At 37.8% G+C, this 57,671-nt stretch carries 43 protein-coding genes (1 of these 43 running past the window's edge); 21 read left to right on the top strand and 22 right to left on the bottom strand.

Annotated elements, in window-relative coordinates; translation table 11 throughout:
- On the top strand, positions 1-86 hold the final stretch of the coding sequence (locus tag MP477_RS22125) for an AraC family transcriptional regulator (protein ID WP_257192203.1). It extends 760 nt beyond the left edge of the window; only the last 86 of its 846 coding nucleotides appear in the window; its start codon lies off the left edge, out of view; its stop codon occupies positions 84-86.
- A gap of 350 nt (positions 87-436) precedes the next feature.
- On the opposite strand, the gene MP477_RS22120 is transcribed toward MP477_RS22125, so the two are convergent.
- The 3 genes from MP477_RS22120 to MP477_RS22110 all read right to left on the bottom strand — a co-directional run bounded on the left by MP477_RS22120 (position 437) and on the right by MP477_RS22110 (position 3,370).
- Positions 437-1,435 carry a T9SS type A sorting domain-containing protein gene (locus tag MP477_RS22120; protein WP_257192202.1) on the bottom strand — a complete coding sequence of 333 codons (999 nt, stop codon included), beginning with the start codon at positions 1,433-1,435 and terminating at the stop codon, positions 437-439.
- 148 nt (positions 1,436-1,583) lie between these two features.
- Positions 1,584-2,498, bottom strand: a complete 915-nt coding sequence (locus tag MP477_RS22115) for an AraC family transcriptional regulator (protein WP_257192201.1) — start codon at positions 2,496-2,498, stop codon at positions 1,584-1,586.
- Positions 2,499-2,572: 74 nt separating this feature from the next.
- Positions 2,573-3,370 (bottom strand): SDR family oxidoreductase, encoded by a 798-nt coding sequence (locus MP477_RS22110; RefSeq protein ID WP_257192200.1) that lies wholly within the window; start codon positions 3,368-3,370, stop codon positions 2,573-2,575.
- A gap of 144 nt (positions 3,371-3,514) precedes the next feature.
- Between MP477_RS22110 and MP477_RS22105 the strand changes: the two genes are divergently transcribed.
- Positions 3,515-6,853: a DEAD/DEAH box helicase gene (locus tag MP477_RS22105; protein ID WP_257192199.1), complete on the top strand. Its 3,339-nt coding sequence runs from the start codon at positions 3,515-3,517 to the stop codon at positions 6,851-6,853.
- Between the two features lie 96 nt (positions 6,854-6,949).
- Here the strand turns inward: MP477_RS22105 and MP477_RS22100 are convergent, their stop codons facing one another.
- From MP477_RS22100 to MP477_RS22075, 6 genes are all read right to left on the bottom strand, one after another.
- Complete coding sequence (locus MP477_RS22100) at positions 6,950-8,248, bottom strand: T9SS type A sorting domain-containing protein (protein WP_257192198.1); 1,299 nt, start codon at positions 8,246-8,248, stop codon at positions 6,950-6,952.
- A 524-nt stretch (positions 8,249-8,772) separates the two neighbouring features.
- Positions 8,773-9,948: an acetyl-CoA C-acyltransferase gene (locus MP477_RS22095; RefSeq protein ID WP_257192197.1), complete on the bottom strand. Its 1,176-nt coding sequence runs from the start codon at positions 9,946-9,948 to the stop codon at positions 8,773-8,775.
- Positions 9,949-10,111: 163 nt separating this feature from the next.
- The gene (locus tag MP477_RS22090; RefSeq protein WP_257192196.1) at positions 10,112-10,612 is read right to left on the bottom strand and encodes an endonuclease V; all 501 of its coding nucleotides are present in this window, start codon (positions 10,610-10,612) and stop codon (positions 10,112-10,114) included.
- Positions 10,609-10,986, bottom strand: coding sequence for a glyoxalase (locus tag MP477_RS22085; protein ID WP_257192195.1), 378 nt, complete (start codon positions 10,984-10,986; stop codon positions 10,609-10,611). Before MP477_RS22085 ends, MP477_RS22090 begins: the two co-directional genes overlap by 4 nt.
- Positions 10,986-11,432, bottom strand: coding sequence for a GNAT family N-acetyltransferase (locus MP477_RS22080; RefSeq protein WP_257192194.1), 447 nt, complete (start codon positions 11,430-11,432; stop codon positions 10,986-10,988). The genes MP477_RS22085 and MP477_RS22080 overlap by 1 nt, the downstream gene beginning before the upstream one ends.
- 77 nt (positions 11,433-11,509) lie before the next feature.
- Entirely contained in the window at positions 11,510-12,544 is a 1,035-nt protein-coding gene (locus tag MP477_RS22075) for a M28 family metallopeptidase (RefSeq protein WP_257192193.1), read from the bottom strand.
- An 87-nt stretch (positions 12,545-12,631) separates the two neighbouring features.
- Here MP477_RS22075 and MP477_RS22070 point away from each other — a divergent pair, with 87 nt between their 5' ends.
- Positions 12,632-13,771 (top strand): aminotransferase class I/II-fold pyridoxal phosphate-dependent enzyme, encoded by a 1,140-nt coding sequence (locus MP477_RS22070; RefSeq protein ID WP_257192191.1) that lies wholly within the window; start codon positions 12,632-12,634, stop codon positions 13,769-13,771.
- A gap of 145 nt (positions 13,772-13,916) precedes the next feature.
- On the opposite strand, the gene MP477_RS22065 is transcribed toward MP477_RS22070, so the two are convergent.
- The gene (locus MP477_RS22065) at positions 13,917-16,649 is read right to left on the bottom strand and encodes a sodium-translocating pyrophosphatase (protein WP_257192190.1); all 2,733 of its coding nucleotides are present in this window, start codon (positions 16,647-16,649) and stop codon (positions 13,917-13,919) included.
- Positions 16,650-17,466: 817 nt separating this feature from the next.
- Between MP477_RS22065 and MP477_RS22060 the strand changes: the two genes are divergently transcribed.
- From MP477_RS22060 to MP477_RS22035, 6 genes are all read left to right on the top strand, one after another.
- Positions 17,467-20,475: an ATP-binding protein gene (locus MP477_RS22060; protein ID WP_257192189.1), complete on the top strand. Its 3,009-nt coding sequence runs from the start codon at positions 17,467-17,469 to the stop codon at positions 20,473-20,475.
- A 4-nt stretch (positions 20,476-20,479) separates the two neighbouring features.
- Positions 20,480-21,091 carry a response regulator transcription factor gene (locus tag MP477_RS22055; RefSeq protein ID WP_230036807.1) on the top strand — a complete coding sequence of 204 codons (612 nt, stop codon included), beginning with the start codon at positions 20,480-20,482 and terminating at the stop codon, positions 21,089-21,091.
- Between the two features lie 115 nt (positions 21,092-21,206).
- Entirely contained in the window at positions 21,207-22,406 is a 1,200-nt protein-coding gene (locus MP477_RS22050) for an MFS transporter (protein WP_257192188.1), read from the top strand.
- A gap of 185 nt (positions 22,407-22,591) precedes the next feature.
- Positions 22,592-23,002: a hypothetical protein gene (locus tag MP477_RS22045; RefSeq protein ID WP_230036811.1), complete on the top strand. Its 411-nt coding sequence runs from the start codon at positions 22,592-22,594 to the stop codon at positions 23,000-23,002.
- Positions 23,003-23,183: 181 nt separating this feature from the next.
- Entirely contained in the window at positions 23,184-23,531 is a 348-nt protein-coding gene (locus MP477_RS22040) for a DoxX family protein (RefSeq protein ID WP_230036813.1), read from the top strand.
- Positions 23,532-23,536: 5 nt separating this feature from the next.
- Positions 23,537-23,962: a hypothetical protein gene (locus MP477_RS22035; protein ID WP_257192187.1), complete on the top strand. Its 426-nt coding sequence runs from the start codon at positions 23,537-23,539 to the stop codon at positions 23,960-23,962.
- Positions 23,963-24,416: 454 nt separating this feature from the next.
- On the opposite strand, the gene MP477_RS22030 is transcribed toward MP477_RS22035, so the two are convergent.
- A complete protein-coding gene (locus MP477_RS22030; RefSeq protein WP_257192186.1) occupies positions 24,417-25,373 on the bottom strand; it encodes an AraC family transcriptional regulator in 957 nt (318 codons plus the stop codon).
- Positions 25,374-25,467: 94 nt separating this feature from the next.
- Here MP477_RS22030 and MP477_RS22025 point away from each other — a divergent pair, with 94 nt between their 5' ends.
- The 8 genes from MP477_RS22025 (at position 25,468) to MP477_RS21990 (ending at position 34,123) form a co-directional block, all read left to right on the top strand.
- The gene (locus MP477_RS22025) at positions 25,468-26,586 is read left to right on the top strand and encodes an FAD-dependent oxidoreductase (protein WP_373567444.1); all 1,119 of its coding nucleotides are present in this window, start codon (positions 25,468-25,470) and stop codon (positions 26,584-26,586) included.
- Positions 26,587-26,670: 84 nt separating this feature from the next.
- Entirely contained in the window at positions 26,671-27,582 is a 912-nt protein-coding gene (locus MP477_RS22020; protein ID WP_257192184.1) for a PhzF family isomerase, read from the top strand.
- A 263-nt stretch (positions 27,583-27,845) separates the two neighbouring features.
- A complete protein-coding gene (locus MP477_RS22015; RefSeq protein ID WP_257192183.1) occupies positions 27,846-29,261 on the top strand; it encodes an aldehyde dehydrogenase family protein in 1,416 nt (471 codons plus the stop codon).
- Between the two features lie 116 nt (positions 29,262-29,377).
- Entirely contained in the window at positions 29,378-30,196 is an 819-nt protein-coding gene (locus MP477_RS22010; protein ID WP_257192182.1) for an AraC family transcriptional regulator, read from the top strand.
- A gap of 138 nt (positions 30,197-30,334) precedes the next feature.
- Entirely contained in the window at positions 30,335-31,159 is an 825-nt protein-coding gene (locus tag MP477_RS22005; protein WP_257192181.1) for a GyrI-like domain-containing protein, read from the top strand.
- A 70-nt stretch (positions 31,160-31,229) separates the two neighbouring features.
- Positions 31,230-32,351, top strand: a complete 1,122-nt coding sequence (locus MP477_RS22000; protein WP_257192180.1) for an agmatine/peptidylarginine deiminase — start codon at positions 31,230-31,232, stop codon at positions 32,349-32,351.
- Between the two features lie 67 nt (positions 32,352-32,418).
- Complete coding sequence (locus MP477_RS21995) at positions 32,419-33,006, top strand: ferritin-like domain-containing protein (protein ID WP_257192179.1); 588 nt, start codon at positions 32,419-32,421, stop codon at positions 33,004-33,006.
- A gap of 172 nt (positions 33,007-33,178) precedes the next feature.
- Positions 33,179-34,123 carry an MBL fold metallo-hydrolase gene (locus tag MP477_RS21990; RefSeq protein WP_257192178.1) on the top strand — a complete coding sequence of 315 codons (945 nt, stop codon included), beginning with the start codon at positions 33,179-33,181 and terminating at the stop codon, positions 34,121-34,123.
- A gap of 127 nt (positions 34,124-34,250) precedes the next feature.
- Here MP477_RS21990 and MP477_RS21985 read toward each other — a convergent pair whose 3' ends face one another.
- Genes MP477_RS21985 through MP477_RS21970 form a run of 4 tightly spaced genes read right to left on the bottom strand, consistent with a single transcriptional unit; the run spans position 34,251 to position 38,483 of the window.
- Positions 34,251-35,840, bottom strand: a complete 1,590-nt coding sequence (locus MP477_RS21985; RefSeq protein WP_257192177.1) for an MFS transporter — start codon at positions 35,838-35,840, stop codon at positions 34,251-34,253.
- Between the two features lie 4 nt (positions 35,841-35,844).
- The gene (locus MP477_RS21980; protein ID WP_257192176.1) at positions 35,845-36,891 is read right to left on the bottom strand and encodes an HlyD family secretion protein; all 1,047 of its coding nucleotides are present in this window, start codon (positions 36,889-36,891) and stop codon (positions 35,845-35,847) included.
- Positions 36,892-36,896: 5 nt separating this feature from the next.
- Positions 36,897-38,240, bottom strand: a complete 1,344-nt coding sequence (locus MP477_RS21975) for a TolC family protein (RefSeq protein ID WP_257192175.1) — start codon at positions 38,238-38,240, stop codon at positions 36,897-36,899.
- A 12-nt stretch (positions 38,241-38,252) separates the two neighbouring features.
- Positions 38,253-38,483, bottom strand: a complete 231-nt coding sequence (locus MP477_RS21970; RefSeq protein WP_257192174.1) for a hypothetical protein — start codon at positions 38,481-38,483, stop codon at positions 38,253-38,255.
- Between the two features lie 93 nt (positions 38,484-38,576).
- On the opposite strand from MP477_RS21970, the gene MP477_RS21965 reads away from it, so the two are divergent.
- A complete protein-coding gene (locus MP477_RS21965) occupies positions 38,577-39,365 on the top strand; it encodes a helix-turn-helix domain-containing protein (RefSeq protein WP_257192173.1) in 789 nt (262 codons plus the stop codon).
- Positions 39,366-39,543: 178 nt separating this feature from the next.
- Here MP477_RS21965 and MP477_RS21960 read toward each other — a convergent pair whose 3' ends face one another.
- Entirely contained in the window at positions 39,544-51,051 is an 11,508-nt protein-coding gene (locus MP477_RS21960; RefSeq protein WP_257192172.1) for a non-ribosomal peptide synthetase, read from the bottom strand.
- A gap of 270 nt (positions 51,052-51,321) precedes the next feature.
- On the bottom strand, positions 51,322-51,519 hold the full coding sequence (locus tag MP477_RS21955) for a hypothetical protein (RefSeq protein WP_257192171.1): 198 nt from the start codon (positions 51,517-51,519) through the stop codon (positions 51,322-51,324).
- Positions 51,520-51,872: 353 nt separating this feature from the next.
- On the opposite strand from MP477_RS21955, the gene MP477_RS21950 reads away from it, so the two are divergent.
- Both MP477_RS21950 and MP477_RS21945 read left to right on the top strand, forming a co-directional pair.
- A complete protein-coding gene (locus MP477_RS21950; RefSeq protein ID WP_257192170.1) occupies positions 51,873-52,430 on the top strand; it encodes a Crp/Fnr family transcriptional regulator in 558 nt (185 codons plus the stop codon).
- Positions 52,431-52,507: 77 nt separating this feature from the next.
- Positions 52,508-53,311: an SDR family oxidoreductase gene (locus MP477_RS21945; RefSeq protein WP_257192168.1), complete on the top strand. Its 804-nt coding sequence runs from the start codon at positions 52,508-52,510 to the stop codon at positions 53,309-53,311.
- 115 nt (positions 53,312-53,426) lie between these two features.
- On the opposite strand, the gene MP477_RS21940 is transcribed toward MP477_RS21945, so the two are convergent.
- Genes MP477_RS21940 through MP477_RS21930 form a run of 3 tightly spaced genes read right to left on the bottom strand, consistent with a single transcriptional unit; the run spans position 53,427 to position 55,366 of the window.
- On the bottom strand, positions 53,427-53,795 hold the full coding sequence (locus MP477_RS21940) for a VOC family protein (RefSeq protein WP_230036851.1): 369 nt from the start codon (positions 53,793-53,795) through the stop codon (positions 53,427-53,429).
- 55 nt (positions 53,796-53,850) lie between these two features.
- Positions 53,851-54,444, bottom strand: coding sequence for a dihydrofolate reductase family protein (locus MP477_RS21935; protein ID WP_257192167.1), 594 nt, complete (start codon positions 54,442-54,444; stop codon positions 53,851-53,853).
- A gap of 46 nt (positions 54,445-54,490) precedes the next feature.
- Positions 54,491-55,366, bottom strand: coding sequence for an alpha/beta fold hydrolase (locus tag MP477_RS21930; RefSeq protein ID WP_257192165.1), 876 nt, complete (start codon positions 55,364-55,366; stop codon positions 54,491-54,493).
- Between the two features lie 287 nt (positions 55,367-55,653).
- Here MP477_RS21930 and MP477_RS21925 point away from each other — a divergent pair, with 287 nt between their 5' ends.
- Positions 55,654-55,797, top strand: coding sequence for a hypothetical protein (locus MP477_RS21925; protein ID WP_230036856.1), 144 nt, complete (start codon positions 55,654-55,656; stop codon positions 55,795-55,797).
- A gap of 426 nt (positions 55,798-56,223) precedes the next feature.
- Here MP477_RS21925 and MP477_RS21920 read toward each other — a convergent pair whose 3' ends face one another.
- On the bottom strand, positions 56,224-57,207 hold the full coding sequence (locus MP477_RS21920; RefSeq protein WP_257192164.1) for a terpene synthase family protein: 984 nt from the start codon (positions 57,205-57,207) through the stop codon (positions 56,224-56,226).
- A gap of 37 nt (positions 57,208-57,244) precedes the next feature.
- Positions 57,245-57,671: terpene synthase family protein (locus tag MP477_RS21915; protein WP_257192163.1), on the bottom strand; the 427-nt coding region annotated here is incomplete at its 5' end.

Raw genomic sequence — 57,671 nt, 5'->3', positions numbered from 1 at the left:
ACTCTTCCCTATTCTGTCGGTATTTCAGGCGTTGTACGGGTATTACAGCCAATACTTACAGAGAGAATTATAAAATTAAAAAGTAAATAGATTATCTATTTTTTGTAAGTTCGTTTTTTTACTATCAATCTGATTTAAAGAATATTGAAACTATAATTTTCAATCTAAAACCTGTCAACAATAGATTATGTTATGTGGAATTTCATTTAAAAAATTGCGGAATGACCTACCGCTATACCCTGCGTAAAGCGAATCAATGGCAGATTGAAGCTATTGAAAACATCAGTAGTTAAAAGAATCAAAAAGCCTTTAAGAAAAAAACAAAATTTTCCCAGCTTTTATAAAAACCGGGGACCTTGAAATCCACAGTAAGACCCATTGTGTTTATTATATCGTGTGTCCCCGGCCATAAAAAAACTGTTAAAAGAAATTTATATTATTTTTTAATAATTTTTCGGGTTACAGACCCTCCGTTCTTCAATTCGGCCTGAAGAATATAGGTCCCTTTGGGAAGGTTTGAAATATTAATATTTTTAGCGCTGTCGGTTATTAAAACCGTCTTACCATCCAATGAATTCACAGACACCTTTTTAATATCCTCTTTTGATTCCAGGTTAATAAAATCGGAACCAGGGTTCGGATATACCGAAATTTCTGTTTTTCTACCCGCAGACCCGGCCGTTGATAAAACAAGTGTATCCAGATAAGAAATATATTTTGATATGTTCGGCACCCCATTAAAAGCAAAAGTATTGATTCCAAAGGTAAATACGATCCCTGAGGTCTGGCTGATCCATGTATAATTTTCGTTTGTATAGTTGAATGGCAAAGGTGATCCCGGAACAATGATTGTTGATGCTTTCATACTCTTCATCCTCAATACATTCGGATAGGTTCCCGTAGGTGTGATGACCGTTCCATAGCCATCTACCGTATAGTCTACCTGCCCGGACTCGTTGGTGGTTCCGCTCGCTGCAGAAACATTGGTAAACTGATAGGTATCACTAAACTGCTGCAAATAAGTGATTGGAAATTTAAAATCGATTAAAGGATCTGTATAGGTAGTCGTAGCATCTCCAAAGCCCGAGCCGGCATAAGAACCCAGCGTTATGGCTTCTGTGTCGGTGATAGAAGCAAAATCATAGACATCTGAAAGTGTTGGTTTTGTGATCCTGTTGGCTCCTGCAAACCTAAAACAGTTGGCCTGTCCCGGACATTCATTGGTGTTTGTGGTAGTTACGTTTGGCCCGGTATAGGCAGAAAAATCCCAGGTTATATTAGCCCCTGAAGGTCCCGGAGTATCAGTAGCGGCTGCATCTCCTGCCTTAAAAGTAATGGTGGCGTTCACCCTATCAACACCTAATCTTGTTATTGAAGGCTGTGCACAGGCTGTAATGCCTATCATAATGCATACAATGGAGTTTAACTTTTTCATATTGATGTTATTTTTTGTTCTATCGAAAGTAAAAAGGCTTCCTCTTTAAAAATGATTTTTATCTATGTAAAACCCTTTTCATTCTACAAACAGCCATAAATAAAATACCCGGCACACCGCCGGGTAGATCAATAAGAAATATTTATATTCAATTAAATGACTGCCTGTAGCTTAAAGGCGTTTTATCTGTTTTCTTTTTGAATAGCTTATTGAATGACTGGGGATGCTCAAATCCCAGTGCATATGCGACTTCTGATACGGAAAAATTAGTGAGCGTAAGATATTCTTTGGCTTTTTCTATCAGTTTTTCATGAATATGCTGCTGCGCATTTTGCCCGGTAAGATTACGGAGCATATCACTCAAATAGTGTGGCGACAGATGAAGTTCTGAAGCCAGAAATTCTACGGTAGGAAGCCCTTTATTCAGGGTTTCTTCACGGTCAAAATAATTTTCCAGGATAGTATCCATTTTAGATAAGAGATCGTTACTCACAGATTTTCTTGTGATAAACTGTCTTTTATAATAACGGTTGCTATAGTTGAGCAGCACCTCAATATAGGAAATAATCAGATCCTGGCTAATTTCGTCAATGGCCGTATTCAGTTCGTGGGTAATACTGTCCAGAAGTCCGGTAATCATTGTTTTTTCCTGATCAGATAAGTGCAGCGCTTCATTGGTATCATAGGAAAAGAAACCATATTTTTTAATGTTCTTAGCCAAAGGGTAATTCCTGATAAAATCGGGATGTACGAGCAAAGTATAGCCGCAATATTCTGTATTTTCATCTGTAGAAAGAATCTGCCCGGGAGAGGTAAACATCATTCCTCCTTCATTAAAGTCATAATATCCCTGTCCGTAGCCCATTTTCCCGTTTGTGGAATATTTATAGGAAATTTTATAAAAATTCAGAATAAAACTTCTTCCCAAAAGCTCCTTATTAACAGTCATCCTGGTATTATCCACTAAGCTCACCAGCGGATGAAGAGGTTTTGGCAGCTTGAGCATATTATGCATTTCTGATATGGATGAAATTTTCAGCGGTACATTTTCTTTCTTTTCCATGATATAAATGTATTGATTATTAACGTAAAAAGGCAGCATAAATGATCACTTATGCTGCCACGGGTTACAAGTGGCTAGATGAATTGTTTTCCCAGCTGTTCTCTGAATGCCTCATCTCCCAGCTCAAGGCGCTGTGCATATAAAGCTTTTGCGTCCTCACCGGCAACATATCTCAGATTCTGTTTACCATCCGTAGCAGCTTCATATACTACTTCTGCAATCTGTTCCGGTGTAGAAGCTGCATCCATCATACCCTCCATACGGGAAAAAAGAGTACTAAGCATTTCTTCATAAGCGGGACTTGATGCAGAATCTAAAGAACGGCTTACAAAATCTGTTTTAATCCCTCCGGGAGAGACTGTTTTGATATCTATTCCTAATGCATTAAGTTCAAAGGCCATACTCTCGCTCCAGCCTTCCAATGCCCATTTTGTAGCATGGTAAACAGAATTCAACGGAAAAGTCATTAATCCTCCTATTGAAGTCGTGGAAATAAATGTTCCTCTTCCTTTTTCTCTGAAATACGGAATAAATTCCTGCGTCACCCGGATAACGCCTAATAAATTGGTATTCAACTGTCTTACAATCTGTTCATCTGTCAGAGCTTCCAGAGGCCCCAGCAGGCCATATCCTGCGTTATTGAAAACCACATCAATATCTCCTGATTCCAATGATTTTTTAACGGTTGATTTTATCTGTTCAGGATTGGTAACATCCAATGGAAATACCGTTACATTTTCTAAAGCAGAAAGATCTGCCCCAGCTTCAGGATTTCTCATCGTAGCAATGACCTTCCAGCCTTTATTCTGAAATAATTGAGCTGCTGCTTTTCCTAATCCTGTAGATGCACCTGTTATAAAAACTGTTTTCATATTTTCTTTGTTTAATTGTAGGACAAAGTTCAACATTAGAAAAAATGCCGGAGTTGCCAAAACGGGTAAAAATGTATCCAAAATGGATGCGAGCCCCGTTCTTTTCATTCGCATTTTTTTGTAAGTTTGCTTCTATTAATTTTTATGGCAGAATATATTCTTGAAAACATCAATATCAGTACACTTTCCGTATATGACCTGCTGAAATATACTTCAGAGAGCTCTTTTATAGAAAGCAAAAATTTTCACGGTATCTATCCTGTTTCTATTGAAATTAATACGGGAATATTCACTCAAAAATCATCCCTGCAGAGTTCTCCTGTTGTCACCATCAGCAGGATAAACAACACCCTGCTTTGTTCCTGTACCTGCGATACTCCGGAAGACAGACTTTGCCTGCATCAGGCAGAAATCATTCATTGCATTTTAGAAGAAAAGAAGTATCGGATTTTCTTTGATGATTCTCTTCGTAAAAAAACAATGATCCCCAAGGCTAAGGGATATGGCTTGGAAAACGAACCTGATCTTGACCTTTATTTTCAGGTGGAATACCATGAAGGCAGAATTGAAATCATGCCTAAGATCAAAGAAATGTTTCCGATTGATGAGCACGTTTTAAAAAAAGATCTTCTTCCTCAGCACCCTTCGAAACTGGATGAACTTGCATTGCACGACACCTCTAAAAAACAGATATTGGTCATTGGTAAGCACCGTTATTATAATCATCTGATTTTTAATTTAATGGAAGCAGAAATTACCCAAGCCGGAAAAATAAAAAATCCGGTTAGCCCTGTAGATGCTATGCAGCTGATATGGAGGGCTGAAAAACCTTTGGAAATAAAATTTTATACTGCCATTTCGTCCTTTCAGAATAATTATAACCAGGATTATAATCCGGCAGAACTTGAAGCTTTAAAACTGATTGTACAGAACCCTCTGGACTTGGAAGTCTATTATCATGACCGTGAAATAGCGGAAACCATATCCTCAAAGTCATTAACAAAAGTTACAATGAACACTTTAAATGCAGAGCTTCAACTTTCTGTATTTAAGAAAGATCCATTTTATGAAATAACTGGAGAAGTGCAGTTTCAGGACCATTCTATCCCTTTTAAAAATGTAATGCTCCGGAATGACTATTTCGTATATAACAACCACACATTCAGCTTCGTAGAAGATCCTGACATGCTCAGAGTCATTAAATTTTTCAAAGCCAATAATGAAATATTGCTGGTACATTCTTCTAAATATGAAGATTTTATGCAGTCTACTCTATCCTCTTTAGAAGAACGTATCAACATAAATTACAGCTACATACAACCTGCATCGAAAGTACAGCTTAAAGAAAAGACTTTTGATGTGGAGAAGATCATTTATCTGCGTCAACAGGAGAATTACATCGGAATTACTCCCGTGATATGTTACGGGCAACTGGAAGTTCCTGTCTATTCAAGGAAGCAGCTTTTCGATTCTGATCAGAATGGGAACCTCTTTAAAGTAGAAAGAAATGAAGCGTTAGAAGCCCGTTTTACTTCTTTGGTCATGCAGCAGCATCCTGATTTTGAAGAACAGATGGATGGGTATCAGTATTTCTACCTCCACCGGGATAAATTCCTGGAAGACAACTGGTTCCTGGAGGCCTTCGAGGTCTGGAGGAATGAGGGAGTCTCTATACTTGGTTTTAATGAACTGAAAAACAATAAACTCAATTCACACCGGGCTAAAATAAATATTCAGATCACCAGTGGCCTGGATTGGTTCAATGCCAAACTGAAGGTCAGCTTCGGACAGAAAGATGCTTCTTTAAAACAGCTTCACAGGGCAATCCGTAATAAAAGTAAATTTATTCAGCTGGATGACGGTTCATTGGGAATGCTTCCTGAAGAATGGATAGACAGGATTTCAGCCTATTTCCGGGCTGGTGAAATTGATGAAGAGGTACTGAAAATTCCTAAAATAAGTTTTACGGAGGTTTCTTCTCTCTTTGAAAAAGAAGTAATAAGCGACGAAGTAAAGGAAGAAATAACCTCTTATTCATCCCGTCTTTATTCATGTGAGAGTATTCCGGAAACCCCTGTTCCCTCTACATTACATGCGGAACTCAGAGACTATCAGCACAAAGGACTCAATTGGCTTAACTTTCTGGATGGGTTTAATTTCGGTGGCTGTCTTGCGGATGATATGGGTCTTGGAAAAACAGTTCAGATTATTGCGTTTATCCTTTCACAAAGAGAGAAAAGAGGCCATACCACCAATCTTATTGTAGTTCCCACTTCTCTTCTTTTTAACTGGCAGGAGGAGATCAGCAAATTTGCACCGTCTATAAAAGTATGGCTTCATTATGGAGCCGAAAGACAGAAAAGCACCACCCACATGTCTGATTATGAAGTAATACTTACCAGCTATGGAATGCTTCTTTCGGATATTAAGTTTTTGAAAACCTTTCAGTTTAATTATGTGTTCCTTGATGAGTCGCAGACTATTAAAAATCCCAACTCAGAAAGATATAAGTCTGCCCGTCTTCTCCAGTCGAGAAACAGAATTGTACTGACGGGTACTCCCATTGAAAATAATACCTTCGACCTGTATAGCCAGCTTTCTTTTGCCTGTCCCGGATTATTGGGAAGCAAGCAATACTTCAAAGACATCTATGCGATTCCTATTGATAAATTTGAGTTCAGTAAACGGGCTATGGAACTTCAGCAAAAGATAAAACCCTTTATCCTCCGCAGGACAAAAAAGCAGGTAGCCAAAGAACTTCCGGAAAAAACTGAAACGGTGATCTACTGTGAAATGAATGCTGAACAGCGAAAGATATATGATGCCTATGAAAAGGAGCTTCGTGAATTTATTGCAGCCAATGATGAAGATGACCTTAATAGAAACAGTATGCACGTTCTTACAGGTCTAACAAGGCTAAGACAGATCTGTAACTCTCCTATCCTGCTCAAAGAAGGATATTCGGGGGAACATTCCGTGAAGATTGAAATTCTGATGGAGCAGATCCTTGGAAAATCAAAAGATCATAAAATTCTGGTATTTTCACAGTTTGTAGGAATGCTGGATCTTATAAAAGCCGAATTGGAACGCCGAAAAATCACCTTTGAATACCTCACAGGTCAAACCAAAGACCGGGGGCAAAAAGTACATAGCTTTCAAAATAATGAGGACATCCGTGTATTTCTGATTAGTTTGAAAGCCGGAGGAGTGGGCCTCAATCTTACCCAGGCAGATTATATTTACCTGGTAGATCCGTGGTGGAATCCTGCAGCCGAAAATCAAGCTATAGACCGCAGTTACCGCATCGGGCAGACTAAAAATGTAATTGCTGTCCGGATGATCTGTTCCAATACGGTGGAAGAAAAAATCCTATCTCTTCAAAAGAAAAAAAGTCAGCTTGCCCAGCAACTTCTTAAAACAGATGGAGCCAAGTTCCAGGGGTTTTCAAAACAGGACCTTCTGGAAATCCTGGAACCGGAATAAAGATTTTCCTTAATTATTCCTTCAAAAAAACAAAACCGACAGAAGAATCTGCCGGTCAAAAAACAAAAATTGATATGGATATGATTAGATATGTGTTTATTTTTTAATCATCTTTTCAATGATTACTTTCTTATCTTTAGTCTGGATTTTAATATAATAAATCCCTGGTACAAAGCCATCTAAGTTGATACTGGCAGTATTACCTTCCGTAAGTTTTTGTCCTGAGATATTGTAAACTTCGTACTTTTCAAGCCCTTTTGCTGTTTTTACACTTACTGACCCTGTTGTAGGATTAGGATATATTTTCACAGAAGAGTCTGCCATTGTTTCTTTTGTGGAAAGATTAGCAGGCTGTATCTCAATGGTGTAGTCTTCTGCCTGTCCTATAAACCAACCTGAAGGGCATGGTAAATTTTCCAATGTACCCATCGATGAGTTGGATTCATAAGCTTTTACCAATCTGAAGCGTGTAGCTCCCAATAATGCTGTAGCCGGAATGGTGATATTCCCTGAGGTAACACCAGATTCTATACTGGAAACAGGACTGGAATTATCTAAATATCCCAGGTTAAACTTTTCATCAGTATCAAATATATTATTATGATTAAAGTCGATATACGCATAGACGGATACGGTAATCTGCCCGTGAGTACCTCCTGTAACCGTTATAGGATAAGTATCTCCACGGTTAACACTAAAAACAGTACCTGTGAAATTCTCCAGAAGTTCAGAGTTTCCGTCAATAGGACTGGAATTGGTGATTCCTGCAAATTCTACCTTACTTATTTCGCTTACCGTAGAAGTGGTTACATTTTCAGTTCCACAATAAGGAGACGGGAATACGACATTACTCCCTGAAATAATAACGGTATAATCTTCTGCCTGCCCGGATCTTAAGCCGGCATCACAAGCTGTACTGATCGAGTTTCCAGCATTAGGATCCGAATACGCTGCTACACTGCTGTTTTTAAGCACTCTCATTCTAGTAGCACCGTTTGCAGCATTTGCCGGCACTGTAATGGTTCCGTTGATAGTCAAAGCATTGAAAGGGGTAGCTTCTGTTAATCTTCCGATATAAAAACTTTCCCCTGGATCATTAAAGCTTCCGTTGTTATTGAAATCAATAAAAACAACTACATCGCTGGGAAATGTTCCCGAAGGACCTTTTATAGCTATAGGATAGCTATTCCCTGCCTGAAGATCAGTAGATATTGATGTAAAGTCTTCATAAGTAGGCGTTGATCCCGATTGAAACGGAGAGGTATTACTAATATTTCCAAAATTAATATGGGTAATCATGTTGCTGTCTGCCCCGTATTGAAATGAAGGAGTACAATATTGTGCTTCCATCAAAGAACAGAGAATGACAGCAGAAAGAGTAGTTATTTTTTTCATTGAATTCTTAATTTTGAATGAGACAAATTTATATTTATTTAGAATCAATAAAAATAATAATGTAATGACATTTATCAGTTTATTAACATTTGAAACAAAAGAGACTATTTAAAACTGAAAATTAATTGATTAATTGAATAACAACCAAACACTTACTTTGGAAAAATGGAAATTCAGGCTTTATCCTTCATCGTATGTCTTTTCAAACGATCTACTGTCTTTTACTGTAATTTCTGATGATCTCCAGTGATTTCTCTCTGTATAATTCATACTTCTTTTGATAGGCTTCTAATCTATCCTTAGCATCAGACCAGTTAAGTTTCACTTTTCTTTCTCCTTTTCCCAGGAAGATTGCATATTCCTGATCTCCCGCTTCTCTATTTGAGTACAGTGGCCAGGAAGCTTCATTTTGATATCCTTTTTTACATGTTTTTTTATATTACCATACAAACCGGGGATCTCCTCTCCATACTACCCTTATATTTTGTTACACAATTAACATTATTATCTTCTGTAAACTCATTTTAACTCATATTTTCAATAAGAATAGCTGAAGCTCCTCCACCACCATTACAGATGGCAGCAATACCATACCTTCCTCCTTCCTGGCGTAATATATTGACCAGAGTGGCAATGATCCTTGCTCCTGAAGCACCTATCGGATGACCTAATGCAACGGCCCCTCCATATACATTTACCCTGTCCAGATCATATCTTAAAATCTGCTGATTGGATAAAATAACAGATGAATACGCTTCATTGATCTCCAGATAATCTATATCAGAAAGACTGAGTCCGGACTGTTTGAGTACTTTATGAATAGCTATAGAAGGAGAAGTGGTAAACCATTCCGGAGATTGTGCAGCATCGGCATATGCTATAATTTTTGCCAGCGGATTGATGCCATGGAGCTCTAAAGCTTTCGATGAACCTAATAAAATAGCAGCAGCGCCGTCATTCAGGTTACTGGAATTGGCAGCTGTAAGCAGGCCGTCTTTTTCAAAAGCAGGTTTCAGCAATGAAATCTTCTCAGGAATAAGCTTGTCAATATCTTCGTCTTTATCTACCGTTGTACTTCCTTTTCTTCCAGTCACTGATATTTCAATCAGTTCATTCTTAAACTTACCCTTTCCCGAAGCTTCCTGGGCTCTCTTATAGGATAACAGGGCATAGTCGTCCAACTGTTGTCTGGTATAGCCATATTTTTTTACCCCAAGCTCAGCAGCACTTCCCATATGAAAATCATTATAAACATCCCATAATCCATCTTTAATCAGCCCATCTGTAAGCATTTCATCACCCAGTTTTTTCCCCTGACGCATATAGAGGTAATGAGGAACATTACTCATACTTTCCATTCCGCCCGTCATTACCCTATTTTTCAGTCCAAGCTGAATCTGCTGGGCCCCGATCATGACAGCCTTCATCCCGGAAGCACAGACTTTATTGATTGTTGTAGCATCTTTATCTACGGGAATTTTAGAAAAAAAAGCCGACTGTCTCGCCGGGGACTGCCCTACCCCTGCACTCAATACATTCCCCATATATACACTGTCTATATGTTCAGGAGCAAGCGATATACTTTCATAAGCATCCTGTATCGCTATTGCTCCTAACTGTGGGGCTGTAAATCCGGATAAACTCCCCATAAATCCACCAACAGGAGTTCGTTTTGCAGCCATAATAAATACATCTTTCATATACTATTGTTTTAAAAATATACCGATCAGTATATTTTAGGTTAAAAAATTTTCCCTTTTTAAAATGTTCATTGTTAAAAAAGCGTTTTGTCAAATATACAAAATATACCAATTGGTATTTTATTGTATAGTAAAGTTTTCAATACAATCAGAGAAGAATCTTTTATAACCGGCTCAGCTGATCCAGTTTCTTCAATAAAGTGGGTATTCTGAAAGGTCCGTGCATCTGTTCCACCTTAGGTTGTACTTCATCCACGTCCACACCTTTTGCAGTAAGGAAAAGTGGCGTTTTGCTTTCACCTCTGTAGATATTTCTTCTTTGAGAATCAGGTGTGGTAAATTCATTTTTTGCAATTCCGATGATGGGATATTTTTGGTCCAAAGCATCATAAAGATATCCTCCCAGCCCTAGTTTACCATTATTATCAAGGGTAACATATCCATCAACAATAATGACATCTCCATTTTTCAATGCTATTTTACTTAGCAAACTCAGAATGCAGGGCAATTCTCTTTTATAAAAGGCTCCGCTCTCATATTCTGAGGTAATGGAAATCTGTTCGGTAAAAACTTCTACCTCCTTTTCAGAATCCCATTTTTCAAAAGCAATACACACGGTATTGGCATAATCCTCATAATAATAGGTATCAAAAGCGTAAATCATTTCTGTTCATTATTAATAAATTCACCAAAATGCCATAAAACTCCCGATGGATCATGGGCAAAACATTCTTTTCCCCAGTCCATGGTTCTCACAGGACTAAGCTGTATATCTTTATATTTCTCCGTAAGGTTTAAGGCCTGAAGTTCATTCCAGAACTCATCAGTATCAGCCACTTCCATAAAGATCATTGTATTTTCAATCCAGTCTTTGGCATAATAATCCTGAAGATAAAAACAAATTCCCTGTAAGCTAAACAAAGACAGTTTGGGCTCAAGAATGACTTCCTCAAATCCCAAATCTCTGTAAAAATTACGGCTTATTTCAAAATCTTTAGCCCCGATAAAAGGTCTGATTGATTTTATCTGTGATGTCATTATTGCAGGTTTTTCCAGTTTTCAAAAGTCATTTCAAATTTAACCTCTCCTTTTCCATGGGTTCCGACTTCTTTCCAACCCGATTTTCTGTAAAATATTTCAGCCCTTGTCTCAGGAGAAGTTCCAAGCCAGATGGCTTCTTTTTTCTGTGTGAAATACCAATCGAGCATGATATTATGAAGTTTTCTTCCGAGACCTTTGTTTTCAAAATCAGGATGCACAAATAGAGCCCAGACATTATTTTCTTTCAGGTCAGCAATCGAAAACCCAATAATTCTTTCATTGTTCTCAGCTACCCAGCCTCTTCCTCTTTCAAACAGGAATTCTTCACAATCTCTGTCTGAAACCAAACCGGGATCTGATAATGTATTCTCCTTCACAGAATTTCTTACGAGCTGGATTTGTGGAATGTCTTTTAAAGTTGCTTCACGGATGATCATATTCATTCGTTGAATTGTATTTATATGGTTAGTTAATACAAAGGCACAAAGAGTTTATATACCTGTGCCTTTGTTATCTGTTTTTATTTCTTATCTACCACAATTCTTTCTGCTCTGTTCGCAATATCCCAGGCAGTAGTAAAAATTAACTGGGTACGTTTTTCTAACAGTGGATAATCAATTTTTTCAGGATCATCTGTCGGTTTATGATAGTCTTCATGAATTCCGTCAAAGAAAAATGCCACCGGAATATTATGTTTGGCAAAATTATAATGATCAGAACGGTAATATAACTGTTCAGGATCATTTAAATCATCATATTTATAGTTCAGTTCCAGGTTATTGGTTCTCTTATTTGCGGCTTCATTGATCACTTTAAGCTGAGAGCTCAGCATTTCAGAACCAATTACATACACATATTGTTTCCCTCTGTTGGCAGGATCATCTCTCCCTATCATATCGATATTAAGATCTACAACAGTATTAGCCAATGGAAAAACAGGGTTTTGGGAATAGTATTCGGAACCAAACAGCCCGTGTTCTTCTCCTGTAACATGAAGGAATAGAACAGATCTTTTAGGCCCTTTACCAGCCTTTTTAGCCTCCTGAAAAGCTTTTGCAATCTCCATCACTGCTACAGTACCACTTCCGTCGTCATCGGCACCATTATATACAACACCGTTTTTTATTCCAACGTGGTCATAGTGGGCAGAAACTACAACAATTTCTTCCGGTTTTTCACTGCCTTCTATAAAAGCCAGGATATTTTCAGAATCGGGAAGATTTCCGCCACCTCTTTTCTTCATAAAATCTGCCGGAACCTTCTGGAAAAATGAGTTAAGCACTTTGGGGTGGGAAATACCGAGGTTTTTATAATAGGTAACAATATACTCTCCTGCTCTTTTCTGCCCTGGGCTTCCTGTATCTCTACCCTCCATTCCATCAGCAGCAATTACATATAAGTTCTTCTTTAAGTCCTCTGCTTTAATCATCTTATAGGCAGCCGAAAAGGCCTTGTCATGTTTAAAAGAAGCAGTAGGTGTTCCATTAGAAGTATTTGCCGTTTTACAGCCAGTGAGTACAGTAATGGCCAGTAACGGAATAAGCAGTTTTTTCATAAAGAATAATTTTCTTAAAAATAACAAATTTTATTTAATCATTGGTGAAATGTTATTTTCATTATATTTGATATAAATGCAAAATTGATGGATAAAATTTACGGATTCACTCATTATTCCTTTTTTACGGAAATGTCTGAGCTTGCCACAAAGCACGGAAGCTTTGATCTTTCTTTGGGACTTCCCGATTTCGATATTGATGAAAGGCTAAAAGCCTTTTTAAAAGAGTCTGCAAGCCTTGACCATCATCATTACGAACCTCTTGCAGGTAATCCGCTGCTCATTGAAAACATCGTTGCCTATAACGCCAGACGGGAAAACCGTATACCGCTCAGAACAGATGAGATTACCATTGTGCCGTGTGCTACTTTTGCTTTATATACTGCTTTGAAATCTACTTTAAACCAAGGAGATGAAGTGATCATTATTCAGCCTTCCTATTATACATATGGCCCTTCCGTTGTGATGAACGGAGGAATTCCTGTTTATTATGATCTTGATAATGATTTTACGATAAACTGGGAAAAGTTTCAAAACTGCATCTCAGAAAAAACGAAGGCTATTATTGTTAATTCTCCTCAAAATCCGACTGGAAAAATATGGAAAAAGGAAGACTGGAACCAATTGTATGAACTGATTAAGGACAGGGAAATCTATTTAATTTCAGAGGAAATTTATGATACATACTGCTATGATGACACGGAACATTACAGTTCGTTTCTTCATGCTGAACTTAAAAACAGGACATTTTGTATTTTTTCCTTTGGTAAGATGTTTCATACCTCAGGGTGGAAAGTAAGCTATATGATTAGTTCGGCAGCATTAACGGCATTATTCCAATGTCATCAGCAATATATTTCCTACAGTGCTAATGCCCCTGCCCAATATGCTTTGGCAAAATATCTCGAAGTATTTGATCCCAATATCAATAAAAGCATGATGCAGAAAAAAAGGGATATTTTCCATGAGATGATCCGGGATACTCCATTACAGATTGAACAGAAAGCAGAAGGAAGTGTTTTCCAGGTCGTCAACTTCAGAAATGTCTCCACCACGATGTCTGATGTGGATTTTTCAAAATGGCTGACCGTTGAAAAAAAAGTAGCGTGTCTTCCTCTTTCTGCATTTTACAATTCAAGACAGAATTCAGATTATATAAGGTTCAGTTTTGCAAAAAAAGATGATGTGATTATTCAGGCTCTGGAACATTTGAGGAAAAACCTTTAATTCTTTTTCTAACCACAGATTTTGTCATTCTGTAAGACTCTGGATTTCTATTTATAACCAATACTATCTGTGAAAAGTAAACTTTAATACTTTATAAAGCAAAAAAACACTGCCGAAGCAGTGTTTAATTATATTTAGTTTGATTTTAAAGAGCAAGTACCCTTACATCAATTCTTCTGTTTTTAGCTTTACATTCATCGGTATCATTTGCTTCACAAATCGGATGCTGCGAACCATATCCTTCAGCTTCTACCCTGTCTGAAGGCACTCCCAATTCCAGGAGTTTCAGTTTTGCGGTCTGTGCTCTCAGGTTAGATAACCGTTGGTTAGTCTCTTCATTTCCACTGTTATCTGTGTAACCTCCCAATTTGATCTTAAGATCAGGATATGCATTTAAAATTTCTGCCAGATTATTCAGTTGCATTTCATAGCCGGCTTTCAGATCGCTTGATCCGGTTTCAAAATAAAGATTTTCTATAGTATACCATTTATTAGGATCTACAATGGACTGATCATTCTTCTTTATGGATTGATACAGCTGGTAGATCTGGCTTCCTTCTCCTATTGCAATTGTTTTTCCTCCTTTTAAATTAAGCTTTTGGACAGCCCCTGTTTCATAGACAAAGTCTCCGTTTTCATTAAGGTGACCTTTCACTTCTTTGGGAGCTGAAACATACACTGAATCTGTTCCGTTACTGCCTCCATGGTCCATTTCTGCCCTGGTTAAACTTTCCAGCTTTGCTTTTCTGTTGGCCTCAATTTTATCTTTATGCAACACCGCTAAGGTGGGCGCAATTACTAATGAAACAATGGACATTAATTTGATCAGGATATTCATTGAGGGCCCCGACGTATCTTTAAACGGATCTCCTACGGTATCTCCTGTTACGGAAGCTTTATGAGGTTCGGAACCTTTATAATAAGTCTGCCCGTTAATTTCCACTCCCTTTTCAAATGATTTTTTCGCATTATCCCAGGCTCCCCCCGCATTATTCTGAAACATACCCATTAAAACACCACTTACAGTAGCACCGGCTAAAAATCCACCCAACACTTCAGGACCAAAAATAAATCCGATCAGCAATGGTGAAATGATAGCAATAGCTCCCGGAAGCATCATTTTTCTGATAGAGGCATCTGTAGAAATAGCTACACATTTTTCATATTCCGGCTGTGCTTTTCCTTCTAAAATCCCCGGAATTTCCCGGAACTGCCTTCTAACCTCTTCTACCATAGCCATTGCAGCCTGTCCTACAGCGGTAATCGCGAGGGAAGAGAATATAAAAGGAATCATTCCTCCTACAAATAATCCGGCCAATACATCGGCTCTGTAAATATCAATACCATCTATTCCTGCAATTCCTACAAAAGCAGCAAATAAGGCCAAAGCCGTTAATGCTGCTGAAGCAATAGCAAATCCTTTTCCTGTAGCTGCAGTGGTATTTCCTACAGCATCCAGAATATCTGTTCTTTCACGGACTTCTTTAGGAAGTTCACTCATTTCTGCAATACCCCCTGCGTTATCTGCAATAGGTCCGAAAGCATCAATAGCCAGCTGCATCGCGGTAGTAGCCATCATTCCGGCAGCGGCAATGGCAACTCCGTATAATCCCGCGCACAAATAAGAACCGTAAATTCCACCTGCCAGTACGAGAATTGGAAGCAGCGTAGATTCCATCCCCACAGAAAGCCCACCGATAATATTGGTAGCATGACCTGTAGAAGATTGTCTTACGATACTTGAAACGGGTCTTTTACCCATAGCTGTATAATATTCCGTAATGATACTCATCAAAGTTCCTACAACTAGTCCCACCATTATAGCTCCAAACACCCCCATTTTGGTAAATTCATGACCTCTGAGCATCATTTTTTCAGGTAGCAGGTAATTGACCAGAAAATAAGAAGAAATAGCTGTAATGACAATACTTCCCCAGTTTCCCAGATTTAAAGCATTCTGTACGCTGGATGTGGATGAACCTTCATTGTCGTTAATTCTTACAAACAAAGTCCCTATCATTGAAAATATAATCCCTGTTCCTGCAATAAGCATGGGTAACAGAATTGGAGCAAAGCCTCCGAAGGAATCGTCAGAGATTGTTTCTCTTCCTAAAACCATGGTCGCTAAGACTGTGGCTACATAAGAACCAAAAAGGTCAGCTCCCATTCCGGCAACATCTCCTACATTATCTCCTACATTATCTGCAATGGTAGCAGGGTTTCTTGGGTCATCTTCCGGAATTCCGGCTTCTACCTTTCCTACAAGGTCAGCTCCTACATCTGCTGCTTTCGTGTAAATACCCCCACCTACTCTTGCAAAAAGAGCAATAGATTCTGCACCCAGAGAAAAGCCGGTAAGAATCTCAATTGTCCTTTCCATTTCATGTGAATCTACTGTAGCATCAGGGGCAAAAATCTGTTTAATGATCAGATACAGCGATCCTAATCCCAATACAGCAAGTCCTGCAACTCCCATTCCCATAACGGAACCTCCGGTGAAAGAGACCTTAAGGGCTTTAGAAAGTGAGGTTCTTGCCGCTTCAGCAGTTCTTACATTAGCTTTTGTAGCTATCTTCATTCCTATAAAGCCTGCCAGAGCCGAAAATACAGCTCCCACTGCAAAAGCAACTCCTATGCTCCAGTGTGAATTGGAATTGGTGGTTCCCATCACAGCGAGCAAAATAGCTACTACAATAACAAAATAGGTTAAAATCTTGTACTCGGCCTTTAGAAAAGCCATCGCACCATCAGCAATATATCCGCTGATTGTTTTCATTTTTTCGTTTCCGGCATTCTGTTTACTGACCCAGTTACTCTGAAGAAATGTATAAAGCAAAGCCACGACACCAAAAATTGGCACTAACATAAATAGATCCATAGTTTAATATTTTTTTGGTAATAGAAAATTAAATATAATAAATAATTATTATCAAACCATTAAAAAAAATGACAGTTCTATAGCGTTTAGTAAAAGAATTTTAAAAATAAAAGTGGGCAAAGCCTTAAAAAACAAAAAAGATCTCTTAAAAGAGACCTTTTTTTGTGGGTTGAACCGTTTGTGTTTTCAGAATCATTATTTAAATAAAAACCCTCTATTCATCGATGTTTAGAAATTGTTTTGCAAAAATATATATCTTATTTCACTGATGCAAAATTTATCCATAGAATTAACATCCTACTTTTTGTAAAATTATTACTACAAAAAACTCAGTAAAAGAATAATATTAATTCATTTTTAAAATAATATAAAAAATAAACATTTAATACAAAAAATCACCTATTTGAGAATATCTAGTATCGATATTCTTATCTATCAATGTATTATCAAAAGAAGTACAGCTATCTGCTGGAATAAACCAGATGATTTCAGCGTATTTTGGATTAAAATTATTAATAGAAATTCTAATTTCAAAGAATATTTATTCACCACCAATAGAAATAAAACAGCCATTATATGTTTAATTATCAATGGTTATAAAAAAAACACAAATTAAAACAAATTGAAAAATACTGGTTTATCTGTATAATTTCACTATTTTTACACCGTAAAACAAATATGTTTAACGATAAAACGCAAAACCTAGAAAACTTAAGTGACAAAAAATTATTTTCAATCATTCTCAATCTTAAAAAAAACTTCGGCTTGTACAAAAACTAATATTAACAAATTTTTGCATTGATATGCGAGAACATAGATGAGTTTTGCACATATGAGGGCTTGGGTAGTTTTTTTTGCTTTCTTATACTTACCTATTTACGGACAACGCTATACTTCCACTTGGTATAATATAGATAATGGTCTTCCACAAAGCAGTGCGAAGGCTATTGTCAAGGATAAATACGGTTTTATCTGGATATCTACGGAAAACGGACTTGTGCGGTATGATGGCATTTCGTTTGTCACGTTTAATAATTTTAAAATAAACAGCCTGCATTTCGGGGTGTTTATTGGCGATTCCATTCAAGACAGTATTACAACACTTACTAATTCTCAGGAAGATAAGATCATCATCAAAAACAGATTTCCAAGGCTCAGTAGGCTCAACCCTAATGACAGGGTTTCTTTTTCAAAAGGAGATCAGCAGATCCAAAGAATTGCAAACAATACCATATCTTCCAGTTTTTATAATGATGTTCAATATTTTATACAGCTTAAAAACTCAAAGTATATTTTCAGAGAAAAGAACGCTGTAATATATAAGGATGAAAAGGGTATTGAAACAAGAATAGCCATCCCTTTTACTAATGAAGATCTGAATAATATTTTTGTTCTCCATGAAACTCTTTTTATAAATGATCTTCAAACAAGAAAAACATATTCTCTCTGTAAAGGAAAACTTTCTGTTTTTGATCAACCGAGTCTTTTTAATGATCCGGAAACTAAAATATACTGGCAGCAGATCACCAATCAGTCTTTTATCATCAACAAAAGTAATATCTACCTTGTAGAGGACAGCAGAAACAGGCCTTCTTTAAAATTTCTTGTAACCTATAAAGAAATAGGCAGCCACTCCTACTACTCTATGTATTACGGCAAAAATTTCAATAATCTTTATCTTGGTACATTGAATAACGGACTTAATATTGTTCATCTTTCAAACATACATGTGGCCAGAAAGGAAGATGATTTTTCAAATAATGTATCCAATGCCTCATTACCTTTTAGTAAAAATACAATTATAACGGAGGATGGAACCGAGTTTGGGAAAGACGGCATTGTCAATAAATATGCTTTTGGGAATAATGACAACTCCCTTATGATGTATGATAACTCGGGTAATATTCTGATCCGCAAAAGAAAGAGCATCATTAGGTTTTATAAAAATTCGGGTTATAAGAAAAAAGATTCTACTTTTTTTAAACTGGGTTTTGAGAACTTTATGAAAAGTGGAAATTTATATGCCCTTTCCCTGTTAAACTCTTCCCGTTACCAGCTGCAGATTTTCAAAAAAGATCAATTTACAAAGCCAGATTATATTTATAGTTTTAAAAGCCCTGTCACTGCTTTTCTCCAATATAATGAAAATCAGGTGCTGGCAGGCAATAATAATGGACTGCATTTGGTAATGTTAGATAAAAATACAGTTCATCTGTTAATCAAAAATATTTCTGTAAAAAGTATTGTAAAAACAAAGGATAATCTGATCTGGATTATGACTCATAAAAACGGTTTTTATCTTTTTAAAGACCGGAAACTGATTAAGATGCCTAATGACAGGAATAACTACCTGCAGTCTGCCCATTCTATTCTTGAGGATCAACAGGGCTTTTATTGGATATCCTCGAATAATGGCCTGTATAAAGTTCCTAAAAAACAGCTTCTTCAGTACGCAGAGAACAGGAAAAGCCCGGTCTTCTATTACCGTTTCACTAAAAAAGACGGTTTTACTTCTAATGAATTCAATGGCAATTCCCAGCCTAATGCTTATGCTTTGGAAAATGGGGAGTTTATGTTTCCTTCCATGGATGGTTTTGTATTTTTCAACCCTGTTCAGGTTCAGACCTATTATCCGGATCCTAAAAAAATCTATATAGAAAGAGCGAAAATTGGTCATGCTGAAACCCTCTATTTTGATGATGTACTCGATCTGAAGAATGACTACAAAACTGCTGACATTTTCATAGATATTCCTTATTTCTCTGATTTTGAAAACCTTTATATAGAGGCTAAAATATCGGGAGAAGAAGAATCTGACTGGGAAGCGGTGACGTTGGGGAAAGATCTGAAGTATACTATCAGCAACCTCAGCCCGGGAGAATATACCTTAAAGGTGAGGGTACTTGCCTCTTCGGATGGGAAATATGAAGAAAAAGCTGTTAAGTTCAGAATTCAGCCTTATTTTTTTCAAACGCTGCTATTTAAGATATTACTTTCTATTATTTTCCTTGTGGGAATCATCATTATTATAATGTTGACTACCAATTTATTAAGAACAAAAAACAAAGCTTTAAAACGGATTGTTCACAACAAAAATTCCAAACTTAAGGAAACTTCCCTTACGCTTGAGGTGGTAAAAAATGATTTACAGAAAGAAACGGAATATCAAAAAAAGCTGGTGGAGACCATTAGTCATGATATCACTACTCCCATCAGGTTTATTGCCATGCTTTCCCAAAAGCTTCATGAATCTGATGATGTAGAGCTTCAGAAAAAGTATTTTGACAGTATTTACAAATCTTCGGAACAGCTGTACCAGTTTACATTGAATTTAAAAGAATATACAGAACTTTATAAAGCCGAAAGCATTGTTGAGGAACAGGAATATCCTGTCAACAGGATTTTAGAGATCAAGAAAAAATTATTCTGGGAAATTGCAAAGGAAAGAGAGACTGTTATTATTAATGCTACGGAGACTAATGTAAACAGCAGAATGAGCGAAAGTATTCTGTCTGCCATTATTCATAATATCCTCGATAATGCTGTAAAAAATACATATAAAGGAGAGATTAGTCTTAATATTATAGAGGATGAACAGAAAGTCATTATCATCATAGATGATACGGGAACCGGAATGTCTGCGGAACAAATAGCCATTTATATGAATTTGTTCAAAAATCCTAAATGGAATACGCCCAGTTTTAAAGGTAAAGGACTGGGGCTGCATATGGTCATTCACCTGGTTAAAAAGATTAACGCTGAGATCAGTTTCAGCCAAAATTTTCCGAAAGGAACCATTGTAGAAATTACCCTCAAAAAAAACTAATTATATGAATGAAAGAATTTTAATTGCTGATGATCATTATGTGGTAAGAGCAGGAACAGCCCTTGTTCTTGAATCTGCTTACCCTGAACTGAAAATAGACTTTGCTGAAAACTATGAACGGGTAAAAGAAGCATTGAAGTCTCAATATTATAATCTTCTGATCCTGGATATTGATATGCCGGGAACTCAATATAAAAAAATGATTTCTGAGCTCAAAAATATACAGAAAGATTTAAAGATTCTTGTGTTTTCAGGCTATGATCAGGATGTAGCCATCCAGTATATCAGGGAAGGTGCTGAAGGATATCTGAACAAACAGAGCAGTGAGGAAGAAATTAAAAACGCAGTGAAAACAGTGATTGAAAAAGGTTATTTTTATCCTGTAGAACTTATCGGCCTGATCATTCAGAATAAGCGGGATAATCCTGTAGAAAAGCTTTCTTCAAGAGAGTATGAAATTTTTAAGCTGTTGGCTGACGGATACGGAAACCTGGAGATTTCCAATAAGCTCAGTATCCAGATGTCTACTGTAAGCACGTATAAGAAAAGGATATTTCAAAAACTGGAGGTCAGTAATATTGCAGAGCTGATTAAGGTATACGAGATGATGCATTGATTGGTTTTGCCGATAAAAATCATTGAGATAAGCATTTTCAGGATTAAAAAAATATCTTGAAATTTACAGAACCAAAATTTCTACAGTCAATACTGCATTTTAATTGCAAAAAATCATGAATTCACCTGAAAAAGCCAACCAGGGAAGCCTGCGCCTCCGATATATAAAACTTTGTATTTTTTTTTCGGGACTTTCTGTATTTGCGCAGCTTTATCTTTTTCAGCCGTTGCTCCCGATGGCTGCAGAGCAGTTCAATGTAACCGTAGGTGATACTTCCCTGCTTGTTTCTTCATCTACTATAGGGATGGCACTGGGATTATTGTTTTTCGCTTTTAAGGCAGACAGCTACTCCAGAAAACGACTGATGGTATTTTCGTTGATTTCATCAGCTTTATTAACTATTATTTCAACCTGGATTCCCAGTCTCAGTCTTCTTATTGGAATTGGAGTACTGAAAGGATTTGTGGTTTCCGGTGTTTCTGCTGTCGCCCTTGCCTACCTTACTGAAGAAGTTTATCTCGCTGCGGTACCCGCTGCCATCAGTATGTATTTAAGTGGTAATACTATTGGAGGGATGAGCGGAAGGATATTGGCTACCATTGCAGCTGGCGAATTCGGATGGCGTAATTCGGTTTTTATTATTGGGCTGGAAAGTCTGATCCTGGGGCTTATATTCTGGAAACTATTTCCCGAGTCAAAATTCTTCAATCCACAGAAAACCGATTACCATCAAAAGGTAAAACAGATGAAAGGATTTCTCATGAATCCTTATATGCTTCGGTTATACTTTATTGCAGCTTTACTGATGGGTGTTTTTGTAAGTGTTTACAATTATCTTACTTTCAGGTTAGAAGCAGAACCTTTTTCATTAAGTCACTTTATTATTGCCTTTATATTTCTGATGTATATTTTCGGAGTATTTGGTACTATGATTACAGGAAAGCTTTCTAAAAGCTTTTCAAAAAATAACATTCTGAAAAGCTTCATTCTTTTGATGCTTTGCGGACTATGTTTACTGCTGTCAGAAAATTTGTATGTGGTCATTTTCGGGCTGGGGATATTTACACTTTCCTTTTTTGCAGCCCATACTATGGCCAGCCAGATGACTGCCCTTCATGCCAGAAAGGGAAAATCTTCAGCTACTTCCATTTACTGGTTATTTTATTATTTTGGGTCCAGTATTCTGGGAAGTGGTACCGGATATCTCCTTCATTCATTTTCCTGGAATGTATTTATTTCCGTACTTGTTATTGCTGTTATATTAGCCCTTCTGCTGGCTACAGCCAATACATCTGCCAATACCGGTACCACATAGATACCACACATTTTTTATAAAAACAGGCTCTAATCCCTCTGACTATAAAGGTTTTAACACTTTATTAATCTTTTAGGTGTGATATTTAACACAATATTCATTAAAACGCTGGCAGACAATATGATGCAGGGCATAGTATTTGCTAATTTATATAGTACTAATACCACCTTTAAAATCAAAATATTATGAACGTAGCAGATCTTAAAATCAAAAATTTAGTCGAGTACAAAAATCAGATTTATACGATCACTGAAATTTTTCAGAGTTTGGAGCAAGCTTATTTTGTTAAAATTGAAAATGACAGTCAGAGCCTTTCAGTTCCGGCAGATTCTATTAAACCTATTCGTATCACGGAAGAATGGCTTGAAAAACTGGGCTTTTCCAGAACGTATAGTTCAGATCAGAGAATACGGTATGAAAGACCGGAAACATTTATAAAATATGATATAGACTTGAGTTCCAGGAAAATACTGGAAGGGCTCAAAATATATGGCAATTCTATAAAATGCAGGTATATCCATGAGTTCCAGAATATTTTTTCCTGTTTATTTGGAAAAGACCCCTCTTTACACTACGGTTACCTGGAAACAAAATAGTATTAAATAGTTCTTAGTAGTTATAGAAGCCACAGTTTATAAACTGTGGCTTCTATCTTTTAATACATTTAAAATGACAATGAGCAATAACTTCCGAAAAATTCACCATTCAAAAACCATTCTTTTCCTGCATATTTGTTATACTGTTTATTAAAGCAGCTGACTTTATAAAATACACATTATGATAATAAAGATTATTAGTTCAATACTTATTCTGGGCGCTGTATTCATGGGATTTAAACAAGGAACTGCCATGTTTTCCGGAAAACAGGAAATGGTGGAAATGTTCGGAAAATGGGGATTCAGCCGAACAGCACTCATGATTAATGGAGCTGTTACCATCCTGGCTTCAGTGATGATTTTATTTCCAAAAACATTTGTCTGGGGGAATTTCCTGATGGCAGCAGGTATCCTGTTGATTATCTGCTTTCACCTTATGGACAAAGATTTTAAAGGTGTAGCTATTGAGCTTCCCTTCTTATTTCTCAACCTCCTGATCATTTATCTGCAACATCCTCTTAAATCCTAACAGAGATGAAAAAATATATATACATGACAATATTGGTTACAAGCTTCTCCCTGACAGCTTGCGGACAGGTCAAAGAAAATCAAAAAAAAACACAATCCTCTAAACAACAAACAATGGACTTATCAAAAATAACAGACGAAACGGTAAAAAATGCCATAGAAGCACTGCAAACCGGAGATAAAAAATGGTACAGCTTCTTTACAGAAAATCCGGTCATGACAGATGACGGCAATACTGTAGATTTTACCTCTTTTTTCTCCAAAGCCTTGGGTAAAGAACATTTTCTCAGCATAGACCGCGTAGAAAATGAGGGAAAGGACATTTACGGAAGCTTTAAAGCCGGACAATGGGGAACATTTCCCGTATTTTTCAAGTTTCATAAGAATTCTGAAGGTAAATTTGAAAGACTGGATATTGGACAGGCCAAGTAAATACTCCGGGTCCAGGGTAAAAACTTATAAATAATTTTTTAAACGCTACAGATTGCAAAGGATTATTTACAATTGAAATTTTTTACGTTCGCAAGGGCAATTAGCTCAGCAAAGTATTCTTTCTCTGCTAAACAAAGTGCCCTTGTGAACGAAAATAAAGACTTAAATAGAACCTTGGCGAACGCAGCGTTAATACAATATCGATTATTCATGCTTCCAACTCAAGTTAAACAAGCTTTCTGGACATTGGAATATTTGCTATTTATTTACTTATAGGTGTCAGTTTCTTCTTTTACCGAAGCCGGAAAATATGTAGTTTCAAGCCATACTCAATAGAATTAATACTGGTTGAAAAATAGAATAACCGTCTTTCATTTTATCTGGCAACAAAATTAGATTTAATTATAACAAAAAGGCCATTTCGCTGTTGAAATCACCTCTGCTGTTTCACTTTTTATCCCATTGAGTATTGTTTAGGATTCATCCCGATGTGCTCTTTAAACACTTTTGAAAAATGGCTCAGATTAGAAAACCCCAGTTTGTAGCCCACCTCAGAAACGGAATACTTTTTCTCTTTCAGCAATAGCGCGGCTTCCTTCATTCTGAATTCCTGATAATAATTAAAAATACTGTTCCCAAAAATCTGTCTGAACAGTCGTTTGAGCTTGGTAGCACTCATTCCGGCTTCTGCAGCCAGGTCTTTGATGACAGGAGGAATTTCTAGTTGTTCAAGAATTTTTGCCTTTATTGTATACATCGTTTCAATATCATGGATGTTGAGCGCGTAGAGACGTTTTTCATCTCGTTTTTCCAATTCTATCAATAATCTGCAAATCAGCTCTTCAGCTTTTATCCTTAAAAAAAACAGCTTAAAATTTTCATCTGCCTCTTCAGAAACGATCTCATTGACAACATTTTGCAGAGAAGGATTAATCATATGTTCAAACAGAAAGGGTTCAGTATTCTCCAGCAGACTTTTCAATATCGGTGACTGATCTGATATCTGAAACAACCCTTTCAAGTAATCTGCATCCACTTCTATATTGATTGTGTTTCTATTGGAATGAATAGGGATGAACCTATCGGTATTAAGACGGCTCGTTGCCACCATAACCGAAGGCAGTTCGGCCGGATTTCCTCCCGGAGATATTTCTGTTTTGGGAAAAATATTCTGAAACTTAAAAAAGATCATTTTTTTAGCAATATTCACATCCGGATTTTCAATGATCAAGTCTTCATATAGCTCATAATTACTAATGAGCATCCGGATATACTGATTAAAAATAAACCCACTGCAATATCCTTTTCCAAACTGGAATGGAATCTCCAGTTTTCTCTGTTTTATTTCAGAACCCAATAAACAGGCTAAGGTCTTTAGAATATTGGGAACCGTTTGATCAATCATATCCATAAAAGTCTTTTACAGCTATTTTTAAGTCTAATATAATTATTTTATCTCTAAAATGACACAGAAATTTGTATCCATATTTAATAGCACAACAATTATGTTACTCAAAGACAAAAAAGTAGCCATTATTGGAGCCGGTCCTGTTGGGCTGACAATGGCAAAATTACTTCAGCAAAAAGGCATTGAAGTAACCGTATACGAAAGAGATAAAGATCCGGATGCCAGAATCTGGGGTGGAACGCTGGATCTTCACAAAGATTCCGGACAGAAAGCGATGAAAAAGGCCGGATTGCTGGAAGCTTATTACAAAACAGCTGTACCCATGGGGATTACCATCACTGATGAACAGGGGAAAATATTGTTCACCAAACAAATCACCCCTGAAAATCAGTTTGACAATCCTGAAATCAACAGAAATAACCTGAGAAAAATGCTACTCGAAAGTTTAACCAATGATTCAGTGAGTTGGGATAGAAAATGCATCGACCTTAAGGTTTGTGGCGGGAAATGGCAACTGCTTTTTGAGAACGGATTACCAGCTACGTCAGATCTTGTCATTGGTGCCAACGGAGGCATGTCTGCCATAAGGAAATTGGTGACTGATACAGCAATTGAAGAAACAGGAACCATAATTATTCAGGGAGATATCCCTCATCCTGAAACAGATTGTCCCGAATTTTATCAATTATGCAATGGAAAAAGGCTAATGACAGCTTTTCAGGGTAAGCTGCTGGTCGTAAATCCCAACAATAACGGCGCATTAACTTATGGTGTTATTTTCGAAAAACCTGATAATACCGAATATAATATCCAGGATACAGACAGTATCCGAGAATTTCTCCTGAAAAATTTTGCCCGTTGGGACAAATGTTACCAACATTTAATTCAATTGACGCCCTCTTTTTTGAGCTTACCTACCAGAAAATTACCATTGGGTGCCCCTTGGAAGACTGACCGATCTTTACCGATAACCCTTATTGGAGACGCAGCTCATCTCATGCCTCCTTTTGCCGGCCAGGGCGTCAATACGGGGTTGATGGATGCTCTCATTTTAGCTGAGAATCTCACTGACGGAAAATACAATTCTCTGCAGAGAGCTATTCATGATTATGAAGAGCAAATGTTTATCTATGCTTCCGAAGCCCAGATTTCATCATCCAGAAATGAAATAGAAATGCGCCGTCCTGATTTTTCTTTTAACCAGCTGATTCATTAGGACACTTTTTAAAGTCATAAGTATGCCTCTAAAAGGCTTTTTACATCTCATTTATCCTTATCTTTACGTTGAACTTAATATGGTATGATGAAGGAAGTACTTGTGTATCAAATTGACTCTTTTACTAAAGAAAAATTCAAAGGAAACCCTGCCGGGGTCGTTTTAAATGCAGAAAATCTGACCACTTCGGAAATGCAATTGATAGCCAGGGAACTCAACAATTCGGAAACAGCATTTGTTTTCCGCCCCACTACTCAGGAACAAAATTTTGAATACCATGTAAGGTATTTCACCCCGACAACAGAAGTTCCTTCCTGTGGACATGCCACTATTGCTGCATTATATGCAAAAGCTATGGAAGATCAGTTGGATTCCTGTACCATCAGAATAATGACCCAAATCGGAATTTTACCCATTAGGATTGAAAAACAGGACCATGATTATCAAATCACAATGACACAGGGAAGTTTTGAGCTAAGCCCGGCCTTTGATCCGTTAACGACACAAAATATCGTTCATGCATTAGGATTGATAATGGAAGATCTTGATGAGAAATGCCCTGTACAAATTGCTTCGACAGGCCACTCAAAGGTTATGATTGGTATTAAAAGCAGAAACACTTTAAATCATCTTCAACCTGATCTTATGGCTTTAGCTCAGCTAAGTAAAGTGATCAGCTGTAATGGTTATTTTGTATTTACTTTTGATTCCGATGATAAGGAAATCCTGACCTATGGAAGAATGTTTGCCCCGGCAATAGGCATTTCAGAAGATCCCGTTACCGGAAATGCCAATGGACCGTTGGGAGGCTATCTTATTCAAAATAAAATTATCAGTATTACTGAAGATATTTTCCAATTTACAGGTAAACAGGGAGAAGCGATCAACCGTATTGGAAAAGTGCAGGTGGAAGTTAGGGTAAAAGGCAGTACTCCCAATATCGTCAGCATTACAGGGAATGCAGTAAGTGTATTCAGGACTGTGATGCATATCTAAGATTTTCGGCCACAAAACATCCTAAAATAAGATATTTCAATAACAAAAGCCTCCGGATCAGCAGTCCGGAGGCTCTATTTGCCAGATTAAATTACGGCTGAAATTCTATCCGTTTTCAAAACAAATATTTTCTATTAGTATTAAGCTCAAGTAATTCTATCTACTGAAATTACAATGAACCATACAACAAACAAAAATTGAACTGCACAGCAAACTTAACTTTTGTATTTCGGACGAACTTTGTGGTATTAAAATCAAACAAAATGATACAGATTAATAAAATTTACATCAACGGCGAATTTGTTTCACCACAAGGGACAGATACTTTTGATCTTATTGACCCAACGACCAACCGGAAAACCGGCGAAGTGATATTGGGAAACGAAGAAGATACCAAAGAAGCCATTGCTGCTGCAAAAGAAGCTTTTAGAACCTTTTCAAAAACTACCAAAGCTGAACGTATTATTTTCCTGAAAAAGCTTCATCAGGCAGTCAGCAGCCGGGAAGAAGAACTGGTTTTCACCATGGTTAAAGAATACGGAGGTACTCTTCAATTCTGTAAAATGAGTATACAGAATGCCATTTCCTCTTTTGCAACCACTATTGAAATACTGGAATCTTTTGATTTTGAAAGAACCGCAGGACATTCAAAAGTACGTTTTGAACCATTGGGCATTGTAGGGATTATCACTCCGTGGAATGCCAGCAACAGTTTTATATGCAATAAGTTGGCTACAGCAATTGCTGCCGGCTGTACTGCTGTAATCAAACCGAGTGAAATGAGTGCCCAACAGACGCAATTAATTACAGAATGTTTCCATGAAGCCGGATTGCCAAAAGGTGTTTTTAATATAGTTAATGGTTTTGGAAATGTAGTGGGTGCTGAAATTACAAATCATCCTGATATTGCTAAAATATCTTTCACTGGATCTACAATTACAGGGAAAACCATTGCTAAAGGAGCGGTAGATACCATGAAAAGGGTAACCCTGGAACTTGGTGGAAAATCGCCTAATATCATTCTGGAGGATGCAAATCTTACTACAGCTGTTCCCATGGCTGTGTTTGGAGCTTATATGAATAATGGCCAGGCATGTATCGCCCCTACCCGTCTGCTTGTTCCTCAAAATAAGCTGGATGAAGTGAATAAGCTCGCAAAACAGGCTGTCCGGAATGTGAAAGTAGGACATCCACATGAAGAGGATACCACTGTTGGTCCCATGGTAAGTACAAAACAATATGAGCGGGTACAAAGTTACATCAGGCTTGGACAAAGCGAAGGTGCTACTCTGCTGGCGGGAGGTGAAGGAAAACCTGAAGGTCTTGAGGATGGTCATTTTGTAAAGGCAACTATTTTCACAAATGTTCATAATAATATGCGCATCGCCAGAGAAGAGATCTTTGGTCCTGTATTATCTATCATTCCTTATCAAAACGAAGAGGAAGCTATCAAAATCGCGAATGACACCCCTTATGGATTAGCAGCTTATATCAGTTCTTCCAGCAAAGAACATGCAGAACATGTTGCAGCTCAGATTGATGCAGGCAGAATCTGCATTAATGGATTTGCCCATGATCCGCTTGCTCCTTTCGGTGGTTTTAAACAAAGCGGTATTGGCCGTGAATATGGTATCTTTGGACTGGAAGCCTATTTGGAACCCAAAGCTATTTTATCATAACCAGAGTTTATTCCTCATAGTTTTGGCTGTGAGGAATAGACATTTTATATGTTCCTGCAATGAGGAAAAAGTTTGTAAGTTTGAATAAGAATCAATAGAAAACTACCATTTGAGCAATGAATGATCAGAAAACAGTTTGGCCCGTTAATTACTCCTGCCATTTTTCAGAATTCCGGGAGGGAGAACAGTTCACTCAAATTCACAGTCTGGGTTTGGTCCTTTCCGGTGAAATGGAATTAGATGATGGAAGTACAAAAACAGTATTTAAAGAAGGTGAGCTTTATTCCTCACGTAAAAACCGTCTTTTGAAATTTGCTAAATATCCACCCAAAAATGGGGAAATTAAAACGGTAACTCTCTATTTTGACGATGCCGTATTACAGAATTTCAGCAGGGAATATGGATATTCGGCAGAGAAAAAAGAAAATATCTCAACATTTATAAAGCCGGACAACCAGCCATTACTCACGTTTATGCGTTCTCTTCTTCCCTACGAGGAATTATTGAGCAATCCTGCTTCAACAGAGCTTATTCGCCTGAAACAAAAGGAGGCATTAATTCTGATGCTCGCTTATGATCCTGATCTCAAAGATATATTATTTGATTTTTCAGAACCTTACAAAATTGATATTGAATCATTTATGAATAAGAATTTCCATTTTAATGCTAAAATTGAACGTTTTGCCTATTTAACGGGAAGAAGCTTATCTACTTTTAAAAGGGATTTTCAAAAAAGTTTTGGGATACCGCCAAGACAATGGCTACAGCTTCGGAGACTGAAGGAGGCACACATTTTACTTACACAACAAGATAAACCGGTCTCTGATATTTATTTGGAATTGGGATTTGAAAACCTTTCCCATTTTTCTTTTGCATTTAAAAAACAATTTGGCTATTCTCCCAGTACAATACAGGCACAAAAGCAAAAAAGCTAAGACAAATAACATTGTTACTTATATTGAAAGTAATTGCAGTATAAAGAAAAAATGAAGAGCCTCAACGAGCAGTATAAAGATGAATTGAATCTTCAGAAAATTATTATAATTGATTAAGGAAGCTAAAAATCGTTGTTTATGGAAGACAATTTGAACTGTATTTACAGGGTCATTCATTTTATAGAGAAGAATTATGATCAGCAGATCTCTGTAAAAGATCTGGAAGACGTATCCCACTACTCTTACAGAAATATACAGCGTATTTTCAAATACAGTTGTGGAGAAACAATCGGTGCTTTTCAGCAAAGGCTGAAGGTAGAAAACGCCTATAAACGTATTCTCTATACCCATGAAAGTCTGACAGCCATTGGTATTGAAGTAGGGTTTGCCAATATAGCCTCATTTTCAAAAGCTTTCAAACAGCATTTCGGTATTTCACCTAAAGCAGCAAAACTGAGCAGAGAAAAGCTGCTTTGTGGATCTGATCTGATTCCTGTAGCATCTGATATATTGCTGGAACCTGAAATTGTATACCTTACATCAATACCCGTGTACTATCAAAGCACTCCAACTTATTACAACAATGAGGAGATTGAAGTATTATGGGGAAAATTTACACAAAATGAATTTCCCGTTTCCGGTACTGAGTATTTTGGGGTTATCGCAGATGAACCGTTGATCAAAACTGAAATAAACTGTCGTTATGATGCCTGTGCCAGTGCCCAGGCTAAAAATAAAAAGCTACCTACAAAAAAAATATTCGGATGCAGATATGCCCGTTTTACACATATGGGAAGCTATGAAACCATAGATGAAACCTACACGAATATTTATTCCCGTTGGATTTTCAATTCCGGTCTTGAATTTTCCCATACTCCTATTATAGAAAAATATGAAAGACATGCTGATCATACAGATAGTCAGGACGATCAGCTGACTTATATTTTATTACCTCTGAAGTAAGTTGTCAATTCCGGACAACTTTGAAAATAGTAATCGATCTAATTTTGTCATATCAAAAAATAGATTAATTATGCAAAAAAATATGATACCATTCTTATTATTACCTCTTCTTCTCTCATGCACGCAAACAGATATAACAGATACTTCGGGGACAGGCAATGAATCCGCTGATGCTGTGTACAAAATGCCGGAAGAATCTGCTCCACATGAAGGAACATGGCTTCAATGGCCACATGAATATCAATATGGTGTTACCTACCGAAAGCGCCTGGATGCAACATGGGTAGCCATGACCAGGGAATTGGTACAAAGTGAAAACGTTCATATCATTGCTTATGACGATACGGAAAAACAGCGCATTACAGCATTGCTAGCCAATGCAGGAATCCCACTCACCCATGTTAATTTTAAACTTTATCCAACGGATGATTTTTGGGTGCGAGATAACGGCCCTATCTATGTAAAGGATAATACCGGAAAATTATTTATTCAGGATTGGGGATTCAATGGCTGGGGTAATAAGGCAGAATACAGCCACTGCAATTCGGTTCCCTCTAAAATTGCTGCAGATACCCATATTCCAAAAATTGATCTCAACTCAGTAATGATTAATGAAGGCGGAAGTGTAGAAATTGATGGAAACGGAGTATTAATGGCTTGCAAAAGTTCCATCCTCAATACAAACCGAAACCCGGGCATGACCCAGCAGCAGGCTGAGGCTATATTCACCAGGAATTTAGGGATAACCAAGTTTATCTGGCTGGAAGGAAAAGCAGGCCTGGATATCACAGACATGCATATTGACGGTTTTGCCCGGTTTGTAAATTCTTCTACCATTATTACAATGAACTCTGATGATCTGGCCTACTGGCAGATTCCGGATGGTGATATTGATAAACTGTACAGTGCCACAGGGAAAAATGGAGCCGCATATCAGTTTGTAAAAGTTCCTTTGACTCAATATGATGTGATGACCACCTATGGAAAAAATGTAGGCCGTGCTTCTTATATCAATTATTATATTACTAATAACCGCGTGCTGGTTCCTAATTACAATGATCCTAATGATGCTGTTGCCAACCAGATTATCCAACAGCTGTATCCGGATAAAAAAGTAGTTGGAATTGACTGCCGTAATTTATTTGCCAATGGAGGAATGGTACATTGTGTGACACAGCAACAGCCGAAATAAAAAAGGACTTGAGACCCTATGGTCTTAAAATTGTAGGTATATAGTGAACAACACTAAATCTAATATTATGGCAACTAAAACCACCACAAAAAAAACAGTCGCAAAAAAAACAACGGCAGGCAAGTCATCACCAGCGAAAAAAACAGCTAAAGCTCCGGCTAAAAAAAACGCAGCCAAAGAACTGAAAGATTTGTTTGAAGATTCGCTGAAAGACATTTACTGGGCAGAAAAAGCATTAGTTAAGGCATTACCTAAGATGCAAAAAAATGCGACAGATAAAAGACTTAAAACAGCCATTGAAAACCACTTAATGGAAACCCAGGTTCATGTAAAAAGACTGGAAGAATGCTTTAAATCACTAAAAAAAAGGGCAACGGCAAAAAAATGTGATGCTATGCAGGGGCTATTGGATGAGGGCAAAAGTATTATGGAAGAAACAGCACCGGGATCTGTAAGAGATGCGGGCATCATCGCTGCAGCACAGAAAGTGGAACATTACGAAATCGCTACCTACGGGACATTGGCAGCCTATGCTAAAGTTCTTAAAGAAAATTTCTGTCTCAAAAATTTCTTAGCAACCCTTAGCGAAGAAAAAAAATGTGATGCGCTTTTAACAAAAGTGGCAGATACAAGGCTTAATACTAAAGCTTTATAGCTGAATTCTGGTCACAATATCATAAAAAGAGATCTACAAAAGATCTCTTTTTACTTTTATCTATGTTTAATAAGAGCTGCTTTATGAAAATAAAAGGGGGATATAATCGTTAAAAAATAATGTAAATTTGCCCTATTATACTGTAAAAGGTAGATTCTTAGCTTTAGATCATATGAAAAAAACAGCATTTTCCTTACTGGCCTTCATTATGCATATGGCTTGTCAGGGACAAAACTTTGACCTTATTCCATTGGGTATATATGGTGGAGAACAAGAGGACAATTTATCAGCTTATTTAGTGGGAGCGCCAAAAGACAGCACATTTCTGTCTCTTGATGCAGGTACTTTAAATACGGGAATACGGAAAGCTATTCAAATGAAAAGCCTTAACGGACCGGAAGAAACCGTTCTAAAGGACCAGATAAAAGGATATTTTATCTCACACGGTCATTTGGACCATTTATCGGGGCTCATTATCAATTCTCCGGCTGATTCTAAAAAGGATATTTTCGCTATAGCTCCGGTACTTCAAATTCTGCAGAATCATTATTTCATCACAGATACCTGGATTAATTTTGCCGATCAGGGGCAAAAACCCTTGCTCGGAAAATACCATTATAATGAGCTTCAGGAGGGAAAAGAAATAGCGGTACCCAAAACACCTCTTTTTATAACGGCATATGAACTGAGCCATGTGAATCCTTATAAAAGCAGTGCCGCACTGGTCAGAAAAGATGATCATTATCTGCTTTATTTAGGGGATACCGGTGCAGATCGGATTGAAAAATCTGAACAGCTTAATAAGCTTTGGAACAGTATAGCTCCACTTATAAAAAAAGGGAAGTTAAACACGATATTAATCGAAGTTTCTTTCCCCAACAGCCAACCTGAAAACCTTCTGTTCGGCCACCTCACCCCTAATCTGCTGCTGGAAGAACTGCAGAAGCTGAAAGAAAAAACAGGACAAAAGAATCTGAAAGGTTTAAGCATTGTGGTTACCCACAGAAAGCCGACAAAGGACAATCCCGAAATTATAAAAAAAGAATTACTGAAAAATAATCCGTTAGAAGTAAATTACATCTTCCCTGAACAGGGCAAAAGAATTAATTTACCTTAACCATTGATTAAAGATGAGACTCCCCTGTCTCATCTTTTTTATTGCTGATTTCTGTATAATAAAGACCGTTTTATACATTCTCTGTGATGATGAAATTGTAATAATTATAGATTCCATCGCTGAAATCTCAGGAGTTTTTCCCAGTCTCAGATCTTCTTGGTACAAATGAATGAATTTTTGGTAAAAATAAGATCAGAACGATTACAACAACAATTCCTGTCAGCATCACCTCATAATAATCCATACTGGCCCGCGCCAATATCTGTCTTTTGAGCAGGGTATTAAAATACAGCTGTGAAGCTGCTTTTGAAGTATAAATATCATTTCCGTTATTGAGATAGGCATATTGAATATTTTCTAAAGTAAGTAAAAATTGGCTGTTGCTTTCATGTACGGCTTCCCGGACTTTTTCGCTTACAGAAGCTTTGGTAAACAATTGTAACTGGTTGTTGATGGCCATGCTGGCACAGAAACCGGCAAACCTGGCAAAAATCCCCACAAAACCGACATTGAAAGCGATATGAGGGGGAGCTGATGATGCTGTAAAGGAAACAATAGGAACAAATAAAACCCCTGTTGCTGCCCCATAAATAAACATAGGAAAAATAAAATCACTGGTCTCCCCCGTTACGGATATCCATGTAAGCATATAGGCATAATATATCCCCATGATTACAAAACCGGCTATGATCAATAGAATAAGATCAGTACCTGTAAGTATAAGGCGTGCCGTTACAAACATACTGAGAGCCGTTCCCGCAATCACAGCCAGCCAAATGGGAAATATATGAAGAGGATCTGTACCCAAAATAGTTTCTATGTAACCATATGTTAATCCCGTAGTTCCTTTGAAAATATAAAAGACAAAAAGCAGAAGAAGCCCTATCACAAAGTTTTTAGCCTTGAAAATCCGTAAATTGATGAGCGGGCGTTTTAAGTTTATCTCCCTGATGACAAAAAGAAAAAGCAGTACAAACCCAAATACCGTAAGAAATCCTATTAAGCTGCTTTCAAACCATCCCAGCTGCTGTCCGTAGATTAAAATATATCCAATAACCAGGCAAAAAGCAGTATAGAAAAAATATCCTGTCCAGTCGACCTGGTAAAGTGGAATTTTTTTATGGAATCTGGCCTTAGCATTCATGGTAATCAGGACGATAACGGCAATTGCAGTAAGTAAAATAATATGTCCGTAAAAAATCCAGTTAAGATCAAAAAAATGCAGCATTATATTGGCATAAATCGCATAAAAAGGAACTGAAATCTGAATCCCGCCATAGAGAATTGTATAACCTATTACCCTTGCTCTGGCAGAATCTAAGCGGGGAAAAACCAAATTCAAAACAATACTGCATATCAGTGCACAGGTGATCCCCTGAATAAATGCACAAGCCAGAAATAGAAGCCAGCCTTTGGTATAAAAACAAGCTAATGAACAAAAACAGCTCAAAGAAAGGCCAAATAACAGGTATTTTCTTGAACTGAAATACTTGACAATACGAAAATCCAGTGCCAGAAAAGTAACAGCTGAAGCATAGGTAAGAACCATCCCATACTGTACATCTGCAGGCTCTACCCCATAGTATCCCATAAGGGCTGCAGGATTGCTATATAATGCAAAACTAAAAAGGGAGATCATGAGCAGGCAAAAAATAACGGTGCGTGCCAGCCATTCTGGTACCCAGGATCTGAAGATAAGAATCTGATGAATCTGCATATTTTTAATTTTTTAAAACGTAAACATTGGCATTCATTCCTGCCGATAATTTGGCAAGTTTCTCACGGGGATCAGTTAATTTGATCCTGACAGGAATGCGTTGGGTAACCTTAACAAAATTTCCTGTTGCATTATCAGGAGGCAACAGGGAGTACCGTGATCCTGTTGCAGGAGATTTTGATTCGATGATGCCGGAGAATTTTTCTCCGGGATAGGCATCCGTCTCAACGGATACTTTCTGACCTATGGCAAACGTCTTAATCTGTGTCTCCTTAAAGTTGGCCACTACCCATTTATCATCAGATGTATTCACCAGAAAAGCCAGTGTTTGTCCGGGCTGTACCAATTGACCTTCCTGAATGGTCTTTTTTCCGATCTGCCCATCAAAAGGTGCAGTAATGACAGTATACCGGATATCCAGGTTTTGTCTTTGAAGCAGTGCTTCTTTAATTCTGATTTCAGCATATACAGAAGATCGCTGGGCTTTTACATCATTTAACTTAGACTCTGCTGCATGTAAGGACGCCTGTGTTTGTTTAAAATCAGATTGATTGATCTCCAGGGCTGTATATACATTATCAAATTTCTGCTGAGTAGTAGATTCTTCATCCAACAGGCTTTTATATCTTTTATATTCTTTCTGCTGCTGTTCAAGCTTTGCTTTGGAACCCGAAATCTGGGCTTTGATTACTTCAATATTCTTAAGCTGAGTTTGTTCATTAGCACTCAATATATCCAGCTTTGTACGGGAGCTTACGAGTTCTGCAAAAGCGGCATCCCTTTTCAGTCCATATTCATCACGCTCTATCAAAACAAGTGTATCCCCTTTATGCACTATCTGGTTATCTTTATATCTGATCCTGCTGATATATCCGCCTACTTTTGCATTGATGGGAGAAAGATAAGCGTCCACCTGTGCATCATTGGTTTGCTCGTACTGCAATCTGTTCCGGAAATATAATGCTGTCCATATTATGATCGTGATAAGTAAGGCAATACCCAGCCATTGGGTTGCACGGACTACTATTTTATCGGTTCTGTTGTTTTTCATAATGTTTAGTATTCAAATATTCCTGTAATGATTAAAAGCCTTATAGCACTCAATTTCAAAGTCATATGGGCTGATGTAAGTGTAAACTTGGCTTCAAGCAACGTATTTTCTGCATCCAGCAGGTCTGTCAATAATGATTCCTGGTTGAGATAGCTGTTTCGTATTACCCGTGTGGTTTCCGTACTTTGGATAATATTTTTTTCTGCTGTTTCCACGCTTTCTTCGGCTTGTTTTTTTTGCAGAAAAGCTTCCTTTACCTGAATATTTATTTCGTCTTTTTTTATATTGGATTTTTCCTGTTGTTGCAGATTTATATTGTTTGCATGGGCAATACTGTGTTTACTTTTATATAGATTGTCAATGGAAAACTGCATTTTTACACCCGTCTGGCCATACCCCCATACATCATTTGAATACGGAAAGAATGAAACCTGGGGATAAGTATAATTGTAATAGGAATAAAGAGAGATCCTGGGAAGCAAGCTTGCTTTTACCTGCTTTATATTCAGTTCACTTAACCTGAGATTACTTTGTGTTATTTTTATTTCCGGTGATTTGCTGAGCGCTATAGCCACGTAGTCTGAATAATCAGTTTCCATTATATCGCTATGGCTGAGTATTTCCTGGTATGGAATCTCCAATGCCTGATCACCTTTACGTCCCATTAATATATTCAGTCTCTGTCTTGCCACTTCAATCTTTTTTTCAACATCTGAAAAGCTCAGTTCCAATTGGGATAGTTTCAGTGAGGTCCTTAATACATCACTTTTCAGAACAATACCATTCCGATGTAAGCTTTCAATCTTTGACAATTGCTTTTTTTCGTTGATCATTTCTGAAGTAAGTAAATCCCGGAACTGAAGAAATTTGCTGAGGTCGTAATAAGCAACGGCTATGGCATATTTTACAGTGTTTTTTTGTAACTCAGATTCATGTTGTCTGTGTATTCTTTCTTCCTCTTTTATTCTGATATTCCGCTGCTCTCTGCCACCGTTATAAATATTGAGGCTAAAGTTATAGCCTGCTGCATATCCGTATCGGGATGCTGGTACATTTTGAGGTGTTGAAAACAATCCGTTATCGTAAATGAGAAATTTTGAATTGAGTTTAAAATCTCCGGCAACGAAAAGTTCAGGCAGAAGTTTATCTTTGGCTTCGAGGATACTGATGCTGCTTTCTTTTTGTTCAAGATCTGTAAGTTTTATCTGTCTGTTGCCGGATTCTGCTATTTTCCAGATTTCTTCCAGTCTCAATACCTGAATACTGTCGGAAACCTGGGCATCAATTGGCAGAAAAAACAAAAAGAATAGCACAGCCCATCCTGCATTTATTAATTGTATTGGTTTCATTGTATTTTTCACCTATTTAATTTTCCTGTTACATAATTTTCCTGTACGGATTTTCAGAAAGATCATCAGCCCATCGATGAAAGCTGAAACATTTCCCAGGGAGAAGAACGGAAGTAAAAACACTGATGAGATCATACAGTAAGCTTTGCCAGGGTTATGGTATGAAAGTTCTCTGATGCTGCCCTTATTTTGGGCAGTTTTCCTTCCTGTTTCTAATCCTTTATTATATTTTTTGATTGTCATAATGATTCCGCTTATTAACTTTGATACAAAATTATCGCACTCAGCTCTGTGTTATTTTATATAATTAGCCTATTTTTTGTTAATTTTGGCCAGATGGAAATTTTAAAGGAACTTAACAGAATTATAGATCAGTATCAGGATTCTATTTTGGTTGTCCGGCAGCAGACTGAGCAGAAACTACCTGCCCATCAGCATGACAAAGGGCAGCTTTTACTGGTATTTGGAGGAATTGCGTATTTGCAGACTCATGAAAAGGACTTTTACATTCCGTCCAGCCATTATATATGGATTCCTGCCCGCTATCCTCACAACCTTATGTACAATACTCAGGATCTGAACATCATCAATATCTATTTTCCACCGGGAGATCAGCAGGACTTCTATGATAACCTGGGGATCTATCCGGTCAGTAAACTTTTATCTGAGATGCTGTCTTACAGTGAAAAATGGCAGGGAAATTTCTTTTCCGGTGACTGGGAATATGAGTTTTTAACTACTCTAAAGAATCTGCTTCCCAGGGAGAACTTAAAAAGATTTTCTATTCAGCTGCCTACTACTGATGACAGCAGATTAGGGGATATAACAGGTGATATACGGAAAAGAATAAGTGAACCTATAACATTGGAAGATATAGCAAGCCAATCAGGAATGAGTGTTAGAAGTATGACCCGCCTGTTTAAAACCAGGCTGGGGATTTCATTTGTCCAATATTTAAAAATGCTGCGCATTATCCGTGCCATGGAACTGATTAAAGATACCGATCTCAGTATGAGTGAAATTGCCTATGAGATCGGCTATTCCAACATATCAGCATTCAGCAATACATTTCAGCAATTAACCAATATGCGTCCTACTGAATTTAAAGCGATGTCTTCCAAGTAAATTTCTTCAGTTATTGCTAAATTATGAACAGCTATCAAAAAAAATAAAGCCTGCAGCTTTAAAAAACTGCAGGCTTTAATACCCTTTCCACATTATAACAACTGAAAAGAAGCTACTCAAAACTGTAAGATTAAATAACCTATTCTAATCTTGTTTTAGAATTAAATAAAGGCTATAATTATTCTGCCAGCTCAACAATAAATTGCTGTACCAAGGTGGCTATTTCCACAGCACTTTTTTTGTATAGCATTGTAAAATGGTCTCCGGCCACTTCTGCAACCTGTACCGATGTACTGTGGTTCTCCCATCCAAGTGCAGGCAGCTCATGAGATACCCTATTTTCCGCTGCTTTTATTATGATAAGAGGAGTATCAATTTTATCCTCAATAGCATGGCCAAGCATCATGTTGGCTATATTCATATTGATAATCCGAAGTATCAAACCATTACCTTCAGGCTGTGTTATAATTCTATGTTTCAATAATTCAGTAATATCGGGAATCTTCTTTTGAGAAATCAATGTGATCAGTTCAGTATGCAGGTCCTCTTTCCATTCAGGATCTGAAACCGTTAATAAACCATATTTCGCAAGTGAATCCATCACAAAATTCATCACATAACCGGCATTAAAAAACATATCAGGTAAAGTTGTGGCTACATCCAGTATGGAAGCCATTTCTACTTTTTCGCCAGCCTGTTCCAACTGTTTAATCATTTCAAATAATACATGTCCGCCAAAAGAGTGAGCAATAAACTGATAAGGTCCTGTTGGCTGTATTTCCTGTATCCAGCTAAGCTGAAGTTCTGCAATTTCCCTCATATTATACAATGGTTTTTCACCTTCCAGCACCCCCATCATCTGAATACCATACACAGTTCCCAAAGCAGCCAGTGAAGCAGCCAGTTCATCATAACCATCACAATTACCATTTGATCCTGGCAATAAAAATATTTTTTGAGGCTGATGGCTTTTGTTAAGTATTCTAATGTGTTCGTTTTGCATTGCCTTATCAGAGTCTGCTCTTTGCTGATTATTCATCAGGAAAACAGCCTGCCCGGCAATTGTTGTATGGGCAAGTATTTCCTGCAATTGAACTTCATATCCTGCTGCCCGTATACGGCTCAGCAATTGTAATGTAGTAAGTGAATGCCCTCCCAGTGCAAAAAAGTCATCATCGGTACTTATCTCATTTACATTCAATAGCTCCCGCCATATATCTGCCAGCATATTTTCTAGTGGATTTGCCGGAAGAATAAGCTGGCGGGATCCAGAATCCGTTGGTGTGCTAATGCTCAAGGCATTTCTATCTACCTTTCCTGAAAAAGTGAGCGGAATTTGTGACAATAACTGAATATATGCCGGAATCATATAGTACGGAAGCTGTTCTCGTAAATAAGAAATAACATCTTCTTCAGACAACCCATTAACAACTGATACGTAGGCAATTAATCGATTGTTGTGATGCATATCTGTCTGTACCAGTACGGCAGCCTGTTTAATGTCCGGATGCTGAAGCAATACGGATTCTATTTCGCCGGGCTCTATACGGTAGCCACGTACCTTCACCTGATTATCAGCTCTATGCTGATATTCCAGGTTACCATCCGGCAGCCATCTTCCTATATCCCCGGTTCTATACAAGACCGCCCCTGAGACATCAGTGAATACATCAGGTATAAAACGTTGTTCCGTTAATTCCGGGCGATTCAGGTAGCCATCTGTAACTCCTTCTCCACCAATGTATATTTCACCCGTAACTCCGGATGGAAGCACCTGCTGTAATTCATCCAATACATAAACAGATACATTTTGTACAGGTTTTCCTATAGGTATTTTTTTTAAGGATTCCCCTGTATACTTGTACCTTGTGGCAGTTACCGTACTTTCTGTAGGTCCGTACTCATTATAAAAATCTACGTATTGAGACCAATACTCCGCCAGCATTGGTGGACATTCTTCTCCACCCACTACAATCCTTTTAAGGATAGATGACAGCCTTATATGCCCGAGACTTTGTAAGAAACCCGGAGTAAGAACAAGATGAGTGATATTTTGTGTTTTTACGAATTTGCAAAAAAGATCCGGATCATGTAATACCTCATCGTTCGGTACAACCAATGCAGCACCTTTTAATAAAGATAAAAACATTACTTCCACAGATGCATCGAAGGTGAAATTTGTAAACTGTAATGAGCGTTCATCTGCAGAAAAATCAAGCTGCGTGCTGCATCCTTCTATAAGGTTCACCACAGATCTGTGTTTTACAGGCACCCCTTTAGGCACTCCGGTAGATCCTGAAGTATAAATCACATAGGCATAAGAGGAAGAGGACAGTACAGGAAATACATCAGCCGCATCAATACTTGAAACCTCCGCAGTATTTACAAATACAGCTCCAGGAGAAAGTTGAAATACAGGCAGCTGGTGGCCTACTACAATGGTGGCTTTTGTATCATTCAATATCATTAGCATTCTGTTTTCCGGCATTTTAGGATCAATAGGTACATAAGCGGCACCTGCTTTCATAATGGCCAGAATACTTGCTACTGTATTTGCGGTACGGTCAGCAATTACCGGAACATACATACCAGGCTTAATACCCGCACTGATAAACAAAGCAGCCAGCCTGTTTACCCAGTCTTGTAATCTACGATAAGTATATTCTTTTTCTGCCGTTACCAGTGCAATCTTATCGGGATGATTTTCCGCGGCTTTATCAAAACCGGAAGAAAGTGTACTATCTTGTGAGAAAATGGCTCCTGAATTGTTGAGATCTTTAATAAGATAATCATGCTCTGCCATTGGTAACAGCAGCTGCTTCTCTATCTTTTGTGTTGCCCGGTGACGGAAACAGTCCAGCACATAATCGAAGTAGTATTTCAGATCTCCGGCTGTTTTGCCACTTTGAAGCATTCTGGAAAGGGAGAAAACTATTTTCATATCATCTCCCGTAAGGCTTATGGAAAAATTAAGAAATGTATTTGCTACACCGAAGCTGGTGTCGGTAAGCGATTCTTTTCCTAATTGTACATTGACAAGATCTTTTTCAAGTTCATCATAAATATGAAAATTGATAAAATTAAAAATAACATCAAAGAAAGGGTTTTCCTTGGGTGAAGATTCTCCATTAATGCGTGCAATTTCTGCAAGAGGTGTACGATCATGAATTTCCAGTTGTTTTAACTTATCTTCTACTGTTCTGAAATACTCTATCCAGGATATATCAGATCCGGGCATATCCAGTACAAATGGTATTGTATTGAGAAAGCATCCAAGCAATTTATCTCCGTCTTCTACTATAGGCCGGTTGTTGGCCACCAGACCAATTGTTATTTTGCGTCTGTAGCTAAGCATACTTGTTACGTAAAGACTGATTCCCAGGAATATACCTTTCAATGACAGTCCATACTCCTTGGTCAAGTCTTTCAGGTGATTTAGTATCTGAATATCATATCCAACAACAACATTTTCATAGTTCTCTTCGTGAGTAAAGATATCAAGCCGCTGATGATCTTCCATTTCAGTTTGCCAAAAAATATGGTCCTGTGCCTGTTTCTTCCTGCTCATCTCTTCTTTTACAAAATCGCGATAATGACCATTCAGCCGTGGAAGTGGCTGATGTACCGGATTCTTTTCCAATTGTAAATACAGGTTAAATAACTCTGTATTAAAAGCTGCCACACTCCAGCCATCCAGTATAGCATGATGAAACTGCAAAATAAAAACAGTGCCTTCATGCCAATGTAAAAGAGCTGCACGCCATAAAGGGCCTTCCTGAATATCAAAAGATTTCACACGTTCCTTTTCCAGATAGATGGTCAGATATTGCTTTACCCCATTTATATCCTTATCAGACAAATCCAATTCTTCTACCATCACCGGTATACTTCGTGACACAGCCTGCAATCCCGTTTCATGAAGCCCGAGATGAAAAGTAGTTCTGAATGTTTCATGTTTGTCAACCATTAGCTTTAAGGCACTCTCAAAAAGCAGTCTATCTATTTTCCGTTCTACAGGATATAGAAACTGATCGTGGTAAATAGATGAATCCGGGTCGCGTAATGAAGCGTAGATCATCCCATTCTGAATACTGGTCATAGGATAAACAGACTCCAAGTTACCTCCTGAATCAAGTAAAGGCAGGTATTTTTTTTCCAGATCAGACAGTTCTTCGGTTATATCTTTAAGGACTTCATTAGTATTCTCATAATTAGTGTTTTCCAATAAAACAGCCAGATCCCGAACGGTACGTGTCCCATAGATATCTGCGACACTTATTTCAACACCGATCCTATTCTTGATACGGGCCGCTACTTTTACAACACGGATGGAGTCTCCTCCAATTTCAAAAAAGTTATCAAGGACACCTACCCGTTCTATACTCAATATTTCCTGCCAGATATCAGCAAGTACAATTTCCATTGCAGAAACAGGCATCTCATATCCGATACTTCGTTTTCTTTGCTGATCCTCAATCTGCGAAAGAAAGCCTCGGTCCGTTTTTCCATTAGAAGTCACGGGCATATGCTGTAAGGCAATTATATCGGCAGGTACCATGTACTCAGGAATAGTACGAGCTAGCGCTTCTTTTATTTGCTTTTGCATGACCGCTATAATATCTGAGAAAAGAGGTATATTATTATATGCTGAATGATAGTTAACTTCATACAGAGGATCGACAAAATCAGCTGTAGGATTCTGCTCTAATAACACATTAACACACAGAGGATCTACAGCAGGCATCATGCGTATATGATATCCTTTTTCGGAAGCTTTCTTTAGGAAGGCTGATATTAACCCGGTTTCCTGGGAAGGCTGCCCAACAGCATGGCGTAAATCACGGACATTTATTGTTGTTTTTTCCGTTAATCCCGTTACCAATTGCTGTTCTTTCCAAAGTCTGTAATTTGGCATATTGCTTATTGCCACCACAGGGAAACCATTTTGTATCCACTTTTCAGGGTCAGTTTTCATCAGATTCCAATCCATCCATTCCGGTTTCAACAGCTGCTTATCTGTTCCTATATGAAGAATTACTGTAAAGCGGTACAGCGTACGTTCATTATTTTCATTTCCAGTTTTCCAACGGATATCTACGTGGGTTATATCCGGAAACCTTTCTGTGAGCTGATAAAAATAATCAGGAGCAAAACATAATTCTTCCTCTTTCATCATTTCCTGATCTACCAGCCAGCGAAATTCATCAATCCCTGTATGTTCTTGTATTTTATCCAGACAGAGACGGGATTTAAAAGTATGTAGCAGGCGATAATCTCTCACATCTCCGATAATAATACGGCCATATCCATTGAGACGTGTTATATTGTCCAAAATAATATCTGTAAGATAATCTTCTCCCGGAAAGTATTGTATTACCGAGTTAAGTACTATTGTATCAGCACCTTCTATTTCATTGGATCTCATTTCATGGGCAGCACAGGCATGCAGCTGTGTGGCAGGGAAATTATTGGGATCATCTTTGTGGCTGTGCAATTTTTCGATGGAATGATGTGAAAGATCAATTCCTGTGTATTGTTTAATATGAGGTGCCAGCCGATCATAAAGCGAGCCTGTACCACATCCTATCTCAAGCACATGCTGTGGCTGGTGTGCAAGAATTATCTGACTACTATCATTGAGCCATTCTTTCCTTTCTGTTTCAGGAATGGCTTCTCCTGTAAAAGAATCATACCAGCCGGTGGTATCAGATACTGCCGTTCCGTCATCTGAATATTTTTTATCATACGTTTCTTCAAAGTGCCTCTGCCATTTATTCACATGATCCTGATAAAGAAACTTCTCAAAGTTTTTTACTTTGCTTAGATCAGGCACATAATAGCAAACCAATTTTTTATCTGACTGATCCTCTGAGTTTTTTATAACAACACAGCTTTCAGCGACTTCCGGCAATTTATTTAAGGCATGTTCTATCTCACCCAATTCAATACGGTAGCCACGTATTTTTACCTGATGGTCTATACGGCCCAGGTATTCTATCGTTCCATCTTCTAACCATTTTCCCAAATCGCCTGCTCTGTACAGCTTTTCATGTTCGTCTTCACTGAACGGATTCCTCACAAACCGTTCTGCAGTAAGCTCTTCTCTATTCAAATATCCCGTGGCAACGCCCTCACCGGCAATACACAGTTCTCCCGGTACACCAATAGGAACTGGCTGCAGATTCTTATCCAGAATGTAAGCCCATAATGTAGGAATTGTTTTACCTATAATACTGCCGCTGCCATTCATCTCTTTTTCTGTAATTTCCTGATAAGTAACATGTACTGTAGTTTCTGTAATCCCATACATATTGATTAATTTGCAGGCAGGGAATAATTTGTGCCAGCCCTTTAAACGCAACGGATGCAGTGCTTCCCCCCCAAAAATAACATAACGGACTCCTAAGGAAACCGGATTCAGTAGAATATACTCCTGTAATACATAAAATGCTGAAGGGGTTTGATTAAGAACTGTTACTCCCTCATTAACCAACAGCTTCGTAAACGCCATGGTATCACGTGCTACAGTACGAGGAACAATCACCAGACGACCTCCGTAAAAAAGAGCTCCATACATTTCCCAGACAGAAAAATCAAAACAATAAGAATGGAACATGGTCCATACATCATGCTCATTAAAATCGTACAACGGAACAGAAGTCATAAACAAACGAACCACATTACGATGAGGAATTATCACTCCTTTAGGGCGGCCTGTAGAGCCGGAAGTATAAATAATATAAGCAGGCTGCCCCGGATCACAGGCAGGTAAATCAGCTGTAAGTCCGGTGACGTCCCAATCACCATCCACACAAATTAACCGGGATTCGTATATTTTTTTTACTACAGGCAATGTACGTTCTACGACCAATACAACAGGCGCATTTGTATCATTCAGAATAAAACCAATACGATCTTCAGGATATTCGGGATCTACAGGAATATATACACCACCGGCTTTTAATATTCCCAGAATACCGACCATCATTTCCAAACAGTGACCTGTACATATTGGCACCAATGTTCCTTTATCAACACCTGCAAGCCGGAGATGCACCGCAAGCCTCGTAGACTGTTCGTCAAGTGTACGATAGCTGAGATCTTCTCCTTCAAAGCTAACCGCAATATGATCAGGGGTCCGCATCACCTGATCTGCAAATAGCCCCACAATGGTTTGCTGGGTAGGATAAGTGGCAGGAACACCACTGAATGAATATAGTAACTGGTCTGTTTCAGCTGTGCTTAGCATCGTCATTTTACCGATAGGCCTATCAGGAGCTGTAACCACGGATCGCAATAACGTTTCAAAATGCCCCAATAAGCGTTCAATAGTAGAAGCCTTAAAAAGATCATTGCAATACGCTACATCTGCATATAACCCATCCCGGGTTTCATGTATTGAAAAATGAAGATCGAACTGGCTGGTACGGTAGCGGTGGCTTATGGGATCAACCATTATTTCGTCGAGCTTATTCATTTCCATATCCGGAGCATTCTGTAATACGAATACTACCTGGAAAAGAGGGTTTCTGCTGGTATCCCGTTCTTCCTGTACCTGATTTACAACCCTCTCAAAAGGTACCTCCTGATGGTCATATGCTTCCAGAAGTGTTTTTTTGACACGTTGTAATGCTTCACGGAAACCAGGCTGCCCACCCAAATCGGTACGTAAAGCAAGCGTATTTACAAAGAAACCAATCAACGGTTCAAATTCCTGCTGCAAACGACCTGAGATAGCACCACCAACACAAATATCATCTTGAGAACAATAACGGTGTAACAATACTTTAAATGTTGTAAGCAGTGTCATATATAAAGTGACATCCTCTTTTACTGAAAATAATTTTAACTGTTCTGTAAGTTCTTTGTCTACCCTGAACTTCATAGAATCACCACGAACACTTTGTTTTGCAGAACGAGCGTAATCGGTAGGCATATTCAGTAAAACCACACCATTGAGTTTGCTTTTCCAATAATCAAGCTTCTCAGCCAACACGGCTTCCTGCTGACGCTGCCAAACCGAATAATCCTTATACTGAAACGGTAGTGCTGCCAATGCTGGCTCTTTACCTTGCCGGTAAGCCCGGTAACAAGTATCAAGTTCTTTTGTTAAAACAGACAAAGACCAACCATCAGCCGCAATATGGTGAATATTGATCACCAGTATATGTTTCTGTGAAGAAAGTGGAATAAGATGTGCGCGGAGCATATGTTCATCAGATAAATCGAAAGGTCTGATTACCAGGTCATCCATCAGAAACTGAACACTTTGTTCATCTGAGGCTGAAAAATCATCTTCATACATATCGATCTTCCATGTATTTCTTTCCAGTATATGCTGATAAGGTACGCCGTCATCCTGGCGAATCACAGTACGCAGCACTTCATGACGGTCAATCATATACCCCAGTGCTTTTTCCAGTGATGGTATATCAAGCTCACCTGTGAGCCTGAATGCTAAAATGATATGATATTGTACGGAACCATGCAAACGATCAAGGAACCACATCCTTTCCTGACCAAATGACAATGGCAGTTTTCCTGTGTGATATTCCTCTGACCTGATAACTTTCTCTGTGGGTTCCTCCTCCTGCAGTTGATCAATATAGGCCGCAAGACGTTCTATGGTTTTACAAGTGAATAATACGGTAGGTGCCACACGCTGTCCCCATTCGTTTTTAATAAAAGCACTTATACGCATGGCCATTAGAGAATGGCCGCCCAGGTGGAAAAAATTATCGCGGATACCCACTTCCGGTACCTGCAGTAAATCCTGCCATACTTTAGCTAACCTATGCTCTGTTTCATTACGCGGTCTGTCACTCTGCTCCACTACCGTGTTTTCAGGAATGGGTAATGCCTTTCGGTCTACTTTGCCGTTAGAATTGAGTGGAAGTGCTTCCATCAAAACAATATGGGCAGGAATCATATAGTCCGGCAGCTTCATTTCAAGCCATTGCAACAATAGGTCTTTTTTATATGGATTTTCCGATTCAATAACGTAAGCAACCAGCTGAAGAACACCGGTAGCATCTGGTCTGGCCATAACCACAGCCTGTTTTATCATAGGTGACTGAAGTAATACAGCTGTTATTTCTGCCGGTTCTATACGGAATCCCCTGATTTTCACCTGATCATCCGCACGGCCTACAAAAAGAATATTTCCGTCCGGTAACCAACGCACCAGGTCACCGGTTCTATAAAGTTTTTCACCCTTATTTTCTTTAAACAAATGTGATACAAAAGCAGCATCAGTAAGCTCTGGTTTCTTATAATATCCATTAGTTAATCCCGCACCTCCCACATACAGCTCCCCGGTAACTCCAATGGGAACAAGCTCCTGATGTTTGTTAAGAATATAAGCACTCCGGAAATTCAGTGGTTTGCCAATAGGAACTTCTTCAGGTAAATTATTATTACCGATTAAATATCCCATTGAAAAAGTGGTATTTTCAGTAGGTCCGTAACCATTTACAATTTGTAAGTTTTTACAATGAGCAGCCACCTTCCGGGCATGCTGAACAGAGAAACGTTCTCCACCAACAATAACTGCTGTTAATGTTTCAAATATCGAAACATCGGTATCCGCCAGCAAATTAAACCATCCTGTAGTAAAAAACATTTTAGTGACTTTCTGCGTACGAATAATGGATTTTAATGTTGCGGCATCCATCAATTCTGCTTTGGTGGCCATTACCAGTGTGCCCCCTTTTAATAATGCTCCCCAATATTCAAAAGTACTTGCATCAAAAGCAAAAGAACCACCAGCCAATATACAGTCGTTCGCTGTAATCGGAAAATAATCTGTTGCTTTTACTAAACTGACTACATTTCGGTGGGTCACCATTACTCCTTTAGGTTTACCCGTTGAGCCCGAAGTAAACATTATATAGGCCATGTCTGTGTTTTGAATGGCAATATCTGTTATTGCTCCTGAATGCAGCTGCAGGCTGTCTATACATATAATTTCCGGGGCAATAAACCGTGAAGCATAATGAAGGGTGGTCACCACAATTTTGCTGTCTACTTCTTCCATCAACACCTGTAATCGCTCAGCAGGAAGATCCGGTTCAACCGGCACATAAGCAGCCCCTGCTTTAAGAATTGCTAAAATAGTAATCATCAGTTCCGGTGTACGTTCCATACATAAAAGCACAGGCATACCAGGCTTTACTCCTTTTTCTTTGAGGTGTACAGCCAGTGCATCAGAAAGTGCCGCCAGTTTTGAATAAGTAAATCTTTTTTCACCTGCAATTACTGCAACAGCATCAGGCTGTGCAGCAACCTTTGCAGCAAACATGGAGATAACGGTATCTTCAGAAGTATATATTTCTTTGTTGTTTGAATACTGCTCCAATAACGATAATTCTTCAGAAGGCAGTACCTGAATATTTTTTAGCTGAGCTTCAGGATTATAGCTGCATTGCTCAAGAATGTATAAAAACCGGCTGGCAAAAAGCTGTATCTCTTCGGGAGAAAAATAAACTTTGTTATAAATAAACTCTAATTGCAACGGCTGATTGTTACCAAAGTCCCTCCAAAATATTTCTAACGGAAGTGTCTGATAATTGTTTCTCACCAGTTTCAGGTCTGAAAGCATGTCTTGTCCAAAGTCCAGTGCAAAATCAAGTCTTCCATGATTCACAATAATCTCAAAGGGAGATGTTTTTTCTTCATCAACGGAGAATAGCGTGGTAAAATCGGAAACCATGTAGCGGTAATGCGGATAGCTTTCCTTTTGAGCTGCCATTATATCTGCCAATAATTCATAAAATGATTTCTCCGGATCATATTGACAGGAAAATGGCAGGATCCCGGAAAACATTCCTACAGAGGAACGTTCGAAATCAGTTCTCCTTTTATGCAATGTTACTCCAAGGGTAAAGGTATTTTCTTCGGTAACCTGACCAAGATAAATAGTTAATACTGCCAGCGAAAATGCAGATAAACCAGCCCCTACCCCTGCACCCTTTTTTAAAGAATCCAGGTAAGCGGTCTGTGCAGTATTCAGTTCTATGGTATATAATCCACTGGTCTCTTTTCCTTTTATGGGATATTTCTTGTCAAGTAATGAGGGAAGAGGTTCCGTAAATTTATTTTTCCAATATTCTCTGGTCTCTTCATAAACATGAGATTTATAGCACTCATCAGCAGTTTTCATCAGTGTTACATAAGATGGACCTTCTTTTATCCTACTAATGGCCGATGTATTTTCCCGATAGTATTGTGCAACTTCTTTAAGCCAATTGGATAAACCGAAACCATCTAAAATGATATGATGATAATGAATAAAATACCAATATGTATCATCATTAATCTTTAATAAATAGTGTTTATGGGGATAGTGCCCCGGCTTCAGTACTATGGGTATATTTAGCTGTTCCTGCATCCATATCAATGCAATTTCTTCTGATTCTCCGCTAAAATCCTTTTCCGTAAACACTGTTGAAGGAAGCTCTGCCACAAGAATTGCCGTTGAATCTAAGTCATCAATATCAAACTGTAACCGGAACACATCATAGGCAAATAACATTTGTTTAACAGATGAGAAAAAAATGTTTTTATCCAAAGGACCTTTTAATGTTAAATAGCAACCCTGGCTATAGCGCAGACTGGTCGGATTCATTACCTGGTCAATAAAAATATCTCGCTGTGCGGGATGTAAAGGATAATGGATTGTACTCATTTAGATATTAGTTTAAAAAAATTAACAGATATATGTTTTTATTGTCTTTATCATTTATATTTTTAAGATATATCCATTTTCAGCAATGCTCTGCATTACGAAATTTTCAAATGGATGTCCTGAATTCTTCGTGGATTGATTTCCTTGCCGGATATATTCTGACCCGTCACTTGATTTTTCAAATGTGCCGGTTTATGCTGCAATAAAGGTGCAGTACCAATGGCAAGCCCTGCATTCATCTCTTTACGAGAGACTCAGAAAAGAAAACTACTACAAAATACCTGACGTGATAAATGCATAGGCGATCAGCTTGCCAATGTCTTTTATAAATTTTGTTGAAGCAGTGTGGTTATGTAGAGAAAAGCCTTCCAGTCCTTCAGCATTTAATCTTCTTCTATTGATCAGGTAGCCTATAGTACAACCTGTAACAAAAAAGAAAACGTCCATAATAAGAAAGGTATAGTTCATGATTTTAGTTTTTTGATGCGGCATAAAATTAACAAATTAACTCTTACAGTGGTGATATTTTTAAAAAAAAATCATTGTAATAATCACATTTTGTTAAACATATCCTTAGTATCAAAAGTTAGAGAGAAAGATAATTTCTTTTCTTTGAGCCATTCAGATTCCTGATATGTCCTATTTTGTACTTCTGAATCCATCTGATCGTAAAAGGAAAACTTCTATTTCTATTAGGGGCTATTAAAAAACAAAAAGTGTAAGAATATTACTATTGTTTAACATTATAGATTGGGCTTTTCAAAAAGATTCTTTATCAAATGGTAATTTGTCAGACAATAATTATTGTTAATTTTATGGTAATGAAAGACTTTATAGAATACCTATTACTGTTTGGTAACCTGAACCAACAGCAAATTGAACTGATCACAAGCAAAGCAAAAGAAATAGAACTTAAGAAAGATGAATATTTTGCAGAAGCAGGAAAGGTTTTGAAACAGGTAGCCTTTGTTACTGACGGTATTTTCCGTATTTGCTATTACAATAATAAAGGGGAAGAAATTACCAAAATTTTCATAGAAGAAAAGCATTTACTTTTTAACCTCAAAAATGTACCTTCTACAGAATATATTCAGGCGGCAACAGATTGTCAACTTCTTATATTTTCCAATTCTGACTGGAAGGAAATTTCCGACACCATCATCGGCTGGGAAACTATCATTCAAAAGATTACCAATAAATCGCTGGTTCAAAAACTGGAAAGGGTAAGTCCGTTAGTATCACAGGATGCCACCACCCGCTATTTGGAATTTATGGAAAAATATCCTACACTTGTCAACCGTATTCCCCTTTCATACATCGCTTCCTACCTGGGAATTACTCAACAATCGTTAAGCAGAATAAGAAAAAACATCCGTTAAGTTGCTTTTTACCAAATGGTAAACAGGTCTATTTTTAAACGATGCATTTTTGCAGTATCAATTGTAAAAATTTAAAAATGAACAACACAATTTTCATTACAGGGGCTTCTTCAGGATTGGGAAAAGCAACCGCCCAATTATTTGCCTCAAAAGGATGGACTGTAATTGCAGCAATGCGACGACCTGAAAAAGAAACAGAACTTACACAGTTAGCCAATGTTCATCTCTTGAAATTAGACCTCAGCAATGCCCAGGAAATTGCTAACATAGCACATGAAGCAGAGAGAATAGGCCCGGTAGACGTGCTGTTTAATAATGCAGCATATGGGCTTATGGGGGCTTTTGAAGGAACTACCGATGAACAGCTGGCTCAGCAAATTAACACCAATTTTTTGGGAACCATGCTTATTACAAAAGCATTCCTCCCCTATTTCAGAGCAAGAAAAAACGGAACCATTATGACTGTAACCTCTTCTACCGCAAACATTCCTTATCCATTTGTGGCCGTTTATGCCGCAACAAAGTCTGCACTGGAAACATGGACAGAAGGAATGAGTTATGAATTAGACGGGTTGGGTATAGTCATCAAAACAATAGTGCCCGCTTATATGAAGACCGGTTTTGGAAATAATGCACAGATGGTTACCCATGAGGATTATCACGAAGTTTTTAATCAATATATTACAGCAATGAGAGGAGATGCAGCCACTCAGGGTGATACTCCCGAAAGTATTGCAGATATTGTTTACGAAGCAGCTACAGATGGAAAGAAACAATTGCATTATACCGCAGGTAGCCTTGCTTCATCAGAATACACCTGGTTAAGAAAAGACGGAATTGATACTGTAATCGACAGTATGAAAAAAAGATTTTTCGGATAAGAAATTTCCATTTTCCATGCCGGGGGCAAGAGTTTTACCCCCAATATGTTATTTTTCAAAATTTCTCAGATTACCACAATTCCCTTTACCTTGAAATTGTTACGTGCTTGTATTGCTATTGCGTTTGCTGTACATTGAACACCGTGCCTGCAGGATCGGTAATCCAGTGCATATTTTCAGGAAGCTCCTCAATTTCGTCACAGGTTTCCACACCGTTTGACTGCAGATATTTTGTAGCTTCTTCTACATCAGGAACAGTAAGCTGTAACCAGGTTTCGGAATGCGTGTAGTTGTCCACACAATCTAACCATATTATATTACTGCCGAATTTCACTTCATGTGTTCTGGAAACAGTGGGATTAGCAATGGGCTTTTCTTCAACATCCAATTTCAAAATATCCCTGTAAAAAGCCACTGTTTTTTCGTACTTATTTTTAGGAATTTTTATAGCTATATTAATTCCTGCCTCAAATTTTATATCCATAGTATATATTTTTAATGGTGATTCCAAAATTAAACAGATAAGTTCTCACTCTTGGCTAGATTTCAATATTACCTGTTAGAACCTCGCCGTCACGTTTATAGTTGGCTATGATTACCCCTTTTGATGTCACATGGCTCTCTGTCAGGACAAAGGTTGCCGGAACTGCATGATCGTCAAACAGTCTTTTTCCTTTACCAAGAATCAGCGGATAGATTTTAAGGCGAATTTCATTTACGAGGTCGTGTTTCAACAACAGATGAATAAGCTCACTGCTTCCCCAAACCTGGATATCAGCTCCTTCAGACTGTTTAAGATTCTGTATATCCGCCAGATTCCTGAGAAAAACGGTATGTTTCCAATCAGATTTTTCCATAGTTTGGGACAGTACATATTTCGTTCCCTCATTAATAGCGGGCCAGAAGTTAGCATGATCCGGCCAGTAGGATGAGAAAATGTCAAATGTTTTCCTTCCTAAAAGATAGTCAGCCTGCTTCATTTCTTCCTGCATGATCTGACCAAAAAGCTCATCCCCATAAGATACTGTCCAGCCACCATATCTGAAGTCTCCGGACACATCTTCTTCAGGACCTCCGGGCCCCTGCATCACACCATCCAGTGTGATCATTGATAGAACGGTTATATTTCTCATATTGATCTGTTTAATTAATATATTTTTTATTCCAATTTGATCTAAGTTACTTTAAAAAGCTGTTTAAGTAGCTTAGGATCGTTGCAGTCTGCATCATCAGGGTAACGTGTCCCTGTCCCGGAACAATAGCCAACTGAGATTTCGGCATGGGAGCCATATCTGCAGAGATGCCACCTCCCAGTAGCTTATAAGTTTTTGCCAGCTCCGTTTTATCCAGTCCATCATTATCACCGGCTATAATTAAAACAGGTGCCGGAATTTTCGAAATATTGGAATCCCCCAGATCAAAAGGCTGCCCTGCAGATGCAATCATTTGCTCCAGAAATTTTATCCATTTTGTTTTATCGGGAGCAACAGCATTATAGGCTTCCTGCATAGGGCTGTTCATAAAAAGTTCAGGTTTCATTGCCTTAAAAGCATTTCTTACCTCGGGAACCCACCCGGTACTTTTATAGGTAGCAGAAATAATTACCAGCTTATTTAGTTTTTCAGGGCTTTGTATGGCAAACTGGTAAGCCACAGCTCCTCCAAAACTATACCCTATTACATCTGCCTTATCTATTTTAAGGTAATCCAATACCCCTTTTACATCACTTGCTAAAGTAGTATGTGATAATTTTCTGTCTGAAAATGGGGTATGTCCGTGTCCCTGCAATTCTACAGCAATTACCTTATGGTTCTTAGACAAGTCCGGGATCAGTTGCCCCCAGTTCATATCAATCGTCATAAAAGCACCGTGTAATAATACAATGGGCTTGCCCTCACCATATACTTCATAATATATTTTGCTGCCGTTCACAGGCACATAACCACTGCCGGACGGAGTTAGTTTTTGTCCATATAATGTTGTTACCGTAAACATAATAATAAGCATTATGAATAATAGTTTAATAAACTTGGAGGATTTAAATAAATTTTTCATAGTATGATTTGGATTTTGTTCATCAAAAAACTGTTAATCAAAATTACCAACTTGCTGTGAAAACTCACTTGTCACAAGACAAGATTTTATTCGGATGAAATCATTTTTTTGCATTTCGTTTAAACAGATACTTTTTCAGGTGTTCAGGGCATCTTTCATTTATTTAATTAATAAATTTTAACATAAAATACCATTCAAACAAAATCAATAAAGAGAAAAAATTCAGAATAATATTACTTCAGTTCACAAAATTTGATTAATTTCGAATTACAAACAAGCTTATTATTATGAAAAATTTAAAAAAAATCCAAAGACAGGAAATGAAAGCAATTAAGGGAGGAATCAACTGCCCAGGTGGTCAGATATGCTTAATCAGCGGAAAATGGCAATGTATGCCATATGACGGATGTGGTGGTGGAAACCAGCCTTAATTGTAAGTTGAACCCAATTAATTACTTTATTATGAAAAATTGTAAGAAAATTTCAAGAGATCAGTTAAAGAGTATTAATGGTGGAGCATCAGGTTGTTCCGAAGCATGTTGCCCACCTCCGGGAATAAAAAGATGTCCGTGGGTGATATGTGTAGCCCCATGTGATATATTAAGTTAACAACTTAAAAGGTATTAATACATACCATTCAGAAATAAATAAGCCTTGGAATTTTTTGATTCTAAGGCTTATTTTTGTGCATGAGCGGGAACGATAATGGAATATCAGATTCTACTTTTGAGATTCTTGTGCATATCAATTAACAGGAAATCAGTGAAGATTTTATTATTTCTCATTACACTGAGCAACATAACTCGTTGAATACGTACATATACTCAATAATGGCACGTTCTTCATTGAATTTTAAATTATACTGATGATGTTCCATATTCAGGTTTTGGAAATTCTCCCGGAGTTTTATAGCGGGTAGATCTCCCTTTATGGTACCATGCTCCCAGCCCTGAAATCATTAAAGCCATATTATGAACAAAACGGTCCATATTCTTTTGATGCAAACCGAAATCAGGAAGATTATTCTGTAGCTCTACAAACTCCTTTACATAATTATCATGAATATTCATTGCCTCAGTGCAAGCCTCTTCCAATGAAACTTTATATTGGTTTCTAATAACAAGTATAATATTGAGAACTTCCGTATCGACAGCCAATTCTTTTTCTATTGAAGCGAAATCATTCTGGATTGCCATGATACGACACATCAGCATTTTTAACCGTTTGATAACGGGATGCTCAGATATAAAGTTCGGAATTATAAAATTGATAGACGGCTCAACCAGATTTACATAAGGGTATATAGAAATAGAATACTCACAGACTAGCAACAGGGTATCCAGAGCAGGAAATTGTTTTTTTAACCTATAAGGTATTTCTTCCATCATACCATAAGTAGTAAAGTTATAAAAGTCCTTTGTCCACCGATGAAACCAGTCATCATTCACATAGGGAAGAAGCTCCTCTCTGCTTAAAGCAACCTGTCTTATTAAACCTATATCATCAGCCTTGGGTTTCTGCCCCATCATTACATCCATGATATAATCCCTGATATCAACAAGCTGATGGACAGGACACAGCTTATGGTAATCATCAAATAATGTAAACCATACAATAAATCTGGCCATAGGTCTTACCAGTTCCTTACTACTTGCCGCAGGAAACATATACGATGCAGTCTCTACCAAACCCTGATTTTTGTATTTAGTACGGGCAACTTCGGACATGAACAAATAATCTGTATCAATCCAACCATTTTGTTCTTCATAAAATGACTGTGAGAAGGGTCCTATTTCATAAGGCCAGGGATATTGTAAAACAGAAATATCTTTTTGCTTCATGATTAAATGTTTAAGGTTATTAATAATGCAGCGCTTACTAAATTTCTTTTTGAGTCTGGCTTTGGCTCAACCTTTCCTTTAGTTCCAGGGCACTCGGAAATTCAGTTTTATTATAGCGGTCAAGTTGGGTTGATATATTTTTCCATCCACTGAGCACCATACTCATATAGTGTACCCAGTTTACAACGGCATCCTGCCATATTCCAAAATCAGGAAGAGAAGCCTGTAGTTCTATGAATTCTTTCAGATCTTCATTATGAAGGCGCAAATCTTCAAGACAGGCTTCTTTCAAAGACATCTGACGTTCATGCTGGATTACCTTTACGATATTGTAATAAATACTGTCGGTTGCCTCATCTTTCAATACAGACTGTACTTCATTGAAAAAGGTAACCAGATGACAGGCCAGTGTCTGTAAACGGATGATCACCGGGTGCTCATGGATCTCCTTCGGAAGAATAATT

It is taken from the genome of Chryseobacterium sp. WG23 (assembly GCF_024586575.1).
Taxonomy (GTDB): Bacteria; Bacteroidota; Bacteroidia; order Flavobacteriales; family Weeksellaceae; genus Chryseobacterium.
This window is presented reverse-complemented; position numbering and strand designations above follow the sequence as displayed.

Coding starts and splice junctions, on each gene's coding strand:
- MP477_RS22120 (WP_257192202.1), bottom strand. CDS start 1,435: ATGAAAAAGTTAAACTCCATTGTATGCATTATGATAGGCATTACAGCC.
- MP477_RS22115 (WP_257192201.1), bottom strand. CDS start 2,498: ATGGAAAAGAAAGAAAATGTACCGCTGAAAATTTCATCCATATCAGAA.
- MP477_RS22110 (WP_257192200.1), bottom strand. CDS start 3,370: ATGAAAACAGTTTTTATAACAGGTGCATCTACAGGATTAGGAAAAGCA.
- MP477_RS22105 (WP_257192199.1), top strand. CDS start 3,515: ATGGCAGAATATATTCTTGAAAACATCAATATCAGTACACTTTCCGTA.
- MP477_RS22100 (WP_257192198.1), bottom strand. CDS start 8,248: ATGAAAAAAATAACTACTCTTTCTGCTGTCATTCTCTGTTCTTTGATG.
- MP477_RS22095 (WP_257192197.1), bottom strand. CDS start 9,948: ATGAAAGATGTATTTATTATGGCTGCAAAACGAACTCCTGTTGGTGGA.
- MP477_RS22090 (WP_257192196.1), bottom strand. CDS start 10,612: ATGATTTACGCTTTTGATACCTATTATTATGAGGATTATGCCAATACC.
- MP477_RS22085 (WP_257192195.1), bottom strand. CDS start 10,986: ATGACATCACAGATAAAATCAATCAGACCTTTTATCGGGGCTAAAGAT.
- MP477_RS22080 (WP_257192194.1), bottom strand. CDS start 11,432: ATGAATATGATCATCCGTGAAGCAACTTTAAAAGACATTCCACAAATC.
- MP477_RS22075 (WP_257192193.1), bottom strand. CDS start 12,544: ATGAAAAAACTGCTTATTCCGTTACTGGCCATTACTGTACTCACTGGC.
- MP477_RS22070 (WP_257192191.1), top strand. CDS start 12,632: ATGGATAAAATTTACGGATTCACTCATTATTCCTTTTTTACGGAAATG.
- MP477_RS22065 (WP_257192190.1), bottom strand. CDS start 16,649: ATGGATCTATTTATGTTAGTGCCAATTTTTGGTGTCGTGGCTTTGCTT.
- MP477_RS22060 (WP_257192189.1), top strand. CDS start 17,467: ATGAGTTTTGCACATATGAGGGCTTGGGTAGTTTTTTTTGCTTTCTTA.
- MP477_RS22055 (WP_230036807.1), top strand. CDS start 20,480: ATGAATGAAAGAATTTTAATTGCTGATGATCATTATGTGGTAAGAGCA.
- MP477_RS22050 (WP_257192188.1), top strand. CDS start 21,207: ATGAATTCACCTGAAAAAGCCAACCAGGGAAGCCTGCGCCTCCGATAT.
- MP477_RS22045 (WP_230036811.1), top strand. CDS start 22,592: ATGAACGTAGCAGATCTTAAAATCAAAAATTTAGTCGAGTACAAAAAT.
- MP477_RS22040 (WP_230036813.1), top strand. CDS start 23,184: ATGATAATAAAGATTATTAGTTCAATACTTATTCTGGGCGCTGTATTC.
- MP477_RS22035 (WP_257192187.1), top strand. CDS start 23,537: ATGAAAAAATATATATACATGACAATATTGGTTACAAGCTTCTCCCTG.
- MP477_RS22030 (WP_257192186.1), bottom strand. CDS start 25,373: ATGGATATGATTGATCAAACGGTTCCCAATATTCTAAAGACCTTAGCC.
- MP477_RS22025 (WP_373567444.1), top strand. CDS start 25,468: ATGTTACTCAAAGACAAAAAAGTAGCCATTATTGGAGCCGGTCCTGTT.
- MP477_RS22020 (WP_257192184.1), top strand. CDS start 26,671: ATGATGAAGGAAGTACTTGTGTATCAAATTGACTCTTTTACTAAAGAA.
- MP477_RS22015 (WP_257192183.1), top strand. CDS start 27,846: ATGATACAGATTAATAAAATTTACATCAACGGCGAATTTGTTTCACCA.
- MP477_RS22010 (WP_257192182.1), top strand. CDS start 29,378: ATGAATGATCAGAAAACAGTTTGGCCCGTTAATTACTCCTGCCATTTT.
- MP477_RS22005 (WP_257192181.1), top strand. CDS start 30,335: ATGGAAGACAATTTGAACTGTATTTACAGGGTCATTCATTTTATAGAG.
- MP477_RS22000 (WP_257192180.1), top strand. CDS start 31,230: ATGCAAAAAAATATGATACCATTCTTATTATTACCTCTTCTTCTCTCA.
- MP477_RS21995 (WP_257192179.1), top strand. CDS start 32,419: ATGGCAACTAAAACCACCACAAAAAAAACAGTCGCAAAAAAAACAACG.
- MP477_RS21990 (WP_257192178.1), top strand. CDS start 33,179: ATGAAAAAAACAGCATTTTCCTTACTGGCCTTCATTATGCATATGGCT.
- MP477_RS21985 (WP_257192177.1), bottom strand. CDS start 35,840: ATGCAGATTCATCAGATTCTTATCTTCAGATCCTGGGTACCAGAATGG.
- MP477_RS21980 (WP_257192176.1), bottom strand. CDS start 36,891: ATGAAAAACAACAGAACCGATAAAATAGTAGTCCGTGCAACCCAATGG.
- MP477_RS21975 (WP_257192175.1), bottom strand. CDS start 38,240: ATGAAACCAATACAATTAATAAATGCAGGATGGGCTGTGCTATTCTTT.
- MP477_RS21970 (WP_257192174.1), bottom strand. CDS start 38,483: ATGACAATCAAAAAATATAATAAAGGATTAGAAACAGGAAGGAAAACT.
- MP477_RS21965 (WP_257192173.1), top strand. CDS start 38,577: ATGGAAATTTTAAAGGAACTTAACAGAATTATAGATCAGTATCAGGAT.
- MP477_RS21960 (WP_257192172.1), bottom strand. CDS start 51,051: ATGAGTACAATCCATTATCCTTTACATCCCGCACAGCGAGATATTTTT.
- MP477_RS21955 (WP_257192171.1), bottom strand. CDS start 51,519: ATGAACTATACCTTTCTTATTATGGACGTTTTCTTTTTTGTTACAGGT.
- MP477_RS21950 (WP_257192170.1), top strand. CDS start 51,873: ATGAAAGACTTTATAGAATACCTATTACTGTTTGGTAACCTGAACCAA.
- MP477_RS21945 (WP_257192168.1), top strand. CDS start 52,508: ATGAACAACACAATTTTCATTACAGGGGCTTCTTCAGGATTGGGAAAA.
- MP477_RS21940 (WP_230036851.1), bottom strand. CDS start 53,795: ATGGATATAAAATTTGAGGCAGGAATTAATATAGCTATAAAAATTCCT.
- MP477_RS21935 (WP_257192167.1), bottom strand. CDS start 54,444: ATGAGAAATATAACCGTTCTATCAATGATCACACTGGATGGTGTGATG.
- MP477_RS21930 (WP_257192165.1), bottom strand. CDS start 55,366: ATGAAAAATTTATTTAAATCCTCCAAGTTTATTAAACTATTATTCATA.
- MP477_RS21925 (WP_230036856.1), top strand. CDS start 55,654: ATGAAAAATTTAAAAAAAATCCAAAGACAGGAAATGAAAGCAATTAAG.
- MP477_RS21920 (WP_257192164.1), bottom strand. CDS start 57,207: ATGAAGCAAAAAGATATTTCTGTTTTACAATATCCCTGGCCTTATGAA.